Origin of the sequence: Staphylococcus sp. EZ-P03 (genome assembly GCF_003344575.1) — a bacterium.
GTDB classification, from domain to species: Bacteria; Bacillota; Bacilli; order Staphylococcales; family Staphylococcaceae; genus Staphylococcus; species Staphylococcus simulans_B.
Genome location: NZ_QPMO01000017.1, coordinates 1 through 49,002, shown reverse-complemented (window position 1 = coordinate 49,002; position 49,002 = coordinate 1). Strand labels below are relative to the sequence as shown.

General features: G+C 36.9%; 53 protein-coding genes, 8 tRNA genes, 1 rRNA gene and 4 pseudogenes. 59 read left to right on the top strand and 7 right to left on the bottom strand.

What is annotated here, in order from left to right:
* Positions 1-67 precede the first annotated feature (67 nt).
* From DVJ99_RS09520 to DVJ99_RS13315, 3 genes and pseudogenes are all read right to left on the bottom strand, one after another.
* Positions 68-217: a DUF1672 family protein gene (locus tag DVJ99_RS09520; RefSeq protein ID WP_162912174.1), complete on the bottom strand. Its 150-nt coding sequence runs from the start codon at positions 215-217 to the stop codon at positions 68-70.
* A gap of 132 nt (positions 218-349) precedes the next feature.
* Positions 350-529: pseudogene (locus tag DVJ99_RS13320) on the bottom strand (CHAP domain-containing protein); the annotation flags it as partial.
* A 13-nt stretch (positions 530-542) separates the two neighbouring features.
* Complete coding sequence (locus DVJ99_RS13315) at positions 543-935, bottom strand: hypothetical protein (protein ID WP_240430831.1); 393 nt, start codon at positions 933-935, stop codon at positions 543-545.
* Between the two features lie 484 nt (positions 936-1,419).
* On the opposite strand from DVJ99_RS13315, the pseudogene DVJ99_RS13310 reads away from it, so the two are divergent.
* The 8 genes and pseudogenes from DVJ99_RS13310 to DVJ99_RS09475 form a co-directional block, all read left to right on the top strand.
* Positions 1,420-1,641, top strand: a pseudogene (locus tag DVJ99_RS13310) (FtsK/SpoIIIE domain-containing protein); the annotation flags it as partial.
* A 38-nt stretch (positions 1,642-1,679) separates the two neighbouring features.
* Entirely contained in the window at positions 1,680-2,048 is a 369-nt protein-coding gene (locus DVJ99_RS09505; protein ID WP_162912173.1) for a hypothetical protein, read from the top strand.
* Between the two features lie 52 nt (positions 2,049-2,100).
* Entirely contained in the window at positions 2,101-2,757 is a 657-nt protein-coding gene (locus DVJ99_RS09500; protein WP_114604025.1) for a hypothetical protein, read from the top strand.
* 98 nt (positions 2,758-2,855) lie between these two features.
* Complete coding sequence (locus tag DVJ99_RS09495) at positions 2,856-3,251, top strand: glycine zipper domain-containing protein (RefSeq protein WP_114604024.1); 396 nt, start codon at positions 2,856-2,858, stop codon at positions 3,249-3,251.
* Between the two features lie 49 nt (positions 3,252-3,300).
* Positions 3,301-3,957 carry a hypothetical protein gene (locus DVJ99_RS09490; protein ID WP_114604023.1) on the top strand — a complete coding sequence of 219 codons (657 nt, stop codon included), beginning with the start codon at positions 3,301-3,303 and terminating at the stop codon, positions 3,955-3,957.
* The gene (locus DVJ99_RS09485) at positions 3,957-4,409 is read left to right on the top strand and encodes a DUF5085 family protein (RefSeq protein WP_114604022.1); all 453 of its coding nucleotides are present in this window, start codon (positions 3,957-3,959) and stop codon (positions 4,407-4,409) included. Before DVJ99_RS09490 ends, DVJ99_RS09485 begins: the two co-directional genes overlap by 1 nt.
* Entirely contained in the window at positions 4,402-4,857 is a 456-nt protein-coding gene (locus tag DVJ99_RS09480; RefSeq protein ID WP_114604021.1) for a DUF5085 family protein, read from the top strand. Before DVJ99_RS09485 ends, DVJ99_RS09480 begins: the two co-directional genes overlap by 8 nt.
* A 52-nt stretch (positions 4,858-4,909) precedes the next feature.
* Positions 4,910-5,503, top strand: coding sequence for a DUF5080 family protein (locus DVJ99_RS09475; RefSeq protein WP_114604020.1), 594 nt, complete (start codon positions 4,910-4,912; stop codon positions 5,501-5,503).
* A gap of 314 nt (positions 5,504-5,817) precedes the next feature.
* On the opposite strand, the pseudogene DVJ99_RS13485 reads toward DVJ99_RS09475, so the two are convergent.
* From DVJ99_RS13485 to DVJ99_RS09455, 4 genes and pseudogenes are all read right to left on the bottom strand, one after another.
* Positions 5,818-5,993 (bottom strand): annotated as a pseudogene (locus DVJ99_RS13485) (IS30 family transposase); the annotation flags it as partial.
* A 109-nt stretch (positions 5,994-6,102) separates the two neighbouring features.
* Entirely contained in the window at positions 6,103-7,014 is a 912-nt protein-coding gene (locus DVJ99_RS09465) for a DUF1672 family protein (RefSeq protein WP_114604019.1), read from the bottom strand.
* 158 nt (positions 7,015-7,172) lie between these two features.
* Entirely contained in the window at positions 7,173-8,087 is a 915-nt protein-coding gene (locus DVJ99_RS09460; protein ID WP_114604018.1) for a DUF1672 family protein, read from the bottom strand.
* Between the two features lie 133 nt (positions 8,088-8,220).
* Entirely contained in the window at positions 8,221-8,508 is a 288-nt protein-coding gene (locus DVJ99_RS09455) for a CHAP domain-containing protein (protein WP_205527057.1), read from the bottom strand.
* An 833-nt stretch (positions 8,509-9,341) separates the two neighbouring features.
* Here DVJ99_RS09455 and DVJ99_RS09450 point away from each other — a divergent pair.
* The 51 genes and pseudogenes from DVJ99_RS09450 (at position 9,342) to DVJ99_RS09195 (ending at position 48,899) form a co-directional block, all read left to right on the top strand.
* A pseudogene (locus DVJ99_RS09450) lies at positions 9,342-9,593 on the top strand (WXG100 family type VII secretion target).
* A 179-nt stretch (positions 9,594-9,772) separates the two neighbouring features.
* Positions 9,773-10,111, top strand: a complete 339-nt coding sequence (locus DVJ99_RS09445) for a hypothetical protein (RefSeq protein WP_205527056.1) — start codon at positions 9,773-9,775, stop codon at positions 10,109-10,111.
* Positions 10,108-10,509, top strand: a complete 402-nt coding sequence (locus DVJ99_RS13480) for a DUF5079 family protein (protein ID WP_114604017.1) — start codon at positions 10,108-10,110, stop codon at positions 10,507-10,509. Before DVJ99_RS09445 ends, DVJ99_RS13480 begins: the two co-directional genes overlap by 4 nt.
* Positions 10,510-10,892: 383 nt before the next feature.
* Positions 10,893-11,312 (top strand): DUF5085 family protein, encoded by a 420-nt coding sequence (locus tag DVJ99_RS09430; RefSeq protein WP_114604015.1) that lies wholly within the window; start codon positions 10,893-10,895, stop codon positions 11,310-11,312.
* 8 nt (positions 11,313-11,320) lie between these two features.
* Positions 11,321-11,920 (top strand): DUF5080 family protein, encoded by a 600-nt coding sequence (locus DVJ99_RS09425; RefSeq protein WP_114604014.1) that lies wholly within the window; start codon positions 11,321-11,323, stop codon positions 11,918-11,920.
* A gap of 27 nt (positions 11,921-11,947) precedes the next feature.
* Positions 11,948-12,319 carry a hypothetical protein gene (locus DVJ99_RS09420; RefSeq protein ID WP_114604013.1) on the top strand — a complete coding sequence of 124 codons (372 nt, stop codon included), beginning with the start codon at positions 11,948-11,950 and terminating at the stop codon, positions 12,317-12,319.
* Positions 12,320-12,421: 102 nt separating this feature from the next.
* Positions 12,422-12,643 carry a hypothetical protein gene (locus tag DVJ99_RS09415; protein ID WP_105994593.1) on the top strand — a complete coding sequence of 74 codons (222 nt, stop codon included), beginning with the start codon at positions 12,422-12,424 and terminating at the stop codon, positions 12,641-12,643.
* Between the two features lie 126 nt (positions 12,644-12,769).
* Positions 12,770-13,132, top strand: a complete 363-nt coding sequence (locus DVJ99_RS09410; protein WP_162912172.1) for a DUF4064 domain-containing protein — start codon at positions 12,770-12,772, stop codon at positions 13,130-13,132.
* Positions 13,129-13,530: a DUF5084 family protein gene (locus DVJ99_RS09405; RefSeq protein WP_114604011.1), complete on the top strand. Its 402-nt coding sequence runs from the start codon at positions 13,129-13,131 to the stop codon at positions 13,528-13,530. Before DVJ99_RS09410 ends, DVJ99_RS09405 begins: the two co-directional genes overlap by 4 nt.
* Before the next feature lie 94 nt (positions 13,531-13,624).
* Positions 13,625-14,308, top strand: coding sequence for a DUF5079 family protein (locus DVJ99_RS09400; protein WP_162912171.1), 684 nt, complete (start codon positions 13,625-13,627; stop codon positions 14,306-14,308).
* 163 nt (positions 14,309-14,471) lie between these two features.
* Positions 14,472-15,179 carry a DUF5079 family protein gene (locus tag DVJ99_RS09395; RefSeq protein ID WP_162912170.1) on the top strand — a complete coding sequence of 236 codons (708 nt, stop codon included), beginning with the start codon at positions 14,472-14,474 and terminating at the stop codon, positions 15,177-15,179.
* 129 nt (positions 15,180-15,308) lie between these two features.
* Positions 15,309-16,118 (top strand): ATP-binding cassette domain-containing protein, encoded by an 810-nt coding sequence (locus tag DVJ99_RS09390; protein WP_114604008.1) that lies wholly within the window; start codon positions 15,309-15,311, stop codon positions 16,116-16,118.
* Between the two features lie 86 nt (positions 16,119-16,204).
* Complete coding sequence (locus DVJ99_RS09385; protein WP_162912169.1) at positions 16,205-16,807, top strand: hypothetical protein; 603 nt, start codon at positions 16,205-16,207, stop codon at positions 16,805-16,807.
* 243 nt (positions 16,808-17,050) lie between these two features.
* Positions 17,051-19,054 (top strand): methionine--tRNA ligase, encoded by a 2,004-nt coding sequence (gene metG / locus DVJ99_RS09380; protein ID WP_114604006.1) that lies wholly within the window; start codon positions 17,051-17,053, stop codon positions 19,052-19,054.
* Positions 19,055-19,202: 148 nt separating this feature from the next.
* Positions 19,203-19,976: a TatD family hydrolase gene (locus tag DVJ99_RS09375; RefSeq protein ID WP_114604005.1), complete on the top strand. Its 774-nt coding sequence runs from the start codon at positions 19,203-19,205 to the stop codon at positions 19,974-19,976.
* Positions 19,977-20,296: 320 nt separating this feature from the next.
* Entirely contained in the window at positions 20,297-20,851 is a 555-nt protein-coding gene (gene rnmV, locus DVJ99_RS09370) for a ribonuclease M5 (RefSeq protein WP_114604004.1), read from the top strand.
* Positions 20,848-21,738: a 16S rRNA (adenine(1518)-N(6)/adenine(1519)-N(6))-dimethyltransferase RsmA gene (rsmA, locus tag DVJ99_RS09365; RefSeq protein ID WP_114604003.1), complete on the top strand. Its 891-nt coding sequence runs from the start codon at positions 20,848-20,850 to the stop codon at positions 21,736-21,738. Before rnmV ends, rsmA begins: the two co-directional genes overlap by 4 nt.
* Before the next feature lie 99 nt (positions 21,739-21,837).
* Positions 21,838-22,101, top strand: coding sequence for a biofilm formation stimulator Veg (gene veg, locus DVJ99_RS09360; RefSeq protein ID WP_105994604.1), 264 nt, complete (start codon positions 21,838-21,840; stop codon positions 22,099-22,101).
* Positions 22,102-22,540: 439 nt separating this feature from the next.
* Entirely contained in the window at positions 22,541-23,395 is an 855-nt protein-coding gene (gene ispE / locus DVJ99_RS09355) for a 4-(cytidine 5'-diphospho)-2-C-methyl-D-erythritol kinase (protein ID WP_105994605.1), read from the top strand.
* 16 nt (positions 23,396-23,411) lie between these two features.
* A complete protein-coding gene (purR, locus tag DVJ99_RS09350; protein WP_105994606.1) occupies positions 23,412-24,236 on the top strand; it encodes a pur operon repressor in 825 nt (274 codons plus the stop codon).
* Positions 24,237-24,253: 17 nt separating this feature from the next.
* Positions 24,254-24,634, top strand: a complete 381-nt coding sequence (locus DVJ99_RS09345) for a RidA family protein (protein ID WP_114604002.1) — start codon at positions 24,254-24,256, stop codon at positions 24,632-24,634.
* A 65-nt stretch (positions 24,635-24,699) separates the two neighbouring features.
* The gene (gene spoVG / locus DVJ99_RS09340; protein WP_105994608.1) at positions 24,700-25,017 is read left to right on the top strand and encodes a septation regulator SpoVG; all 318 of its coding nucleotides are present in this window, start codon (positions 24,700-24,702) and stop codon (positions 25,015-25,017) included.
* A 265-nt stretch (positions 25,018-25,282) separates the two neighbouring features.
* Positions 25,283-26,647 (top strand): bifunctional UDP-N-acetylglucosamine diphosphorylase/glucosamine-1-phosphate N-acetyltransferase GlmU, encoded by a 1,365-nt coding sequence (gene glmU, locus DVJ99_RS09335; RefSeq protein ID WP_105994609.1) that lies wholly within the window; start codon positions 25,283-25,285, stop codon positions 26,645-26,647.
* Positions 26,648-26,749: 102 nt separating this feature from the next.
* Positions 26,750-27,715, top strand: a complete 966-nt coding sequence (locus tag DVJ99_RS09330) for a ribose-phosphate diphosphokinase (protein ID WP_105994610.1) — start codon at positions 26,750-26,752, stop codon at positions 27,713-27,715.
* 247 nt (positions 27,716-27,962) lie between these two features.
* Positions 27,963-28,610 carry a 50S ribosomal protein L25/general stress protein Ctc gene (locus DVJ99_RS09325; RefSeq protein ID WP_114604001.1) on the top strand — a complete coding sequence of 216 codons (648 nt, stop codon included), beginning with the start codon at positions 27,963-27,965 and terminating at the stop codon, positions 28,608-28,610.
* Positions 28,611-28,826: 216 nt separating this feature from the next.
* Positions 28,827-29,399: an aminoacyl-tRNA hydrolase gene (pth, locus tag DVJ99_RS09320; RefSeq protein ID WP_105994612.1), complete on the top strand. Its 573-nt coding sequence runs from the start codon at positions 28,827-28,829 to the stop codon at positions 29,397-29,399.
* Complete coding sequence (mfd, locus tag DVJ99_RS09315; protein ID WP_114604000.1) at positions 29,396-32,914, top strand: transcription-repair coupling factor; 3,519 nt, start codon at positions 29,396-29,398, stop codon at positions 32,912-32,914. The genes pth and mfd overlap by 4 nt, the downstream gene beginning before the upstream one ends.
* On the top strand, positions 32,904-34,442 hold the full coding sequence (locus DVJ99_RS09310) for a polysaccharide biosynthesis protein (RefSeq protein ID WP_114603999.1): 1,539 nt from the start codon (positions 32,904-32,906) through the stop codon (positions 34,440-34,442). The genes mfd and DVJ99_RS09310 overlap by 11 nt, the downstream gene beginning before the upstream one ends.
* Positions 34,439-35,632: a MazG nucleotide pyrophosphohydrolase domain-containing protein gene (locus tag DVJ99_RS09305; protein WP_114603998.1), complete on the top strand. Its 1,194-nt coding sequence runs from the start codon at positions 34,439-34,441 to the stop codon at positions 35,630-35,632. Before DVJ99_RS09310 ends, DVJ99_RS09305 begins: the two co-directional genes overlap by 4 nt.
* A 1-nt stretch (position 35,633) precedes the next feature.
* Positions 35,634-35,900, top strand: coding sequence for an RNA-binding S4 domain-containing protein (locus DVJ99_RS09300; protein ID WP_105994616.1), 267 nt, complete (start codon positions 35,634-35,636; stop codon positions 35,898-35,900).
* A 13-nt stretch (positions 35,901-35,913) separates the two neighbouring features.
* On the top strand, positions 35,914-36,291 hold the full coding sequence (locus DVJ99_RS09295; protein WP_114603997.1) for an FtsB family cell division protein: 378 nt from the start codon (positions 35,914-35,916) through the stop codon (positions 36,289-36,291).
* A 134-nt stretch (positions 36,292-36,425) separates the two neighbouring features.
* Positions 36,426-36,836: a S1 domain-containing RNA-binding protein gene (locus DVJ99_RS09290; protein ID WP_105994618.1), complete on the top strand. Its 411-nt coding sequence runs from the start codon at positions 36,426-36,428 to the stop codon at positions 36,834-36,836.
* 136 nt (positions 36,837-36,972) lie between these two features.
* Positions 36,973-38,253, top strand: coding sequence for a tRNA lysidine(34) synthetase TilS (gene tilS / locus DVJ99_RS09285; protein WP_114603996.1), 1,281 nt, complete (start codon positions 36,973-36,975; stop codon positions 38,251-38,253).
* 6 nt (positions 38,254-38,259) lie between these two features.
* The gene (gene hpt / locus DVJ99_RS09280) at positions 38,260-38,802 is read left to right on the top strand and encodes a hypoxanthine phosphoribosyltransferase (protein ID WP_114603995.1); all 543 of its coding nucleotides are present in this window, start codon (positions 38,260-38,262) and stop codon (positions 38,800-38,802) included.
* A 117-nt stretch (positions 38,803-38,919) separates the two neighbouring features.
* On the top strand, positions 38,920-41,025 hold the full coding sequence (gene ftsH / locus DVJ99_RS09275; protein WP_114603994.1) for an ATP-dependent zinc metalloprotease FtsH: 2,106 nt from the start codon (positions 38,920-38,922) through the stop codon (positions 41,023-41,025).
* Positions 41,026-41,172: 147 nt separating this feature from the next.
* On the top strand, positions 41,173-42,060 hold the full coding sequence (hslO, locus tag DVJ99_RS09270) for an Hsp33 family molecular chaperone HslO (protein WP_105994622.1): 888 nt from the start codon (positions 41,173-41,175) through the stop codon (positions 42,058-42,060).
* A gap of 291 nt (positions 42,061-42,351) precedes the next feature.
* A complete protein-coding gene (gene cysK / locus DVJ99_RS09265) occupies positions 42,352-43,287 on the top strand; it encodes a cysteine synthase A (protein ID WP_105994623.1) in 936 nt (311 codons plus the stop codon).
* A gap of 149 nt (positions 43,288-43,436) precedes the next feature.
* Positions 43,437-44,222: a dihydropteroate synthase gene (folP, locus tag DVJ99_RS09260; protein ID WP_114603993.1), complete on the top strand. Its 786-nt coding sequence runs from the start codon at positions 43,437-43,439 to the stop codon at positions 44,220-44,222.
* Positions 44,219-44,590, top strand: a complete 372-nt coding sequence (gene folB / locus DVJ99_RS09255) for a dihydroneopterin aldolase (RefSeq protein WP_114603992.1) — start codon at positions 44,219-44,221, stop codon at positions 44,588-44,590. Before folP ends, folB begins: the two co-directional genes overlap by 4 nt.
* Positions 44,583-45,059, top strand: coding sequence for a 2-amino-4-hydroxy-6-hydroxymethyldihydropteridine diphosphokinase (gene folK, locus DVJ99_RS09250; protein WP_114603991.1), 477 nt, complete (start codon positions 44,583-44,585; stop codon positions 45,057-45,059). Before folB ends, folK begins: the two co-directional genes overlap by 8 nt.
* 30 nt (positions 45,060-45,089) lie before the next feature.
* Positions 45,090-46,085 carry a tRNA dihydrouridine synthase DusB gene (dusB, locus tag DVJ99_RS09245; protein ID WP_105994627.1) on the top strand — a complete coding sequence of 332 codons (996 nt, stop codon included), beginning with the start codon at positions 45,090-45,092 and terminating at the stop codon, positions 46,083-46,085.
* Positions 46,086-46,097: 12 nt separating this feature from the next.
* Positions 46,098-47,585 carry a lysine--tRNA ligase gene (lysS, locus tag DVJ99_RS09240; RefSeq protein ID WP_105994628.1) on the top strand — a complete coding sequence of 496 codons (1,488 nt, stop codon included), beginning with the start codon at positions 46,098-46,100 and terminating at the stop codon, positions 47,583-47,585.
* Between the two features lie 457 nt (positions 47,586-48,042).
* Positions 48,043-48,157: ribosomal RNA gene (rrf, locus tag DVJ99_RS09235) — 5S ribosomal RNA — on the top strand.
* Positions 48,158-48,167: 10 nt separating this feature from the next.
* Positions 48,168-48,243, top strand: a tRNA-Val gene (locus DVJ99_RS09230).
* 7 nt (positions 48,244-48,250) lie between these two features.
* Positions 48,251-48,326 (top strand) — tRNA-Thr (locus tag DVJ99_RS09225).
* Positions 48,327-48,338: 12 nt separating this feature from the next.
* Positions 48,339-48,411, top strand: a tRNA-Lys gene (locus DVJ99_RS09220).
* Positions 48,412-48,433: 22 nt separating this feature from the next.
* Positions 48,434-48,508, top strand: a tRNA-Gly gene (locus DVJ99_RS09215).
* Positions 48,509-48,523: 15 nt separating this feature from the next.
* Positions 48,524-48,612: transfer RNA gene (locus tag DVJ99_RS09210), tRNA-Leu, on the top strand.
* Between the two features lie 16 nt (positions 48,613-48,628).
* Positions 48,629-48,705: transfer RNA gene (locus DVJ99_RS09205), tRNA-Arg, on the top strand.
* 28 nt (positions 48,706-48,733) lie between these two features.
* Positions 48,734-48,807: transfer RNA gene (locus DVJ99_RS09200), tRNA-Pro, on the top strand.
* Positions 48,808-48,823: 16 nt separating this feature from the next.
* A tRNA-Ala gene (locus tag DVJ99_RS09195) sits at positions 48,824-48,899 on the top strand.
* Positions 48,900-49,002: the final 103 nt, after the last annotated feature.

Genomic DNA, 49,002 nt, shown 5'->3' with positions numbered 1-49,002 from the left:
TAAGTTTGAAATCTAAACTATAACTTTTATTCATAATTAAACACCCCAAAAGTTGAATTTTGTAGGTTCAACTTTTGGGGTGCAGTACAAATTCTTCTTTATGTTTTTTTGCTAGTTGAATGGCATTTTTTTCAGCTCTGGGTTGAAAATCTTGCCCAGTGTATTTATTAACGGGCATTGTTTCAGGAATAGCATTATTAGTCATTATTTTTTTCATACTGTTACATCCTCCTAATAGTAAAGTAGTAATTAAAAAGAAACAGATTAGCTTTTTCATAGTTCGCCTCATTTTTTGATAGTTTCATTTTATTAATATTTATTGTTGCTTTATCTTTTAATTCAACTAAGTCTAGTGTATATAGTTATAAGTATGCGCTTCAGCTGACGGAATGGTTCTTGTTGAAATAATAAAAGGAGCAATATAGTTCATTTCAGAAAGAAAAACACTTCCGTCTATATTAACACGCTCAACGTAAGCTACATGCCCCCATGCACCGAGAGGTGTTTGGAAAATTGCCCCTTTTTGTGGTTGGTTATCTACTCTAAATCCAGCAGCTTTGGCTTGGCTGGCCCAGTTTTTCGCATCCCCCCCATAAAGTGCTAATTAAGTTTCCATCTTGTACACGTTTATCAAATACATAGTAAGTACATTGTCCAAGCGTATATAAGTTATTTTTATTTGAGAAATTAGGATTTGAAATGATTTTGCCATTTCCAATTGCAAGAGGCATCCCATCAACCGTTTTCGCTTTTTCATTAAAATCTGCTAATACTAATTCATCATAAAGCAATTCTACATTAGTCGAGTTAATAAATCCTCTTTTATCTTTACCGTATGCATGAGTAACTAATACATTTTTATTTTTAGAATTTGCATGAGTTATGATATCAATATTTGAAGATATGAGATGAAATGGCTCTGGCGCACTTTTCATTTGTTGATCGAAATCGTTACTTTTGGTAGATTGGTGGTTTTTATAATCACTTTTATCAGATATTGAATTTGAAAAGGTATTTTTACTTTCGAGGTTGTTTGATTGGTTTTTTCTTGTATTTTGATTTGCTTCATAAGTGTAAGTGAATGACTTATTTGATGCATCGATTGTAAATTACTTTGTAAAATTGTAATTTATTTTAATATCTTAGTGATACTACAAAAACAGTTGTGTAAATTATCTGTAAATAATATTTACAAAGTACAATCGTTAATATAATCTAGCATTAAGGAACTTGGATAAAAAAATAATACAGTTTTTTAAAATCAAATATAAAGAACAAGAATAGGTTTAAAATTACTTTAAGCAAAGTAATCGTAAATGAAGTTCATGTTAAATCTCGATAATTATGTTAATGGAATTTCGAATTGGACTTTATAAATAGTTAAATACAAACAGCGGTGGAAAGAGATTGAAACAAAATAAAATAATGGCTGTTTCGTTATGCGTTAGAGGAAATGATGATATTTAAAAATTGCATCTTCATGAAAAAGTACACGTCCCGAATGGTTTAATTGCGGGTACTAAGTGATCAGGGAAGCCAGAAATTATTCAGTATTATATTTTATCTTTATTGGTTAATTTTCATACATATAAAATTACTTTCATGTTAATAGATTATCAAGGTAATGGTAAGGAAAATTTAAATTCAAGAGAGACGCTAGTTAAAAATTCAAAAGGTTTTTGGGGAAATGGCATCCAAAAAGATATGAAAAAGCTCAAAAGGAATTTAAAGGAATGTCTAGAATCGGTGGCAAAGTTTTGAAACCAGTAGGAATAGTACTTGACATTACCGACAACCTAAGCAAAAAAACATGGGAAGAAAAAGTTGCTGGAATGAGTGTGGATTTAGCAAGTGGTGGAGCATGTACGGTAGCTGGTGCAATAATCGGTAGTGCTATTCCGGTTCCGGTAGTAGGGACATTATTAGGAGCAACTGTTGGTGCTGTTGTAGATAGAGCGTTGGATACAAAAGTTGGCAACGGAAAATCTATGAAGGATTATGCAAAAGAAAATTTAACTGGAGTTCTAAAAAGAAATTTTGCCAGATAGTAAAATTATATATTAAATTTAAAAATGTCTTGGAAGGAAAAGGAATATATAAATGAAAAACAAAGGAATTGAAGACCAAAGTTATTATGTGGAGAATATAAGGAATAATTACATCTTTCCCTTTTCATTACTGAATATTATAATATGGATTAAATATATATTTGTGGTGTCATATTGTGATATGTGGGATGAAATCCCGATATTTGCTTACTGTTATTTCGCATTTTCAATAGTATTATGGGTGGTTTTGTTCTTCCAAATAAAAATATCTAAAGAAAGTTTTTCAATAAACTTAATTCGTAGATATATTATGGTTAATATTGTTGTTGGATATAATATAGCCATTGGATATGGTAATATTTACTTTTTAAATATGATTGATCATTTTAATTTGATAAATATATGGTTGCTTTATCTTTCTCTTGTTGCTTTATCTGCATTTGGCATATATATGTTTGGTACCAACAGTTTCAAAGAATATAAAACAAGAAAATCTGAATTTTCCAAAATTTTAGGTGGCATCATATCTTTATTAGCAACGGGAAGTATTATGATTTTAGGTTTTTTTGTACCAACTGTTTATGATGTGCATACAGACATTTTCTATAGTGGTATTTTGGTTTTTTGTGTGCATTTGCTAATGATAAGAACTTTCGCATGCTATGTATTACTCAAGGAAAGTATTAAGGAACACGGGGTGTTAATTTAATAGAGTTAGATTTATTGATTATGTCAGATTGTGATAAATTCACCTTTCAGATAAAACAGAATGAGGATTGGTAGAAACCATTAGAACAGTAAAAGCTTTTGGAAAGATGGTATCAAAAAAGATATAAAAAAGCTAGGAAGGAATTCAAACACAAAAATTCACTAGAAAAATTAAAAGGAATGTCCAGAATCGGTGGCAAAGTTTTGAAACCAGTAGGAATAGTACTTGACATTACCGACAACCTAAGCAAAAAAACATGGGAAGAAAAAGTTGCTGGAATGAGTGTGGATTTAGCAAGTGATGGCGCTTGTACGGTAGCTGGTGCAATTCTTGGAAGTGCCATTCCGGTCCCAGTAGTAGGAACATTATTAGGAGCAGCTGCTGGTGCTGCTGTAGGAAGTTTTCTGGACAAAACTGATCAAAAAGGGAAGTCAAGGAAGGATTACGCAAAAGAAAACTTGAGTCGAATACTTAAAAATAATTTTAGCGGATAGCAGAATTCACAGCTTAAGTTAAAAAGTATTTTGGAAGGAATGTATAACAATGAATAAAAAAGAAATTGAAAACCAACGTTATTATGCAGAAAGTATAAGGAATAATTATGTTTTTGCCTTTTCATTGCTTAATATTGCAATATGGCTTGAGTATATTAGTTTAGCTATAAGCAATAATGTATTGGGTGAAATACCTGTATATTGGTATTGTTATTTTGCTTTTTCTATTATAACTTGGATTATATTATTTGTTCAAATAAAAAGAGAAGCGAAAAAATTCTCTATGAATTTAATTAATAAATATATCATTATTAATACGATTGTAGGATACAATATTCCGTTTGGATATGGAAATGTTTATTTTTTTAATCTTATAAATTATTTTAATTTACTTAATATATGGTTGGTTTATTTTTTCTTGGTAGTTTTGTCTGTATTTGGTCTTTATGTGTTTGGAAGTAATGCTTTTAAAGAAAATAAGTCGAAAAAGTTTGAAGTGTATCAATATATTGGTGGCATTTTAACGTTATTATCTATCGTGAGTATTATGGTTTTAAACTTTAATGTACCAACTTTATATGGAGGAAATAAAGATCTTTTATTTAGTGGTATTTTGGTCTTTTGCGTGCATTTGTTAATGATAAGAACAATTGCATTTTATGTTTTTCTTAAAGAAAGTATTAAAGAACATGGGGTGTTAATTTAATGGAGCTAGGAATGTTAATTATGCCGTATTGTGTCAAAATCACTTTTCAAATAGACGAGAGTGAGGATTGGCTAGAGGCATTAGATACAGTAAATGATTTTTTTGTCGATAAAGATATTTATCCGATGGGACCAATTATGTTCACGAGGAAACCTGTTGGTATAGGAGAGTATCAATATTCTGTATATATATCTTTGAATAGTGAATTAAAGGATATACCTGAGTTAAATATTGAGTACATTAATATGTTGGAAGTAGTACCCACACTTTCTGAAAAGTGTTTTGAAGAAGATGAATTTGAGATTGTTTATAAAAATATTCAAGAAGCTGCTACTGCCAACAATTTAAAATTAAAGAATAAGCCCTATTACCATGTTATGGTTGATTATTTTGGAGGTTCTGTATTTGAAATATATGCAGAACTAGATGTGGAGGAAGAAGTGAATGAATAAATACAGCTATTCCTCAATAATGATGAAAAATGTTGTGTATAAAACATATTTTGATTTAACAACTGATGAATTTAAAAATAAATTTGAAGATTTCAGAAGATTATGTAATCAAAAAGGCTTGAATTCAATGGGACCAATTACATATGTAATTACTCAAATTGATCTTCAAGGTAAATGCAATATGGAAATTTATATGCCTGTAGATAGGGCGATTAGACCGAGTGAAGAGCTAAATTATAGAACTTATTTTTGCATGAGTATGATGCTGCAAGGTCGTATTAAAACTAATCGTTTTATAGAAGAAGAAATTGAACTTTTAGAAGACATGAATGAATTTGCTAAGGAAAAGAACCTTACATTTATCTCATCATATTTTCATACATTGAGAACCAATTATAATGACGAAAAGGCATGGATTGATGTTAAAGCTCGGATTTATGAAAATTAATGAACATGTTGGAATGCGATGATTAGGAGTACTTGATAGGAGGATATTATAATTGGATTATGTTATTTTAATAGGATTGTTTGTTTTATTTTATTTGATAGTAGTTGCATCTATATTTAAATCTGAGGGGATATCTTTATTTGGACTGATAGTAGATGCTGCATTTGTAATCATACTCACTGTTTTTTACTTTATAGGAAAAAAAGCGACCGATATTGATATAAGTAACTACTTTTATTTTATGATTGTTGGTTCTCTTGTGTATATGTATACTGCCGTTAAAATGTTTTGGATAAAGCCAGAGTTAGTTCAATATTTAATTTTAAAGGAAACAGATTCGAAAGGCGAAGAAATAGAAGATTTAGAAAGTTATCTTCAAACAGCTAGAATAAGATCGGTTTATTATTTTATAGTCTCTGTTGCATTAATGGTGATAATTTTTCTAGTTATCCCATCACCAATAAATGAAGAGTTTATAGCGTTCGATAAATTTCTTGTTTTTGTTTCTATCTGCATTTTTCTTGTATCCTTCATTATTGATGTAGTTCGTAAAATTAGATACGGAATTTTCTTTTTCAAGTCTATAGCCCCGTTAATGACTATAATTTGGATGATAATTTCAGTTTTTATTCTTTTGAAAAGGTAAAATTATAATTCAAAATTCAAGAAACAATAGCTGGTTATTAGGATAAAAGGTTCAAGTACTTATAGTAGTTATTAGGAAAAGTAATTTTTAAGTAATATAAGTTTATATACATATAGAGAATTATAAACGTAATGAAATTCACAATACTTGTACATAGACAAAAATACACTCAAATAAGGTTGAATTACAAATTATTAATAGAATTTAGTTAGAAATACACAATAGGTTTAGATGAAAAAGAGTGATAGGATACTACGATACGAATGGAAAAGATTCGGATATGATAGTTACTGAGATTAAAGGAACTTCAATTGTCAAATTAAGTGCAACACCTTATCATTGAAAAGCTCTGCTGGTGTTTTCCAATCAAATCGTTTACGAGGACGTGTATTCAACTTATAAACATAGTGTTTTCTATTTGTTCTTCTGTAATGTTATCAATATCAATACCTTTGACTTTATTTTTGATCAAGCCATTTGTATTTTCATTAGCATGATACTCGTCAACTATTTTAAACTTTTTGACGTTCACATCAAAATCTTTTTGCATTGTATAATCTTGGTACGTCCAGTAACTACATAATTCAATCTTATCTCTTTCAGTAATCGTGTTTTTCATTTGGGTACACCTCATAAACTGCCTTATGGTTTTGATATGGTCTAGCATTAAATGTTTCTAATTTGTTTTCTGTATAAAAGAGAAAAATTGAAACTTCTTTTTCAGAGGGACCAATAGAAAGTTGATTAATATCTTTTGCGATTATAGGTAGTTTATAACTCTCTTTTTTTGGATTATACTGAGTGCTTTTGGAAAATAGACTTGTAATAAGTTCACTTTTTTCTTGATTTATTGCGATTTTGCGATTTTTTAAATAGGACTGTTTAAATTCATTGTTTTTCTGTTTTATTAATGGTTTATAATACTTATCGTAGTTTTCTAGAGTTGTAGGACTGCCATTTATCCAAAAGAATTCATTTTGATAACCAGAGTTTTGAGTTTTATTAATCGCTTCTTTGGTATAACCATAATAACCATATTTCTTTTGATTATCTTTAAAGTATTGGTAGAGCTCACCGTATTCTTTTTTATTTGCTTTGTAATCAAAACCACTGACTACATTTCCTATTTGAGTAGCGAGTTCATCACTTTCTTCGCTCGCACGCATGTTTCCTTTATTAACTAAAGAATTTTTAGTGAGTAGAATACTAGAATTAAAAACGATATCATGATCGTCACAATGAACAAAAACTTCAACACCATCTTCGTACCCAACGACATTCGTGGCTTTGACATTCAAACCAAAATTATCTTTAAAAAAACGCTCACCCAAGTCCGCAAATTCTTTTTTGTGTTTTTCGGCTAATTCAATCGCATCTTTTTCAGCCTTAGGCTGAAAGCCTTGTCCTTTATATTCGTTGACAGGCATTGTACGTGGAACTTGCTGACTTGAAAAGGAACAACCTCCTAACAAAAAAGAAAAAGTGACAATAACAGTAACTAGCTTATTCATAAATCACCTCATTATACTTGATGTATCTAAATTGAAAAGGTTTATATTGATTAATACAGTGAAAGCTTATTAAGATCTTGATTTATTAATTGAAGATTACTTTGTATCGTTGCAGCTGAAGCATCTAGTGCACGTATAGTTGTACTTTCATTCTCATTTTAGTCATCATACACTCCGTAAGACATTCTAGTGTTTTCATTTTTTGTGCCGTCATAAGTTCGGATTTCATTGTTTGTATACATTAGTGTGATATCGACAGTATCTTTGGAAGGCCCCAGTTTGTAACTTTTAATATCGTTGGCAATTGCTGGCAACTTATATCCTTCTTTGTTTTTGCTAAATTCTTCTTTTTTGTCAAAAAATGTTGTAAGAACATGCGTTTTAGATACACCACCAATAGCATTGTTTCTAGCTTGATGATATTTTTCGCTAAATTCTTTTTGGTTCATTTGAATCAAAGGTTTGTAGTATTTATCGTAATGGGCTAAATCAATAGGATAGCCGCTAATCCAAAAGAATTCATTTTGATAACCAGAGTTTTGAGTTTTATTAATCGCTTCTTTGGTATATCCGTAATAACCATAGTTCTTTTGATTATCTTTAAAGTATTGGTAGAGTTCATCATATTCTTTTTTGTTTGCTTTGTAATCAAAGCCACTGACTACTTTACCAATTTGAGTAGCAAGTTCATCGCTTTCTTCGCTTGCGCGCATGTTTCCTTTATGACTTAAAGAATTTTTAGTGAGTAGAATACTAGAATTAAAAACGATATCATGATCGTCGCAATGAACAAAAACTTCAATGCCATCTTCGTTCCCAACGACATTCGTGGCTTTGACGTTCAAACCAAAATTATCTTTAAAGAAACGCTCACCCAAGTCCGCAAATTCTTTTTTGTGTTTTTCGGCTAATTCAATCGCATCTTTTTCAGCCTTAGGCTGAAAACCTTGTCCTTTATATTCATTGACAGGCATTGTACGCGGAACGTTATTTTCAGTTGTTATATCTTTCAATGCATTGCATCCACCTAATAGAGTTGTTGAAATTATAATTGTGTAAAGCAGCTTTTTCATAGGTCACCTCATTGGTTGATAATAATCATCATTTTTAAGTCATTAGAAATAATTATACTAATATTGCTTTGAATTAATTAAAAATTATCGTAAAGATATGATTAAGTATTGTCATTAAGGAACATTGCGATAATTAATGGATGTAATTATAATTTTTTGCTTCTGCAGCTGAAATAGTACGCGTTGACGTTATATAAGGAGCTATGAAGTTCATTTCTGAGATAAATATACTGCCATCAATATTAACGCGTTCAACGTAGGCTACATGTCCCCATACTCCAATAGGTGTTTGAAAAACTGCACCTTTTTTAGGTTGGTTATCTACTCTAAATCCCGCAGCTTTAGCTTGGCTTGCCCAGTTTTTCGCATCCCCCCAAAATGTACTGATGGTATTACCATCAGCGGCACGTTTATCAAACACATAATATGTACATTGGCCTAGGGTATATAGATTATTTTTCCATTATCCATTGCTAGGGGTTTACCTTCAGGTGTTCTCGCTTTTTTATTAAACTCTTGCAGTGATAGTTCATCATAAAGCAAGTCTACATTTATGGAATTAATAAATCAGTGTTCATCTTTACCATAGGCATTAGTGCTTATATTTTGAGTAGAAGGTAGAGTGTTATCTTGTACAGGTAAACTTGGTGCAGTTTCTCGTGGTGGAGATGGCTGTAAAGTTATGTTATTAGATTTCGATTGTATCGCCTGTGGTTGAATTGATAATGAGTTCTGTGATTGTTGTTATCGACCATAATTTTCTTGTGGTGTTTTTTACTTGAGGTGATTGATTAGGCTGTGTGCTGGGAGTAGAATTTCGGTGTGGATTTACATTGGATGACTGAGTATTATTCTTTGGAGTTTACACCGATTCATTATTGTTTCCGTATGCATATGTAAATAATCCGTCCGATGAATTTACTTTGAAGTCAGCATTTGGGTGTGCTTTTTGCTTCATCTAAAGTTTCAGAAGAAGCAATAGTATTTAAAAATAAAGAGTTAATTAGGACAAGTGATAAAAATGGTAATTTTGATTGACGTTTGTTCATTTCAATTGTTTCCTTTACTTTTTTTATTGTTATAATCAAAATGATTAAAAAGATAATCGTAAATAATTTGTAAAGGGTCTATACAAAATTACAAAAGTTATATATGCTTATTTAGAAAACACTATTAACTATTAAAGAAATTAATAGTATTTTCTAAAACTTAAGATAGCAAAAGAGGATTTTTTGTGCAAGGGCTTTAATTAAAATGTCACTCGAAGAAATTAGAGCGAAGTCCCAATCATACCGTAATGGATTAGAACAATTTAGATAAATATTGTCTGATTTAACACGTGATCAAGGTGAAATTGCAGCGAAATGGGAAGGACTAGCATTTAATCGCTTTGAAGAACAGTTTAACCAACTTAGCCCTAAAGTAGAGCGATTCTCTCTATTATTAAAAGAAATTAAACAACAATTAAACAGTACAACAGATACTGTTGAAGAAACAGACCAATAATTATCACAAAATTTCGGTTTACAATAACCATTTTTTCAAGACCATACAGCAAAGAATCAGCTAGGAGACCTTGCTTCATTTGTCCGAAAATTAACTTCATTCAATAAAATAGGATTAAATTTTATTATCTTTTAGTTAATATAAGTCAACTGAACATGCTGTAACTTAGGAAGATGTTCATGCGTATGGTCTTAATTTTATTACATAAATTGAACAGGTGTGTTTTAGTAATAGCATTAAATTTTTCCTCTGAAGAATTAACTAATAAAAAGTTAGTTGGATTATCTGTGGATTTAGGAGCTATAGATGGGGGGATGAGTATCATGACAGACGTGAAAGTACTTAATGGGAAAAATTTAACAGACTTAGCTAAAGATAAAGCAGTAAGCTCAATAAGGCAGTTTGTTGGATGGAAAGCCACTAAAAAAGTAGCTAGTAACATTAGTAATGTGAATATAAATATGGTTGGATTAGGAATAAAAGTTTTTGGTAAGGATGCTGGAGGTGATTTCACTTGATAAATAATAAAGAAATCGATGTATATCATTCCATAAGAAAACCAGCTACACAATTTACTGCTTTGTTCACTTTGTTTTTGATTGGGTTTACAAGTTTAACGTTTATATTCGGACTTGATTTAAAAAACACCCCTATTTATTTAATAGTATCTACGATAGTTCAGTTTGTAGTGATTATAATAAGCTTTATTCCTTTGTATTTTGAAAGAAAACCATCTCAATTCCGATTATATATTAAAAGGCTAAGTTTCTTTTCTATTGTATGTGCGCTTTCGATGTATAATGCTACCTTTGCAGCGTACAATATATACTTTTACTTGGCAGCACAAAATGGTATATATCTATTTAATTTTTGGATAATTGGAACGTTAGCTATGACTATTAGTTATTTTTCCTAAATTATTCAACACATTTTATTATTAAAAGATCCAGAAAAGTTTAATGGAAAACTAAGGAAGATAGATTAGTCAGAAAGTTAGTCAGTGTAAATATTTGTAAAGTATTTACATATATTGTAATCATTCAAAAAATAATAGAATACTTTACCATTCCTGATATTTTAGATTCACGCTTTGTAATTATAGTGGTCACTATAATGATTTTTGGGGCAATGGTGTTTAGTTCTATTGTATTAAATCAATTTGTAAGAGCTGTGTTAGATTTTAAATCAAAAAACCCTTTCTAGAACATGTAACAAATCACTTTAATTACATATGTTTGAAATAAATTGACAATTAGTTAGGACAATTGATTAGGCATCGAAGTTTTTAAAAGTAGTTCCATGAAATTTTATTATTTAAGGAAGAGGGTGAAATACAGTGGAGTTGAATTGGGTCAATGTGCGAAAGGTTTTATTGAACTTGCAGGTGGTTATGGCCTAAATAAAGATGGCACTTTAATCCTTGTATACACTCAATTTATGAAAGACAATCAAGTTAATGTCACGCTGATGATGCCAGTAGATATGCCATTTACACCAGGAAATGACTTAGGATTTAGAACGTATTTATACATTAATCAAATGCTAGAAGGCAGATTAAAGACAAAACAATATGAAAAAGAAGAAAAAGAAGTGTTAACAGAATTAGAAAACTTTGCGAAAACAAATAATCTTAGAAGAGTATCGCCGTATTATCATATCATCAATGAAATTGATGATATGAGTTGGGTAGACATCAAAGTTAAAGTAATGGAAGAATAGGAGCGCTTATGACCATATTATTATTGTTGTTGATGGCAGGTTTGTATTACGTAGTGTATATCACTGCTGTGATGTATGCGGAGGGCATTAAATTACTGCAGTGGATTGCTTATGGAATTGCAGCATTGATCTTTTTAATAACATTTATTTTTGTGAATCCAAGTTTCAGTTCTTTGCAGAATTACATATTTGTATTAATCGTGGCTTTTGTGATCTATGGGTGGATAGCAATTAAATCATTCTGGAATCGACCTTATAAAGTCAAACTAGAGAGTATGGGACCTGTACATGATCATATTTTAACAAAGACTAAATATGAAGAAGCTGAAAGTATTAAAATCGATTTGGTTTCTGCGAAGTATAAAGGCATTATTTCAGGTGTGATATCGGTAGTTTGTATGATTGCGATTAAGTTAAAATTAACACCTGCGTTAAAGCAAGATTTAGAAGGCGGTTTAATTGCATTAGGCCTTATCCTATTTTTGATGATTATTGTTTATTTAATCATTGATATTGTGCTCGCTGTAAAAAGAGGCAAGTTTGCATTTATTACTCTAAGACCTTTAGGTACTTTTATTTGGCTGATTATATTTGCCATCATTGTCTAATAAATATAACTGATATAGGAGATGACTATGAAAAAATTAAGTATCGTACTGTTAACTGTCATTGTATTGATTACGGTTGGATGTTCAAAAGGGGATCCTCTACCAAGGTCAGTGAAAAATGATATGCATAAAAGCGAACAAAAAATGGACGTAATTAAAATATTTAAATTAGATCGTAAAAATGTAGTTTATGACAAGGATACAAAAAAACTAACACTACCACTTAAGTTTAATGATCCAGTTGAATTACCTTCTGATCTTGTAACGGATATAGCTACTCAACGATATACAGATAATAAAGAGGTAAAGGAAGTCGTTGTGAAATATAAATTAAAAGGTAAAAAATATAACTTTGATTTAATACGCGATAAAAATGGAAAGTTCAAAAAGATGAAATAAAAATTTAATGGGAACGGACACACATTTGTGTTTCATTCAAACATGCATGTGTGTCCTGTTCCCATAGTCAGGATTAAAAAAATAGAGATAGGAGAATAAAACATGGCGGAAAAAACTAGAGAACCAGGTAAAACGCTAAAAGTATGGACATGGATTTTAATTGTACTTTCATTAATTACTCCGATTTTTGGAATCGGTAGTATCATTTGTGCAGTGAACTACAAAAAACACAATCAAGAAAAAGGCGCTAAACTTCTATACATAGCAATTATTGTGACAGTTGTTAGTTTGGTATATGTTATTATGAAAAACTTAATGAGATAACAATTCATACAACAGAGTAACAGTTATTAACAATGCTCTGTTGTTTTATTCTTAAAATGAAAAGTAAAGAAGTCTAACATTTTTTAATGCTGCGAGTATTCTATTTTACGTGCATCCATAATTGGATTGGTTGTACAAGGATTAGGGTTGGTGGTGTTATTGTTATTTTTGATTGCGAATATTGCAGGTGTTACTAATCCAGAGGTAACAACGACTGTTAATGGTGAAGTCCATGTACAAAGTGTCGAAGCAGCACGTAACACTTTTACTGTTGGTCTTTCAATTGGATTAGTCTTATTACTTGTTTCAGAATCACTAGGATTTATAACTTTTCGCAAGATAGACAAAGATAATAAAGTTAGCGGCATCTTACATATCATTGCTGGAGTTTTAACGTTTAACCTTGTAGGTTTTGTAGTGTGGTTAGTAGCAGGGATATTAATGTTAAAACAAAGCAACAGAACTAATCACAAGGAGATTGTGCAATGAAACACGTATGGTGGATATTATTAGTTATTGGACTTGTAATGAATATATTAAGTATTGATGGTTTTATACTGAGTGTAGGTTGCCTAGGTGTTTTAATAGTAGGGCTGGTTTGGCCATTATTCACGTTTCCATCTAAAACAAATATCTTCAGTCAAGTGAACAATGTATTCTTTTATATAACGGTGGGTATGTTGTATGTATTTACTATGTTCATGGTATTAACAACCTTTATAACATTGCATATCGGTGCGGAATTTGGACCAATAATCTATGGAACAAATATAATTACACTACAATATGTATTTTTTGTTTTAGGGATACTGGCTTATACAACGGGATCAATACTATCAATCATTAAATATCATAAATGGTGGAACAAAGGTCTAACGTTGAATTAGAGAATAATGGCATTAGATAAAGAAATAGATTTGAATTGATGGTTCATAGCTTTTTATATAAGTTGGAATAAAAGAGAGAATGGGGGGACTCAATTTGAATGATGCATATGAAAAATTAAGAAAGCCTTTACCGCAAATGCTCGGGTTTTTCTCTATATTTTTTTCTTTTTTTGGGTGGGTACAATACTTTTACGGTTTAACAATAAAAGATACTCCATTGTATCTAATCATAAGTTCTTTAATAATAATTGCAACGTCTATAATATGTTTCATTATATTGGCTTTTCCATACCCTAAGAATCATGAGGATATGAAAAAAAGTGCGTTTAAACTTATGGTGTTAGATATTTTAGTATTATATTGTTTGATTGTATCTATGTACAATATCTACTTCTTTTTGGGCGCAAATATGGGTATAGATCTTGCGGTGTTTTGGGGTATTGGGATATCAACTATGATTATATGTTTGGCGAGCTTAATGTATGGAATATATTTACTTAGCCATACTCCTTATTGGTTAAAAAGTAAGAAAAAAGACGAGCGAGTTTCCAAAAAAATAATGACAATTATAATTGCATTCTCGTTAAGTCTTTTAGTAGTTTTCCAAAATATTATTGAATATTTCACAGTACCTAATATTAATGGAGTGAATTCTGTATTTTTATTTTTAGCTGTAATCATGCCAGTGGTATATTTTGTTGTCCTTATGCTTTATATACACTACACGCAAGTATTATCAGATTATGAGTTGGAAGATGCGGATACATTCTTTGAATAGGTTATTAGAGAAAGAATATACAGGGAAAATAGTTCGGGAAAGTACATATATTTCACTTATGTTTTAAAACATTTTGTATTAGAAGATAATGTTATGTAGCGGCTCAGATTTTGAAGTGACTGAGCAGTTGATATTAATAGATGTACTAATGGAGGTAATTAAATTGAATGATGCATATAAAAAATTAAGAAATCCACTTCCGCAAATTTTAGCAGTATTATCGATGGTGTTTTCTTTTATGGGTTTTGTTCAATACTTTGATAATTTAACAATAGAAAATACACCTTTGTATTTATTGATTACTAATATATTTATAATTATAACATCTGTATTGTGCTTTTTGATATTGTTTTTTCCATACCCTAAGAATCATGAAGAAATGAAAAAAAGTGCATTTAAACTTATGGTTTTAGATGTTGCAATTTTATACTGTATGATTATATCTTGTTACAATATATACTTTTTTATGGCTGCTAATTATGCTATCTACCTTACTGCATATTGGACGGTAGGAATGATTACAATGTTTGTGTGTCTGATTGCGTTTCTTTACGGTGTTTATTTATTGAGTAATACACCATTTTGGTTAAAAGGTAAGGAAAAAGAAGAGAAAATATCAGGAAAAATATCAGGAAAAATATCAGGAAAAATCATCACTATCATTATTTTGTGGCTATTTAGTTTGTTGATAGTGGTTCAAAAAATTATAGAATATATCTTGATACCTAATATCAATGAATCTAAATTTGTAATTTTGACAGTTGGTACAATTATGCCAATAATATATTTTATTGTTCTCATGCTTTATATACACTACACCCAAGTACTATCAGATTATGAATTGGACGATGCGGATGCATTTTTTAATTAACAAACAGTTAAGTGAGATGTTTAATATATTTAACGCAGTGGGGAATGCATAAGGTAGCTTACTTTATTGAAAAAGTAATATAAGATTATACTGATCTTGTTTGATTTCTCCATATAAAGAGGTGTCTTTATGAAGCATGTTGCAGTGCAATTAAATCATGTTAGTAAAACGTTTGGTAAGCAGACTATTTTTGATAATATTACCGAAACCATACCGCTTCACACCCTAACTGAAATCTCTGGATCCAACGGTGCAGGCAAAAGCGTCCTTTTAAAAATGATTGCAGGTTTTTCTCATCCGACCTCTGGCCAAATCACATTTGCTAAGTCTCTGAAGTCAATCAGTTATGCGCCTGATGATTTACCAGATAACATTCCATTATCTGTTGAAACATTTTTAAACACTTTAATGACAAAGCGTGGACGACACCATGACAGCACACGTTTAAATACATACATAGAGGTTTTTGGTTTATCACCTTATTTGAAAACACCCATTGCTCATTGTTCTAAGGGGACAAGACAGAAAGTTAATTTAATTCAATGCTTGATGCTTGAAGCGGATTTAATGATTTTAGATGAGCCTTTTACCGGTCTTGATGGAGAGGCTAAAGCATATTTCATCGCTTTGTTAAATGACTTAAAGACACATACAACAATCATTTATACAAATCATGAAGTGCAAGCAGAATGGCCAACTTCAGTACATCATATTCAATTAGATCGTCAAAGCGAGAAGGATGACCGATTTAATACGTACCCGATTACGACGATATATTTTCATACCGATCACCTTCAAGCAGTAGCTCAACACTTTCCTATTGAGACTTCTGCAGAAGGCTATATGATTACAGTGAGTCTAGATAGTGTGAATCAGACACTGGATTATTTAATAAAGCAGCAGTGTGACATTATTGAAGTTAGGAGGGAAGGACATTGATGCGTCTGATGTCCTATTAGTTACATAAATTAATAAGAAGGCCACAAATACTTCCTGCATATTGTTTATATATAGTAAGCATCGTCATGCTTTATAGTTACAAAGGTGTTCAAGTAACTTCGAGTTATACTTTGAGTCACATGTTATTATTTCCGATTGTATTATGGATAGGAGCTCTCATTGCTAAGCAAAATTCACCCAATGAACGTTATATTTTATTAATTCATATGCAAAGCAAGCGTTATAAGTATGTATTAGGGACACTGTGGACGTCTTTTGTTATCGCGCTGCCTCTGGTCTTATTTGCGATTGTTTATCCGATTGTGATTCGTGTTTTTAGTCAGATGCCTACAGTGGCTGAAATCGTAATGGCTGTTATTACACACGTGCTTTCAGCGCTTTTTGGTGTTGTGATTGGGAGTTATGTCCTGTTTTCATATCTTCAACAACGTAAGTATATTTGGCTATTGCTGATCTTGTTTGGCTTACTCACTTTTTTAAAGCCTATATTCATCGAACAGTTTTCTTTTATGAAACTATTCCTCTGGATATTACCGCCACTAACAAGTTTGAATCAATTAATGATACAAGGTCAGACATTTCATGCAGTACCTTGGTTGGTTTGTATCTTATATCTTATTATCAGCAGTGCCTTGTTGCTTTTTTCTTTCAATCGCAGTGAAATCTAAACACAAATACGAAAGATTCAACACCCTCACTATATGCACCGCAACTTAGAATTGTTACAATATATACATATGGAATAAAAATCAGTCGAACTCATGTGAAGGGTACATGACAATTATGTAGTGAAAACGTCTTGCGAAAGCGTTGCTTATTGTACGTGTGATACTGTCGTGACAGGACTCTGCATTGAAATCAACACTGAATTTAGATATATTAAATATGTAAGATACAAGGAGGAGCATGGAATGGCGAAAGATACATTTTATATAACAACACCTATTTATTACCCAAGCGGTAAACTACACATTGGGCATGCCTATTCAACTGTAGCAGGCGACGTTATTGCGCGCTACAAACGCATGCAAGGCTATGATGTACGTTATTTAACAGGTACAGATGAACATGGTCAAAAAATTCAAGAAAAGGCACATAAAGCAGGCCTTACAGAATTAGAATACCTGGATGATATGATCGCAGGTATTAAAGCTTTATGGGAAAAATTAGAGATTTCTAACGATGACTTCATCAGAACGACGGAAAGACGTCATGAGAAAGTTGTAGAGAAAGTCTTTGAACGTTTGCTTGCTCAAGGCGATATTTACCTTGGCGAATATGAAGGCTGGTACTCTGTGCCGGATGAAACGTACTACACAGAATCTCAACTTGAAGATCCAGAATATGACAAAGATGGTCATATTATCGGCGGTAAAAGCCCTGATTCTGGACATGAAGTAGAATTAGTGAAAGAAGAAAGCTACTTCTTCAATATTTCAAAATATGCGGATCGCTTATTAGAGTTTTATGATGCGAACCCTGAGTTCATTCAACCTCCTTCTCGTAAGAACGAAATGATTAACAACTTTATCAAACCAGGATTAACAGACTTGGCAGTATCACGTACAACATTTGATTGGGGTGTACAAGTGCCGTCTAATCCTAAACACGTTGTTTACGTTTGGATTGATGCGTTGGTGAACTATATTTCAGCACTTGGCTACTTATCAGATGATGACAGTCTGTTCCAAAAATATTGGCCGGCTGATTTGCATTTAATGGCGAAAGAAATTGTACGTTTCCACTCAATTGTATGGCCGATTTTATTAATGGCATTAGACTTGCCGCTTCCAAAACGCGTCTTCGCACACGGTTGGATTTTAATGAAAGACGGCAAAATGAGTAAATCTAAAGGCAACGTAGTAGACCCTAACGTATTAATCGACCGTTACGGCTTAGATGCGACACGTTACTACTTAATGAGAGAGTTGCCATTCGGTTCAGACGGCGTCTTCACACCTGAAGCCTTCGTAGATCGTACGAACTTTGATTTAGCCAACGATTTAGGCAACCTTGTGAACCGTACAATTGCGATGATCAACAAATACTTTGATGGTGAATTACCGGCATACCAAGGACCTAAACATGAATTGGATGCTGAAATGGAACAATTCGCATTAGATACTGTCAAAGAATATCATGAGAATATGGAAAATCTTCAGTTCTCAGTTGCACTTGCGACAGTATGGAAATTCATCAGCCGTACAAATAAATACATTGATGAAACAACACCATGGGTACTTGCTAAAGACGACAGCCAAAGAGAAATGTTAGGTAATGTAATGGCACACTTAGTAGAGAATATCCGCTTCGCAGCTGTATTACTCCGCCCATTCCTTACAAACGCACCGCGTGAAATCTTTGCGCAACTGCACATCAACAGTCCTGAGTTGTTCGAACTCGACAGTCTAAAAGCATACGGCGCATTGACAGAACCGATTACGGTAACAGAGAAGCCGCACCCGATCTTCCCGCGCTTAGATACAGAAGCAGAAGTCAGCTTCATTAAAGCATCTATGCAAGGTTCAGCACCGAAAGCTGAAACTGAGGAAGAAGCAAAAGAAGAGGAAAAAGAAGCAGTGCCTTCTAAACCTCAAATCACAATTAAAGACTTTGATAAAGTAGAAATCAAAGCCGCAACAGTGATGGATGCGGAAAACGTGAAGAAATCAGATAAACTGTTGAAAATTCAAGTAGACTTAGGCGATGAACAACGCCAAATCGTATCAGGCATTGCGAAATTCTATGAGCCGGATGATATTATCGGTAAAAAAGTCGCAGTGGTCACAAACTTGAAACCAGCGAAATTAATGGGGCGTAAATCAGAAGGCATGATTTTATCAGCAGAAAAAGACGGCGTACTTACACTTGTAAGTCTGCCTAATGCAATTCCTAACGGTGCAGTGATTAAATAAGAAGATTGAAACAGTTTAAGAAAACAAAGAGAAAGCGGCCGGCAGATTGAAATGCTTCAGCCGCTTCTTTTCATTGTCATGCCTCTTGCAAATACGGGTATAATGACAATACATCAGCTATATACAGTAGTGAAAGGAGCACTTAACATTGTTAATTGATACACATGTACATTTAAATGCGGAACAATATGATGAAGACTTGCAAGAAGTAATTGATCGTGCACGTGAAGCAGGGGTAGACCGTATGTTTGTCGTAGGTTTTGATACACCGACAATCGAACGTGCGATGGAACTCATCGACCAATATGATTTCTTATATGCGATTATCGGTTGGCACCCTGTAGACGCGATTGACTATACAGAAGAACGCGAACAATGGATTGAAAAGTTATCTGAGCATCCTAAAGTTATCGGTATCGGTGAAATGGGCTTAGATTACCATTGGGATAAATCACCGAAAGATGTACAAAAAGAAGTGTTTAGAAAACAAATTGCCTTAGCAAAACGTGTCAACTTGCCGATTGTGATTCACAACCGCGAAGCTACACAAGATTGCGTTGATATCTTAATGGAAGAACATGCAGAAGAAGTAGGCGGCATCATGCACAGCTTCAGCGGTTCTCCTGAAATTGCGGATGTTGTCATCAATAAACTAGGTTTCCATATTTCATTAGGCGGACCTGTGACGTTTAAAAATGCCAAACAACCTAAAGAAGTCGCAAAACATGTACCGCTTAATCGCTTACTCGTTGAAACAGACGCGCCTTATTTATCACCGCATCCTTATCGCGGTAAACGTAATGAACCGATGCGCGTGACTTTAGTTGCTGAAAAAATTGCGGAATTACGCGGTATCAGTTATGAAGAAGTTGCTAAACAAACAACAGAAAACGCGGAAAAGTTATTTAACTTAAATCAATAACACGTAAAAGCACCGTTCGAGAGAAGGGTGCTTTTATAATGCCTTGATGTAAGGGATAACGTGCGATGACGTGTTTTTACTTGTGCAGTACAGTCTGTATAGGTTGAATGATTATTGAAGGTGTTATCGCTTTATTAAAGATGTTTTGATAAAACAGTTTACTAAATTCTAGATGAGTGCATTTACTATCCTAAATAGTGCTTTTAGGAAGTTATCTTTTGCTTTATAGCTGAATGTGATTCAATGTGACAATGTTTTATTTTTCAAGCTTGAAGATATGGTATAGTATTGAAGTTAACACGTGAAAGGTGACGAATAATATGAAGATAAATGAGTTTATCGTGGTTGAAGGCCGTGATGACACAGAACGTGTGAAGCGTGCTGTAGAGTGCGATACAATTGAAACTAATGGCAGTGCAATCAGTTGGGAAACTTTAGATGTCATTCGCAATGCACAGGAAACAAGAGGTGTTATTGTATTAACTGATCCTGATTTCCCGGGTGATAAAATACGTAATACTATCCGCGAACATGTACCGGGTGTAAAACATGCTTATATTGACCGTGAAAAAGCAAAAAGCAGACGCGGAAAAATCGGTGTAGAACATGCGTCTGTGGATGCGATTAAAGAAGCGCTGATGCATGTGTCATCTCCATTTGAAGAGGGCATGGAATCCATCAGCAAAGATGTCTTAATTGATTTAGGTTTGATAGTCGGTGCAGATGCAAGACATAAGCGTGCAGTACTCGGCCGTAAATTACATATTGGACATTCAAATGGCAAGCAGCTGTTGAAAAAACTAAATGCTTTCGGCTATACCGAACAAGATGTGCGTGAAGCATTAAACGAAGATAAAGGAAGTGAGCATAAATGATGCATAAAGATATCGCAACACCGACGCGAACGCGTGCATTGCTGGATAAATATCAATTTGATTTCAAGAAGAGCTTGGGACAAAACTTCTTAATTGATGTGAATATTATTCATAAAATTATTGAGGCCAGTGCCATTGATGAAAATACAGGTGTTATTGAAGTAGGACCGGGGATGGGTTCGTTAACCGAGCAACTCGCAAAACATGCGAAAAAAGTTGTCGCATTTGAGATTGATCAGCGTTTGATTCCTGTCTTAGAGGATACTTTATCTCCTTATGACAATGTGACGGTGATTAATGAAGATATTTTAAAAGCGAATGTAGTAGAAGCAGTACAAGCGCACTTATCAGATTGCGATAAAATTATGGTTGTTGCGAATTTGCCGTATTATATCACAACACCGATATTGTTGAACTTAATGTCGCAGACACTGCCGATTGACGGTTATGTGGTAATGATGCAAAAAGAAGTCGGTGAACGTTTAAATGCACAAGTAGGTACGAAGGCATACGGCTCATTATCGATTGTAGCCCAGTATTATACAGAGACTTCAAAAGTATTAACTGTACCTAAGACAGTCTTTATGCCGCCGCCGAATGTAGATTCTATTGTCGTGAAATTGATGAAACGAGAAGCACCGGTGGTATCGGTGGATGATGAAGATCGTTTCTTTAAAATGACTAAAGCTGCATTCAGCCAAAGACGTAAGACAATCGTGAACAATTACCAAAGTTTATTTACTGACGGCAAACAACAAAAAGATCGCATTAAAGACTGGTTGGAAAGCAGTGAAATCGATCCGAGACGCCGCGGTGAAACATTATCTATAAAAGAATTTGCGCATTTGTACAATAACTTGAAAAAATTCCCAGAATTAGAGTTTTAAAATATTGACATAGGGCATTGGTATTGTTAAAATTTAAATTTTATTTGACTGAATCGCTGGAAATGTGTTATAATACAATTTGTAGCGAGGTGGAGCAATATGCCAAAATCAATTTGGGACATCAAAAATGCACTTGATTGTCATTTAGGAAACCGTATTGTACTTAAAGCGAATGGTGGTCGTAAGAAAACAATCGAACGTTGCGGAGTGTTAGCTGAAACATACCCTGCAGTATTCATTGTTGAATTAGACCAAGACAAACATAACTTTGAACGTGTATCTTATACATACACTGATGTGTTGACAGAGAACGTCCAAGTTTCGTTTGTAGACGAAAATCACCAGGATGCAGTTGCACACTAGAAAATAATAGAGTTGAAGCCATGTGCTTCGTTTAAAAAGAGGAATCCTGATTTAAGGATTCCTCTTTTTTTGCGTTGAGCGATAATCATTTTATGTGTTTTATACTTTTAGATCTGCTTCTTCTGTTATAGAACATGCAAAATAAAAAGCGGAGCTGAGAAGAAAAGGGAAAAATACAGCATACAAACAAGGAGATTTTGTTGCGGTTGGCAATCATATACGCAGAATATAACGTATCTTCACAAATTACTTAAATATTTTTCAATTTCATAACATTAACCACTGTAATGTGTGCCAATGTTCGTGTTATAATAACGATAATGCAGATGATGTACGTCATTTTATTTTTGTACAAGGGAAATTGAACCCTCTTATCACTTTTTAGTGAAGCAGACATTTCTGAACTAAAGCAAATTGAACAGTAAAGGTGGGCGGTAATATGATATATGAAAAGGCACCTGCCAAGATTAATTTCACTTTAGATGCACTTTATAAAAGAAATGATGGGTTTCATGAAGTTGAAATGGTAATGACAACGGTGGACTTGAATGACCGCGTTACTGTTGAAAAACGCGAGGATCAGCGTGTAGTCGTGAAGGTGGATTATAATTTTGTGCCTGAGAATGCGAAGAACCTGGCGTTTCAAGCTGCGATGCTGATGAAAGAAACTTATCAAATCCCGCAAGGTGTAACGATTGTGCTGGATAAAGAGATTCCTGTTTCGGCAGGTCTTGGCGGAGGGTCGGCAGATGCGGCTGCGACCATGCGTGCGATGAATCGATTATTTGAATTGAATTTGACGCTGGATGAATTGAGTACATTAGCTGAGCAAGTAGGTTCAGATGTTCCGTTTTGTATTTACAGCAAAACAGCTGTATGTACAGGGCATGGCGAGAAGGTGCGTTTGCTTAAACGGCCTCCGAAGGCATGGGTTGTCATTGCAAAACCGAATGTAGGGATTTCGACGCCTTGTGTCTTCCAAGAATTGAAACTGAATGCGGTGCAGCAGAAAGCATCACATTCAGCTGCGTGTATTGAAGCGATTGAATCAGGCGACTATGAACAGATTTGTTCGGCTTTATCTAATAGTTTAGAAGCTATCTCTATGGAGATGCATCCGGATATTTTGAAATTAAAGCAGAATATGCTGAACAGCGGTGCAGATGGTGCATTGATGAGCGGCAGCGGACCGACCGTTTATAGTTTGGCAAAGCATTACAAGCAAGCACAAAATATTTATAATGCAGTGCATGGGTGCTGCAACGAGGTCTATTTAGTAAGATTATTAGGATAAGAAAGGAAGGATTCTCTTGCGTTATAAACGAAGCGAGCGCATTGTGTACATGACGCATTATTTAATGTGTCACCCGAATAAACTGATACCCTTAACGCACTTTGTGAAGAAGTTTAAACAAGCTAAGTCTTCTATCAGCGAAGACATCCACATTGTTCGCGAAACCTTGCATAAGGAGAAATTGGGAACAGTCATTACTACGGCAGGTGCAAGCGGAGGTGTCACGTATCGCCCGACAATGAGCAAAGAAGAAGCTGAGGAAGTCATTAATGAAGTAATTGTGCTCTTGCAAGAAAAAGAACGCTTGCTTCCGGGAGGATATCTTTTCCTTTCAGATTTAATGGGCAACCCGGAATTATTAAATAAAGTCGGGCGTTTAATCGCTACAATTTATATGGATGAAGAGCTCGATGCGATTGTGACAATTGCGACAAAAGGGATATCTCTTGCCAATGCAGTAGCAAATGTATTAAATTTACCAGTAGTTGTTATTCGCAAGGATAATAAAGTAACAGAAGGTTCTACAGTCTCTATCAACTATGTTTCAGGCTCTTCGCGCAAGATCGAAACGATGGTCTTGTCGAAACGCACACTTAAAGAAAATTCAAACGTTTTAATCGTTGATGACTTTATGCGTGCCGGGGGCTCGATTAACGGCGTGATGAATTTGATGAATGAGTTTAAAGCGCATGTCAAGGGGGTATCAGTACTTGTAGAATCTAAAGAAGTGAAACAAAGATTGATTGAAGATTATACTTCCTTGGTCAAATTGTCTGATGTAGATGAATACAATCAAGACTTTAAAGTTGAGCAAGGCAACGTTTTATCTAAATTCTCATAAAAGGAGCGATTTGCAACATGAAGACAGTACACACTAATAAAGCACCTGAAGCTTTAGGACCATATTCACATGCAGTTGTAGTGAATGATATGGTTTATACTTCAGGTCAAATTCCATTAAATGAATTTAATGAACTTGTCAGTGATGAAGTATCAGTTCAAACACGTCAAGTCTTGGAAAATCTTAAAGCGGTTTTACAAGAAGCGGGTGCTGATATCGATTCAGTGATTAAAGCAACTATCTTTATTAAAGATATGAATGATTTCCAAGAAATCAACGAAGTCTACGGACAATATTTCAATGCGCACAAACCAGCGAGAAGCTGTGTAGAAGTGGCGCGTTTGCCTAAAGACGTAAAAGTTGAGATCGAGGTCATCGCTCAAGTCAAAGGAAAATAATTTTTAATTAAATATTGTAAGCTTCTATAAAGACAATAGAGAGATATACTAGGGGGGCTCACTACATGAAAGTGACAGATGTAAGACTTAGAAAAATACAAACTGATGGAAGAATGAAAGCACTAGTGTCAATTACACTAGATGACGCATTCGTAGTCCATGATTTGCGCGTAATTGAAGGCAACTCAGGTCTATTCGTCGCAATGCCAAGCAAACGTACACCAGATGGTGAATTCCGTGACATCGCGCATCCTATCAATTCAGACATGAGACAAGAAATTCAAGATGCTGTGATGAAAGTATATGATGAAACTGATGAAGTCATTCCAGATAAGAATGCGAAACCATCAGAATCAGAAGAAGATAGTAACGAAGAAGCTTAATTCAAAGCTTAAAGATGATAAATAAAGCTTATTCAACCCTCGGTCATGCGATCGAGGGTTTTTTATCGCAGAAACACTTAAGAAGACTTAACTTTTTGGATATTTTAATGCAAAACAATATTGTACAAAATATTAAATAGATGTGTTATGATAAGCGCAACCCGAATGACAGTCAGAAGATAAGAATGAGGGTGAGTCTTGAAAGTGCAACTCGGCTTAATTTATAATAATGTAGAAGTGTAAATTTATTGGAGGGTTCGCAGTCATGCAGAGATATGCGGTAGTATTAGCAGCTGGTAAAGGTACCAGAATGAAATCAAAACTTTACAAAGTGTTACACAAAGTAGCAGGCAAAAGTATGATTGAACACGTGGTCGACAGTGTCAAACAAGCAGGCACAGATAAAATTGTCACAATCGTCGGTCACGGTGCAGAAAGTGTAAAAGAAACTTTAGGAGATCAGTCATCATACAGTTTCCAAGAGGAACAACTCGGCACAGCACACGCTGTGAAGATGGCAGCTGATGAATTGAAAGGCAAAGAAGGCACAACGTTGGTCGTGTGCGGCGATACTCCGCTTATCACACCTGAAACATTAAAAGCATTAGCAGATTATCACGAAGCACAGCAAACAGGTGTGACAGTGCTGTCTGCGACAGCTGAAAATCCTTTTGGTTATGGACGTATTGTCAGAGACCAAGAAGGTCGTTTGGAAAAAATAGTAGAACAAAAAGATGCTTCAAAAGAAGAACAAGCCATTGATGAAATCAGCACAGGTATCTTCGCTTTTGACAATGCTTTATTATTTCGTTTGCTGGAAGAAGTGAAAAATGATAACGCACAAGGCGAATATTATTTGCCGGATGTCATCACACTTGCTTTAGCAGAAGGCCACACAGCAGATGCATACCGCACTGAAGATTTCGATGAAATCATGGGTGTTAATGATCGTGTTGCATTAAGCAAAGCAGAAGCTGCATTCAGAAAACGTACAAACGAATATCATATGCGTAATGGTGTCACATTAATTGATCCTGAAACAACGTATATCGAAGCAGATGTAGAAATCGGTATGGATACAATTGTGGAACCTGGGGTACATTTAGGTACAGGCACAGTGATTGGTGAAGACGCTTTCATCGGTCAGTACTCAGAAATCAACAACAGCCGTATCGGCAGCCGTACGACAATTAAACAATCTGTTATCAATGATGCGTCAGTCGGCGAAGATACAACAGTCGGACCATTTGCGCAATTGAGACCAAAAGCCAACTTAGGCAATGAAGTGAAAGTCGGCAACTTTGTCGAAGTGAAAAAAGCGGATATTAAAGACGGCGCTAAAGTTTCTCACCTCAGCTACATCGGCGATGCAGAAATCGGAGAACGCACAAATGTCGGATGCGGTTCGATTACAGTCAATTATGACGGTAAAAATAAATTTAAAACAACAATCGGCAAAGATGCATTCATCGGCTGCAATACAAATTTAGTTGCGCCGGTTACATTAGGCGATAACGTCTTGATTGCAGCAGGCTCAACGATTACAGACGACGTACCAAACGACAGTTTAGCACTAGCACGTGAAAGACAAACAACAAAACCAGGTTATTTAAATAAAAATAAAAACTAACAAGTATTGATGTCTCGTGTCCAATTCAGTAAAATTAAATAGGATGTTATGTATCAGTTCGACTTGAACAACGCATGAATGCAAATAAATGGAGGACTATAAATGTTAGCTAATGAATATAAAAATTCATCTTTAAAGATTTTCTCGTTGAAAGGAAATGAGCCGCTTGCAAACGAGGTGGCAGATAACATTGGAATTGAATTAGGAAAATGTTCGGTAAAGCGTTTCAGCGACGGTGAAATTCAAATCAATATCGAAGAAAGTATCCGAGGTTGCGATGTCTTCATTATCCAACCTACATCAAATCCGGTTAACGATCACTTAATGGAATTGCTTATTATGATTGACGCATGCAAACGTGCTTCTGCAGCAACAATCAACATTGTGGTTCCTTATTATGGTTATGCACGCCAAGACCGTAAAGCACGCAGCCGTGAACCTATCACAGCAAAACTTGTAGCCAACTTAATCCAAGTTGCAGGCGCAAATCGTATGATTGCTTTAGACTTGCATGCACCGCAAATTCAAGGTTTCTTCGATATTCCAATCGACCACTTAATGGGTGTGCCGATCTTAGCGGAATACTTCAAAAACAACCCTGAAATCGACCCAGAAGAAACTGTAGTCGTTTCACCAGACCACGGAGGCGTAACACGCGCACGTAAATTAGCAGACATTTTAAAAACACCAATCGCGATTATCGACAAACGTCGTCCAAAACCAAACGTAGCAGAAGTAATGAATATCGTTGGTGACATTGATGGCCGTACGGCAATTATTATCGATGACATCATCGACACAGCAGGTACAATTACATTAGCAGCACAAGCATTAAAAGACAAAGGTGCTAAAGAAGTTTATGCTTGCTGCTCACATGCTGTACTTTCTGGTCCGGCAAAAGAACGTATTGAAAACTCAGCGATTAAAGAATTAATCGTTACAAATTCAATTCGTCTTGATGACGGACGCAAACCAGAAAACACAACTGAATTATCAGTAGCAGGATTAATCGCACAAGCAATCGTTCGTGTATACGAAAGAGAATCAGTGAGTGTATTATTCGACTAATATTTAAGGAGCTGCAGCCATTCAGGCTGCGGCTTTTCTTCTAGTTATCTGTTTGATTTCTGAAAACAGCGGTTGACGTAATTTGTTAAAATGTGTATAATAATTCCGTTCGCGACTTTCTGTCGTGAACATATCAAACACTTGCAAGCGGTCAAACAACCGATGGGCAAGTGCGGAGAGATTCAATATTTATAGTCTGATATAGGCGACGATAGAAAATCTCATATACGAAAGGTGGAAAAAGGAAATGGCTTCATTAAAGTCTATTATCCGTCAAGGTAAACAAAGACGTTCTGATTTAACAGCAATCAGAAACTCAGGTAAAGTACCAGCAGTTATGTATGGTTACGGTCAAAAAAACGTATCAGTTAAAGTTGATGAAGTAGAATTCATCAAAGTTATCCGTGAAGTTGGACGTAACGGTGTTATCGATTTAGGCGTAGGTTCTAAATCTATCAAAGTAATGGTAGCTGACTACCAATTCGATCCGTTGAAAAACCAAATCACTCACATCGACTTCTTAGCAATCAACATGACTGAAGAACGTACTGTAGAAGTACCAGTTCACTTAGTTGGTGAAGCAGTAGGCGCTAAAGAAGGCGGCGTAGTTGACCAACCATTATACTATGTTGAAGTTACAGCAACACCAGACAACATTCCTGAATATCTTGAAGCAGATATCGCTGAATTAGAAATCGGTGACACTATCGCAGTTCAAGACTTGAAAGTAACAGGCGACTTCACAATCGAAAACGAACCTGAAGATACAGTTGTAACTGTAACACCTCCAACTCAAGGACCAAGCGAAGAAGAAATTCAAGAAGTTGAAGCAGGCAGTGCGGATACTCCTGAACCAGAAGTTGTTGGAGAAGACAAAGAAGACGAAGAAGAATAATAATTTCGTTTTTAATGATTGCCGTTCACACTTTATGTGTGTCCGGCTTTTTTTATTTCACTGAAACTAATGGCCGGCACTCGAAAACATACATAGCTTTTCAGGTCAGGGTTATGGGTGATTTGTGTTAATATAGGTGGTAAAGCGATACATAGACATTGGGAGATGACCAATGCCAACTAAAAGATAAACGTAAAGAGATGGAGGAAAAGAAGCATGAAATGTATTGTCGGATTAGGCAATATCGGTAAGCGATTCGAACAAACCAAGCATAATATCGGATTTGAGGTTATCGATTATTTACTAGACGCTAATCAAATCAAACTAGACAAGCAAAAGTTCCGCGGTGCTTATACGATTGAGCGCATTGCAGGGGAAAAGGTGCTTTTGATTGAACCGATGACAATGATGAATTTATCGGGTGAAGCAGTCGGCCCTTTAATGGATTATTATAATGTAGATCCAGATGATTTATTGGTTTTATATGATGATTTGGATTTACCGCAAGGCCAAGTGCGATTACGTCAAAAAGGCAGTGCCGGCGGACATAATGGAATGAAATCCATCATCCAGCATTTAGGTACAGATCAATTCAAACGTATCCGTATCGGTATCGGAAGGCCGACTAACGGGATGTCAGTACCGGATTATGTATTGCAAAAATTCTCTAAGCAAGAAATGGAAACAATGAACAAAGTAATAGAACATTCTGCACGTGCTGTTGAAGATTATATCGCAAGTTCGCGTTTCGACCATGTGATGAATGAATATAATGGTGAGGCTAAGTGAAATCAATAATTACAGATTATTTAAACAAAGATAAACGATATGAAGAGTTAAATGATGTATTCGGACAAGAAAATGTATTGGTTACAGGATTAGCAGGTGCGGCTAAAGCGACGATGATGGCTGAGAAGTATTTGTCATCTCAGCGTCCTATGGTCGTTGTGACGAACAACTTGTATCAAGCAGATAAGTTAGAAGCAGATTTGCAGCAATATTTAGATGCTGAAGAGATTTATAAATATCCGCTTCAAGACATCATGACTGAAGAGTTCTCCACACAAAGCCCGCAGCTGATGAGTGAACGTGTGCGTACCCTTACTGCCTTAGCACAAGGCCAGCGAGGGTTCTTTATCATACCTTTAAACGGATTGAAGAAACTTCAGACACCTGTCGATATATGGCAATCCCATCAAGTACACTTAAAAGTCGGCGAGGATATTGATGTCGACAACTTCTTAAACACATTAGTAGATATGGGCTACCGCAGAGAAAGTGTCGTTTCGCATATCGGCGAATTTTCAGTCCGCGGGGGTATCATTGATGTCTATCCGTTAATCGGGGCACCGGTACGTATCGAATTGTTTGATACTGAAGTCGATTCGATTCGCGAATTTGATGTAGAAAGCCAACGCTCAAAAGAAAATCAAGAAGAAGCACATATTACTTCAGCGAGCGACTATATCATTACGGAAGATGTCTTAAAACGGATTCAGTCAGAATTGAAAAAAGCTTATGAAACAACACGCCCTAAAATAGATAAATCTGTCCGCAATGATGTCAAAGATACGTATGAAAGCTTCTTGCAGTTTGATACGAACTTTATTGACCACCAAGTGATTCGCAGATTAGTGGCTTTCATGTACGAAACACCTGCAACACTTGTCGATTATATCGGCAACGATGCGATTATTGTGGTAGATGAATATAATCGTGTGAAGGATACTGAAGAAACATTAACAACCGAAGTCAATGATTTTATTTCACAACTGATCGAAAGCGGGAAAGGCTTTATCGGTCAAAAATTTATGGATGATGATGCATTTGCGCGTTTAATCAAATCACGCAAAATCACATTCTTCACACTCTTTACAGCAAGCATGCCGGTCAAACTAGATCACATTATTAAATTCTCAAGCAAACCGGTACAGCAGTTCTACGGCCAATATGATATTATGCGTTCGGAATTCCAACGCTATATCAATAACGGTTATACCGTAGTTGTCTTGGTGGAAACAGAAACGAAGAAAGAACGCGTTAAAGCTATGATGAACGAAATGCATATTCCGATTGTCGAAGCAGGCGCAAGCGACAAAGTTCAGGGCGGCCATGCGGTAATAGTAGAAGGCAGTCTATCTGAAGGCTTCGAACTGCCGTATATGCAGCTGGCAGTTGTAACAGAGCGCGAATTATTCAAATCAAAACAGAAAAAAGCCAAAAAACGTACACCGACGATGACCAATGCTGAGCGTATTAAATCGTACCAAGATTTAAAAATCGGCGACTATGTTGTACACGTTCACCATGGTGTCGGACGTTATTTAGGTGTTGAAACACTTGAAGTCGGAGATGTGCATCGCGACTACATTAAAATTCAATACAAGGGTACAGACCAGCTGTTTGTACCTGTTGATCAGATGGATCAAGTGCAAAAATATGTAGCATCTGAAGATAAAACACCGAAATTAAACAAACTCGGCGGCACAGAATGGAAGAAAACCAAAGCGAAAGTCCAACAAAGTGTTGAAGATATCGCAGATGAATTGATTGAACTGTACCGCGAGCGTGAAATGGCACAAGGCTATCAATTCGGTCCGGATACTGAGCAGCAGCATGAATTCGAAATGGATTTCCCATATGATTTAACAGCCGACCAAGCGAAGTCTATTGATGAAATCAAAGCAGACATGGAGAAAGAACGTCCGATGGACCGCTTATTATGCGGTGATGTCGGCTATGGTAAAACAGAAGTGGCATTGCGTGCAGCGTTCAAAGCGGTAATGGAAGGCAAACAAGTCGCGTTCTTAGTACCGACAACCATTCTAGCGCAGCAGCACTATGAAACATTGATTGAACGTATGCAGGATTTCCCGGTCAATATTCAATTATTGAGCCGTTTCCGTACACCAAAAGAAATTAAAGAAACGAAACAAGGCCTTAAAGACGGTACAATTGATATCGTAGTCGGTACGCATAAACTGCTCGCAAAAGATGTGCAGTATAAAGATTTAGGTCTTTTGGTGGTCGATGAAGAACAACGCTTTGGTGTCCGCCATAAAGAACGTATCAAAACATTGAAGACGAATGTGGATGTCTTAACGTTAACTGCGACACCGATACCGCGTACTTTGCATATGAGTATGCTTGGGGTACGTGACTTGTCTGTTATTGAAACACCGCCGGAAAACCGTTTCCCAGTTCAAACTTATGTCTTAGAACAAAATTCTAATTTCATCAAAGAAGCATTAGAGCGTGAATTATCGCGCGGAGGGCAAGCTTTCTATCTTTATAACAGAGTACAGTCTATTTATGAGAAACGCGAACAGCTTCAAATGCTGATGCCGGATGCCAATATCGGTGTTGCACATGGCCGAATGACTGAACGCGAATTAGAAGATACAATGATCGGCTTTGTCAACGGAGAGTATGACATCTTGGTGACTACTACGATTATTGAAACAGGGGTCGATGTACCGAATGCGAATACATTGATTATTGAAGAAGCAGACCGCTTCGGTTTAAGCCAGTTGTATCAATTGCGCGGACGTGTCGGCCGTTCATCACGTGTCGGTTATGCATACTTCCTGCACCCGACAAACAAAGTATTGTCTGAGACTGCAGAAGAACGTCTGCAAGCAATCAAAGAATTCACTGAACTCGGCAGCGGCTTTAAAATTGCGATGCGCGATTTGAATATCCGCGGGGCAGGCAACTTGCTGGGCAAGCAGCAGCACGGCTTTATTGATTCTGTCGGCTTCGACTTGTACTCACAAATGCTGGAAGAAGCTGTGAATGAAAAACGCGGCATCCAACAAGAAAACGACACACCTGAAATTGAAATCGAATTGAATATTGATGCATACTTGCCGACAAGTTATATTCCGAACGAACAATCTAAAATTGAAATCTATAAGAAATTGCGTCAGATTGAAACTGCAGATCAGCTGATGGATATTAAAGATGAATTAATCGATCGTTTCAACGAGTATCCGGTTGAAGCCGAACGCTTGCTGGATATTGTGGAAATCCGTATCCATGCATTGCATGTCGGTGTTACACGTATTAAAGATACCGGCAAAGCAGTTGACATCCATCTGTCTGAAAAAGGTACAGAAGATATCAACGGCGAAGCATTATTCAAACAAACCTTGCCGCTTGGACGCGATATGAAGGTAGGCGTGTCTGAAAATGCGATGACGGTAACGCTGAATAAAAATAAAAAGGCAGGCGCGTGGTTTGACCGCTTGAAATTCTTGATGAAAGCTCTAGAAGAAAGCATGGTCATCCCAGATGAAGCGTAAATCAGCATTCAGCGGCGTCATTATTTTAACTTTAGCTTTGATTGCAGTGAAAGTTCTGAGTGCGATTTATCGTGTACCGTACCAAAACGTATTAGGCGATGCAGGACTTTATGCTTATCAGCAAGTGTATCCTTTTTTGTCGCTTGCGACGATATTATCTATGAATGCGATACCGAGTGCAGTCACGCAAAATTTCGGGGCGCATGCGACAGCGAAGCGGATGAGTCATGCGATGATTTGGATTCAAGGCACATGTTTTGTGCTGTTTGTACTGATTTGTCTTGGCGCACCTGTGATTGCGCATATTATGGGTGATCAGCACTTAACGCCGATGATTCGTATGGCCAGCTGCAGCTTTTTAGTTGTCGGCTGCCTAGGTGTTTTGCGCGGCGGTTTCCAAGCAAGACAGCAAATGGAATACCCGGCTTACTCTCAAGTTATCGAGCAAATTGTACGTGTAGGCATCATCTTGGTAATGATTGCGGTGTTTGCATTGTATGATTGGTCGATATATCAAGTAGGCAAATGGTCGATTTTAGCATCTGGACTTGGTTTCTTAGCCGCAACAGTCTTTTTGAGCTGGAAACGTCCGTTTGGTTTTCAATGGACGTGGCGCGAAGCAACGATGCCAAAAGCGGTTTGGGGCCGTTTAGCCGCTGCGATTATAATCTTTTCAGTCAGCCACTTGATTGTGACGACATGGCAGTTGATGGATAGCTTCTCGGTTATCCGCACATTGCAGCATTACGGATTGTCATTTCATGAAGCAATTGTCCAAAAAGGCATTTACGATCGCGGGGCATCTTTTATCCAAATCGGTTTGATTGTAACAACAACGTTTTGTTTTGTGCTGATTCCGTTGTTAACCAACGCCTTTTCAGAACAGCGTTTTGAACGTATGAACCGCTATGCGGATGCGACGTTGAAAATCACAGTTACGATCAGTGTTGCAGCGGGTGTCGGTTTAATGAATCTATTACCGATTATGAACCGTGTCTTCTTTAAAAATGATGTTTTAACAGTAACATTAGTAATTTATATGATTACGGTGATATGTGTATCTCTGATTATGGTGAATATTGCATTGTTGGAAGTACGGGAACAATCTCGTTTGATTCTCTTTGCATTTGCGATAGGAGCAGTTATAAAATTAGGATTGAACATTCTATTGATACCTAAGATCGGTATTGTCGGCGCAAGTATCAGTACTGTAAGTTCGCTGTGCTTATTTGCTTGTGTCTTGCAGTATCGGACATTGAAGTTTTATCGTTTGCGCAATATGTCGTACTTTGTATGGAAACTTGCGGCTGCAATGTTGGCGATGACTGTTGCAGTACAAGCGGTGATGTATCTATGGCCGGCAGGCGGTCGTTTGATAGGTATGGCAGAGCTGCTGTCGGCAGCGGCTGCAGGTGTCATTGTGGTGATAGCTGCTATTGTGTATTTAAACTTATTAACGTATCGAGAGTTGCAGCATATGCCGTTCGGACATAAATTGTATCGCATAAAGAAAGGACGAAAATCATGAGTCATACCATTACAATTGCAGGTTTAGGCAACTATGGATTAGATGAGATGCCGTTAGGCATTTATAATTATTTAACAAAGCAAACACATATTTATGCACGTACACTGTCGCATCCGGTTGTCAAAGCGCTGCAAGAGCAAGCCGCACAATTGCAGTGGACGAGCTTTGATGAAGTATATGAAGATAATGATGCTTTCAGCAATGTCTATCAAACGATTGTTGACCAATTGATTGCTGCGGCACAAAAAGAAGATATTGTCTATGTTGTACCCGGTCATCCGCGTGTAGCAGAAACTACAACTGCATTGCTGACGGCGTATGCACAACAACATGATGATATAAAAGTCGAAGTGTTAGGCGGCAAAAGTTTTATTGATGATGTGTTTGAAGCAGTGAAAGTTGATCCGAACGAAGGATTTACTTTATTAGACGGTACAGCGTTAAATGCGAACCAATTGAATATTCGTACACACACATTGATTACACAAGTGTTCAGTGCGATGACTGCAGGAGATTTGAAATTAACATTGATGGAACGCTATGCCGATGATTACCAAGTATACATCGTAGACGGTGCACGTAATACAGGAGCAACGGTAATCGAAACACCTTTATATGAATTGGATCATCACGATGTATTCAGTAATTTAACGAGTGTGTTCTTGCCGCGTGTTGAAGATGAGGCGCTGATGCACCGCGACTTTGATTATGCGACAGAAGTGATTGATACATTAGTGGATGATGAAAAAGGCTGTCCATGGGATAAAGTGCAGACGCATGAAACACTGAAACGTTATCTGTTAGAAGAGACTTTTGAGTTGTTTGAAGCGATTGATCATGAAGATGATTGGCATATGATAGAAGAACTTGGCGATATCTTATTGCAAGTCTTGCTGCATGCAAGTATCGGCAAAAAAGAAGGTTATATCGATATCAGCGAAGTAATTGAAAGTTTGAATGATAAAATGATTCGACGCCATCCGCATGTATTCGGAAGTGAAAATGCGGAAAATATCGATGATTTAAAAGCAATATGGTCTAATGCGAAAGCAAAAGAAGGCAAAACACCGCGCGTAAAATTTGAGAAAGTATTTGCAGACCATTTTATGGCGTTGTATGATGAAGTCAAAAATAAAGACTATGATGAGGCACAGCTGAAGGCCTTTTTACAACAGAAAGAAGGGGAATAACGTGAGATTAGACAAATATTTAAAAGTATCTCGTTTAATCAAACGCCGTACTTTAGCGAAAGAAGTCAGCGACCAAGGACGTGTGCAGGTCAACGGCAATACAGCTAAAGCAGGTACGGATGTCAAAATCGGTGATGAAATTGTCATTCGTTTCGGGCAACGTGTGATTACTATTCATGTCACTGGATTAAGCGAACATGCATCGAAAGAAAATGCGAAAGGCATGTATGAATTAGTAAAAGAAGAGCGTATTAATGAGAATGACTAAGGAGTGACGGACCATGAATAGAAAAGTAGAGCATATGGAAAACAGATATATTGAAAATGAAAACCGCAAGAAAAAACAGCGCGAAATGAAAAAGCGCGTGGTTAAACGTCGTATTATGCTCTTTGCGGGAATTTTGCTCGCAATTATCATTGTCCTTTCTATTATGGTTATCTCTCAAACCAAAAGTAATGCAGATGATGCAAAAGAACGTAAAGCGAAAGAAGAAAAGTTCCAAAAACAACAAGATGAAGAAATTGCGTTGAAGGAACAGCTGAACAATTTGAATAACAAAGAATATATTGAGAAAGTCGCACGAGATGATTATTATTTAAGCAACGACGGAGAAGTGATATTCAAGCTTCCTGAAGATAAGAAAAAAGACAAAAAGTAGGGTCATGCGTGTGTTAAAAATGATAAAATCATAATATCTCATTGAATTAACTGATATGCCATTGTTAAATTAAGACAACAAGCATATAATAGAGTTAAGTAAAATTGAAAGAAATCGGAGGATTTATTTAGGATATGTCAATCGAAGTAGGAAGCAAGCTTAAAGGGAAAGTCACTGGTATCAAGAAATTTGGTGCGTTTGTAGAATTGCCTGAAGGGAAAAGTGGCTTAGTTCACATCAGTGAAGTTGCAGACAATTATGTTGAAAATGTAGAGGATCACTTGTCTGTTGGAGATGAAGTAGAAGTTAAGGTACTATCTGTTGCTGACGACGGCAAGATTAGTCTTTCAATTAAAAAAGCGAAAGATCGTCCAAAAAGACAACATCATAGAGGCGGCGGCCATGGTCATGGCAAACCTGCGCACAACAAACCAGAGGACTTTGAAAAGAAATTAAGCAACTTCTTAAAAGATAGCGAAGAGAAAATGACGTCTATCAAACGCCAAGCTGAATCACGCCGCGGCGGAAGAGGTTCAAGACGATAATTCAACATACAGAAGATGACTGTTTCGCGATGGAACAGTCTTCTTTTATTTTTTCGTCATTTTAAAGTTTCAATGTTTGGAATAATACACATTGTCAGCACAACAGCATTAAGCAAACCAATGAAGAGGTGCAGATATGAATATTTATACAGAAGGCTGGTCGAAAAACGACCATCTGGTTGTAGCAGTTTCCACAGGTATAGATAGTATGGTGCTGCTGCAATTATTAATAACGAAATTACAACATACATATCGGCAAGTGACCGTCTTGCATGTCAATCATGGTTTGCGTGACGCTTCAGCGGAGGAAGAAGCCTTTTTGAGCCGTTATTGCACAACGCATCATATCCCGCTTCGCGTACACCATCTAGACCTTTCTGCCTTAACAGAACAAGGCAAGAGTATTCAGCATGAAGCACGACAGCAGCGTTATGCATGGTTTGCAGAAGTCATCCAAGAGTTGAACGCAGATGTCTTAATGACAGCGCATCATCAAGATGATCAGCTAGAGACCATTTTTTATCGTGTGATGACCGGAAGAACAACCAGAAGCCGTCTTGGGATGGAAGCAGTTGAACAAAGAGAAGGCTATCGTTTAGTACGTCCGCTGCTGAATGTCAGTAAAGCAGACATTCAAGCCTATCAAGCACAACACCAAGTACCTTATTACGAAGATGCATCTAATCAAGATAATCATTATGTGCGTAATGATATCCGCAATCGTATCTTTCCGATGATTAATGAGAATCCTCAGTTGGATACAGAGCAGCTGCTGAAGCTCAAAGCTTGGCATGACGCACAATTCGATGTATTAAAACAAAACGCAGCAGCATTTCTTAAACAGCATACAGTTCAAACTGAGCATAGTATTTCTGTTGAACGCGCCGCATTTAATGCGTTGAACCATGCACAAAAAACAATTGTAATGGATGAATTGTTAGCGGGGTACACAAAAGCAGCGCCGATTTCAGAACATGCTTATGAAGCATGGTTTGCGCAAATTGAAAATTCTCAAGCACAAGCAGTAATTTATTCGTCAGATAAATGGAATATTCAAATTGTGTATGATAAATTTATAATAATGGGTTTCACAAAAGAAGCGTTATCAACACAACGGGTGCTACAACCAGGCAATTATGATTTTGGTACATATCAAATTATAGTTCATGATGAAATTGCGCATGAGGACTTCCCATTAGCAATACGAACCAGACAACCTGGAGACCGCTTTGTATTGCCCAACTTAGAAGGCCATCAGAAAGTCAATCGCTTGATGATCAACCGCAAAGTTCCGAAATACGAACGTGAGCGGTTGCCCATATTGCTGAATAAACAAGGGGAGATTATCGCAGTGGGTACATTGTACACTGCACCGAAATACGAAGGGAAATTAGAGATAATAAAAATAGGAGTGTAGCCGAAAATGAAGGACGATTTAAAAGAAGTACTAATGACAGAAGATGAGATTCAACAGATTTGTCGTGAATTAGGTGCAAAAATCACAGAGGACTATGCGGATAAAAATCTTGTTTGTATAGGTATCTTAAAAGGTTCAGCAATGTTCATGTCGGATTTAATCAAGCGTATTGATACACATCTTTCCATTGATTTTATGGATGTATCAAGTTATCACGGCGGAACAGAATCAACAGGAGAAGTTAAAATTTTAAAAGATTTAGGCAGTTCAATCGAAAATAAAGATGTATTGATTGTCGAAGATATTCTTGAAACAGGTACAACTTTGAAATCGATTACTGAATTGTTAAAATCACGTCGTGTGAATTCGTTAGAAATCGTAACGTTATTAGATAAACCTAACCGCCGTAAAGCAGACATTGAAGCAAAATATGTCGGCCGCAAAATTCCAGATGAATTTGTGGTAGGTTATGGTTTGGATTATGCAGAGTATTATCGTAATCTTCCGTACATCGGAACGTTGAAACCGGAAGTTTACCAAAACAAATAAACATTCGAATAACATAGATGGCTTACTTTTTCTACAAAGTTGAAATACTAGCCATTAAAAGTTATATTGTGTTACAATTTTTGTTAGTTTTATTATTGGAGTAGGAGGAAAAAACGCATGCAGAAAGCTTTTCGCAATGTGCTTGTAATCGCAATCATTGGCGTTTTTATATTCGGTTTATTTTCCTGGCTGAATGGTAACGGCAATATGCCGAAACAACTATCATATTCACAGTTCTTCGAAAAACTCGAAAAAGGCGATTTGAAATCATTAGAAATCCAGCCTGAGCAGAACGTTTATATGGTAACTGGAAAGACCAAGAACGGTGAAGATTATTCTTCAACGATGTTATATAATAACGAAAAAGACTTGCAGAAAGTCACAGATGAAGCACAAAAACAAAAAGATTTAAAATTTACAGTTAAAGAAGAAGAAAAACAAAGTGTATTTGTAAGTATTCTTTCAACGTTGATTCCAGTATTGGTTATTGCTTTATTATTCATATTCTTCCTTAGTCAAGCACAAGGCGGCGGAGGCGGCGGACGTATGATGAACTTTGGTAAATCCAAAGCGAAGATGTACGACAACCAAAAACGCCGTGTACGTTTCTCTGACGTAGCCGGTGCAGATGAGGAAAAACAAGAATTAATCGAAATTGTCGACTTCTTGAAAGATAATAAGAAATTTAAGGAAATGGGATCAAGAATCCCTAAAGGGGTACTCTTAGTGGGTCCTCCAGGTACAGGTAAAACATTGCTTGCCCGTGCTGTAGCTGGTGAAGCGGGTGTACCGTTCTTCACTATCAGCGGTTCTGACTTCGTAGAAATGTTCGTTGGTGTCGGTGCCAGCCGTGTCCGCGACTTATTCGAAAATGCGAAGAAAAACGCACCTTGTATCATCTTTATTGATGAGATTGACGCAGTGGGTCGTCAACGTGGTGCCGGTGTCGGCGGCGGTCACGATGAACGTGAACAAACGCTGAACCAATTATTAGTTGAAATGGATGGCTTCGGCGAAAACGAAGGCATTATCATGATTGCGGCAACAAACCGTCCTGATATCCTTGATCCAGCCTTACTTCGTCCAGGTCGTTTCGACCGTCAAATTCAAGTGGGTCGTCCGGATGTTAAAGGCCGTGAAGCGATTCTTTACGTACATGCCAGAAACAAACCGCTTGATGAAACAGTAGACTTAAAAGCGATTGCGCAAAGAACACCAGGTTTCTCTGGTGCCGATTTAGAAAACTTGCTGAACGAAGCGTCATTAATTGCAGTGCGCGACGGCAAGAAGAAAATCGATATGCGAGATATTGAAGAAGCAACTGACCGTGTTATCGCAGGTCCGGCTAAGAAATCTCGTGTTATTTCTGAAAAAGAACGCAATATCGTTGCACACCACGAAGCAGGTCATACAATTATCGGTATGGTACTGGATGAAGCGGAAGTCGTACATAAAGTTACGATTGTACCGCGTGGTCAAGCAGGCGGCTATGCAATGATGCTGCCTAAGCAAGATCGCTTCTTAATGACAGAACCAGAATTGCTTGATAAGATTTGCGGATTGCTCGGTGGTCGTGTATCTGAAGATATCAACTTTAATGAAGTGTCTACAGGTGCTTCAAATGACTTCGAACGTGCAACACAAATTGCACGCTCAATGGTAACTGAATACGGTATGAGTAAGAAACTCGGACCTATGCAGTTTACGAAGAGCGGCGGTCAAGTCTTCTTAGGTAAAGATATGCAAGGCGAACCGGAATACTCTGGTCAAATCGCATATGAAATCGATAAAGAAGTTCAACGTATCATCAAAGAACAATATGAACGTTGTAAACAAATCTTGCTTGAGCACGAAGATCAGCTTAAATTGATTGCGAAGACATTGTTAACAGAAGAAACATTGGTTCGCGAACAAATCCATTCATTATTCTACGAAGGCAAGTTGCCTGAAGTGAATTATGAAGATGCAAAAGTTGTGAAACAAGGCGGCGAAGAATTCCAAGAAGGCAAATTCGGAAAATCTTACGACGAAATCCTTGATGAAGTGCGCGAAGATGACAAGCAACACCAAGCAGAAGATGCTGAATTAGATGAACAAGAAAAACGTCAAAAAGAAGAAGAAGCACATCAAGATGGACACACTCATGCAGATGAATCATCTGAAGATGAAACAAAGCATGATAACCATGATGCTGATGATTCTGACAGACGTACTGACAAATAAGACAGTTCTATTGTCTGAAACTAAATAATGTAGTTTAAAATCTCTTTCTGCTATGATTAGGAATACGCAGAAAGAGATTTTTTAAGCTGAAATGAACATGCAGACGCAGTAAAAATAGAAATTTCAAAGTAAAAAGGAGTAGCTCAAATGACTCAAGATTATATAGTAAAAGCACTAGCATTTGATGGTGATATCCGAGCTTATGCAGCAGTCACTACTAATACAGTGCAAGAAGGACAAACAAGACATTACACATGGCCGACTGCTTCAGCGGCTTTAGGCCGTACGATGACTGCGACAGCTATGATGGGCGCAATGTTGAAAGGCGATCAGAAATTAACTGTAACAGTAGACGGACACGGACCAATCGGACGTATTGTCGCAGATGCTAATGCAAAAGGGGATATTCGTGCATATGTAACGAACCCGCAAACACACTTCCCGCTTAATGACCAAGGTAAATTGGATGTACGCCGTGCTGTAGGTACAGATGGTACCTTAACAGTAGTTAAAGATGTCGGTATGAAAGATTACTTCTCCGGATCTAGTCCGATTGTTTCAGGTGAATTGGGTGAAGACTTCACATATTATTATGCGACAAGTGAACAAGTTCCTTCATCAGTAGGACTAGGTGTATTAGTCAATCCGGATAATTCAATCAAAGCAGCAGGCGGCTTTATTATCCAAGTTATGCCGAATGCCAAAGAAGAAACAATCGAAAAAGTAGAACAGGCCATTACACACATGACACCTGTTTCTCAATTAATCGATCAAGGCTTGTCTCCTGAAGAATTGTTAATTGAAATTTTGGGAGAAGAGCATGTGAAATTCTTAGAAACAGCACCGGTAAGATTTGAATGCAACTGCAGTCATGAAAAATTCTTGAATGCGATTAAAGGATTAGGCGAAGCGGAAATTCAAAGCATGATTGATGAAGATCACGGGGCAGAAGCAGAATGTCATTTCTGCCGTTCGAAATATCATTACAGCGAAGCGGAACTTCAAGGTTTGATTGAAGAGCTGCAAGCAAAATAAATATTTTTTGAAGCTGGGGCATAAAAGGCTCCGGCTTTTTTGCTTTTTTCAGCTGATTTTTCAAAAGGTTTCTTTTTTGCAAAATAGGAAATAATTAAGAGTAGAGACAATGAACTTGTAGAATGTCATACAAGTTTGATAAAATAACAATATCCGATGAGATAGATAAGGTTTAGTAGAAATAAAATCGCATATTTAAGTATCAGAATGGCGTTGTTTTTGGGGTGTAATGGATAACAAGGTTCTGGTAGCTTATTTAAATAACTTTCAAGAATAAAGGAGCGTTTTTTTATGGCAAAGAAACCTGTAGATAACATTACTCAAATTATTGGGGATACACCAGTTGTTAAATTAAACAATGTTGTACCTGAAGATGCAGCTGACATTTACGTTAAGTTAGAATATCAAAACCCAGGCGGCTCAGTTAAAGACCGTATCGCATTAGCAATGGTTGAACAAGCTGAGAAAGACGGCAAAATCAAACCAGGCGACACACTTGTTGAACCTACAAGCGGCAACACAGGTATCGGTTTAGCATTCGTTGCAGCAGCAAAAGGTTACAAAGCTGTATTTACAATGCCTGAAACAATGAGTCTTGAACGTCGCAACTTATTAAAAGCTTACGGTGCAGAAGTTGTTTTAACACCGGGCTCAGAAGCGATGAAAGGCGCAATCAAAAAAGCAAAAGAATTAAAAGAAAAATACGGTTACTATGAACCGCAACAATTCGAAAACCCAGCTAACCCTCGTATTCACGAGTTAACAACTGGTCCTGAACTTGTAGAACAATTCGAAGGCCGTACAATCGATGCATTCTTAGCAGGTGTAGGTACTGGCGGTACTTTATCAGGCGCAGGCAAAGTGTTGAAAGAAAAATATCCTGATATTGATATCGTAGCTATCGAACCTGAAGGCTCACCTGTATTAAGCGGCGGAGAACCAGGTCCGCATAAATTACAAGGTTTAGGTGCAGGCTTTGTTCCTGACACATTGAACACTGAAATTTATGATGAAGTAATTAAAGTAGGCAACGATATTGCGATGGAAACTGCACGCAAAGTTGCGAAAGAAGAAGGTATCTTAGCAGGTATTTCTTCTGGTGCTGCAATCCACGCTGCAATTCAAAAAGCAAAAGAATTAGGTAAAGGCAAAACAGTTGTAACTGTATTACCAAGTAATGGTGAACGTTACCTATCAACACCTTTATATTCTTTCGAAGAAAAATAATGAGATAGTATCACAACTGCCGGTTAAATTCCTCGTTGAGGGATTGCACGGCAGTTTTTTTATTGATGGTCTTGATCGAACACTCGGGGTCGGTCATTAATCAAAAATTTGATATAATATAACACAGTTATGGTGAAAGGGAGATAGACATGGCACATACAAAAATAATGGGTATTTTAAACGTAACGCCTGATTCATTTTCTGACGGCGGAAAATATAATTCTGTTGATGCGGCGGTTGAACGCGCTAAGGTCATGATGGATGAAGGTGCAGATATCATTGATATCGGCGGTGTTTCTACACGTCCAGGCCACAGCGAGGTAGAACTTGAAGATGAGTTGGAACGTGTGATTCCTGTAGTGAAAGCACTCTCTGAGCTGAATGTTCAATTGTCTGTCGACACTTTCCGCAGTGAAGTCGCAAAACAGGCATTAGAAGCTGGTGCTACGATGATTAATGATCAATGGGCAGGCTTATACGACCCTAAAATGTTTGAGACTGTGGCACAATATGATGCTGAAATTGTATTGATGCATAACGGCGACGGCAAAAGAGAAACGCCGATTATGGATGAAATGCTGGTCTATTTATTAAAACAAGCGCATAGAGCTGAAACAGCTGGTATTGCGACTGATAAAATCTGGTTAGATCCAGGCATCGGTTTTGCGAAAAGCAGAGCAGAAGAACGTGAAGTAATGGAAAGATTGGATGAATTAGTTGTGACGGAATATCCAGTCTTGCTAGCGACAAGCCGCAAACGTTTCATCAAAGAAATGATGGGGGAAGATGACGGACCAGAAGATCGAGATGAAATGACTGCAGCAACGACAGCTTATGGTGTCATGAAAGGTGTGCAAGCGGTGCGCGTACATAATGTGAAAATGAATGCCCGTATTGCGCACGGTATCGATTACTTAAAGGAGAATGAACGATGAAGGATCGTATATTTTTAAACGGTATGAGATTCTATGGTTATCATGGTGTCTTAGCAGCAGAAAATGAAATCGGACAAATCTTTGTAGTGGATGTCGAGTTGAAGACGGATTTAACAGCAGCAGGAGAATCAGATGATGTTATGGATACTGTGAATTACGCTGAAGTCTATGCTGATGTTAAGTCTGTGATGGAAGGGGAACCTAAAAAATTGCTCGAACATCTCGCAGCACTTATTGCAAAACGTATAAATTCACACTATAATCGGGTATTGGAAACTAAAGTGAGAATTACGAAAGAAACACCACCTATTCCAGGCCATTATGACGGAGTGGGAATAGAGATAACAAGGGTGAATCAAAATGACTGAAGTATTTTTAGGACTCGGCAGCAATGTCGGAGATAGAGAAGCACAATTAAAAGCAGCCATCGATTTGCTGGATGAACAGCAAGGTATAGAAGTTATCAAAGTTTCCTCATTTTATGAAACAGCACCTGTCGGATATGTGGATCAGCCTGACTTTTTGAATTTATGTATAAAAATAGAAACAGAACTATCGCCGCATGAAGTGTTAGAACGCGGTTTAGCGATAGAACAGCAATTGCATCGTGTACGCAAAGAACGTTGGGGTCCGCGTACTTTAGATATTGATATATTATTATACGGCGATGAGATTATTGAAACAAAAGATTTGAGTATTCCGCATCCGCGAATGACAGAACGTGCTTTTGTCTTGATTCCGCTGCAAGAGATTGCGCCGGACAAGGTAGAGCCGAGAACACAGAAAAAGATTAAAGAGATAACTGTTCCAGACGAAACTGTGAAGAAATTTCATTAAATGCGAGAGATAGATTGAGAGGTAATTATTATGTGGAAGATTGGAGATGTCGAAATCGACAACAGAGTCGTGCTTGCGCCTATGGCGGGTGTATGCAACTCTGCATTCAGATTGACGGTTAAAGAGTTCGGCGCAGGCTTAGTATGTGCCGAAATGGTAAGCGATAAAGCCATTTTATTCAATAACCCGAAAACAATGAATATGTTGTATATCGATGAAAACGAGCGACCGTTATCATTGCAGATTTTCGGCGGTGAAAAGGAAAGTTTAGTTGAAGCGGCAGTTTATGTCGACCAGAATACGACAGCAGATATTATCGATATTAATATGGGCTGCCCTGTTAATAAGATTATCCGCTGCGAAGCCGGAGCAAGATGGCTGCTTGACCCTAATAAGATTTATGAGATGGTTTCAGCTGTTGTAGAGAAAGTAAACAAACCTGTGACATGCAAAATGCGTATCGGCTGGGACGAAGACCATATTTATGCAGTGGAGAATGCTAAAGCAGCAGAACGTGCCGGAGCATCAGCGATTTCGCTGCATGGCCGTACACGTGTCCAAATGTATGAAGGCAAAGCAGACTGGGATATTATCAGACAAGTGAAAGAAGCAGTTAATATTCCTGTTATCGGCAACGGAGATGTCACAAGTCCGGAACTTGCGGAAAAAATGCTGGAAGAAACAGGTGTAGATGCGGTAATGATCGGCCGCGAAGCTTTAGGTAATCCTTGGATGATTTATCGTACAGTGCATTATTTAGAGACTGGCGAGCTGATGGATGAACCTACAGTGAAAGAAAAAGTAGAAATTGCTTTATTACATTTGCGCCGACTAGTAGAATTAAAAGGTGAGAAGGTTGGCGTTATGGAAATGCGCAAGCATGCATCTTGGTATCTTAAAGGTGTGAAAGGTAACGGGAAAGCGCGTAAAGCATTGAATCAAGCCAACACTGAACAAGAAATGATTGATATACTGCAGGATTTCCAAAAAGAAGCCACTGCAGCTAAAGCAACTCAAGAAGCTTAAAGGAGAGATAACATGTCAGAAGAAATGAATGACCAAATGCAGGTCCGTCGTCAAAAATTACAAGAATTAATCGATTTAGGAATTGATCCTTTCGGCCAACGCTTTGATCGTACAGCAAGTGCGGCTGAATTACATGAAAAATGGGAAGAATTCTCTAAAGATGAATTAAAAGAAAAAGAAGATGAAAGCCATGTAGCGATTGCTGGCCGTTTAATGACAAAACGCGGTAAAGGTAAAGCAGGATTTGCGCATGTGCAAGATTTATCAGGACAAATCCAAATTTATGTACGTAAAGACCAAGTCGGAGAAGAACAATTCGATATTTGGAAAATGGCTGACCTTGGCGACATTATCGGTATCGAAGGGGTTATGTTCAAAACAAATACAGGTGAATTAAGTGTAAAAGCTAAATCATTCATCTTGCTTACAAAATCATTACGTCCATTACCGGACAAATTCCATGGTCTTCAAGATATTGAACAACGTTATCGTCAACGTTATTTAGACTTGATTACTAACCAAGAAAGTACACAAACATTTATCAACCGCAGTAAAATCATTCAAGAAATGCGTAATTACTTAAACAGCAAAGGTTTCTTAGAAGTTGAAACGCCGATGATGCATCAAATTCCTGGCGGCGCAGCAGCACGTCCATTCGTAACACATCACAATGCGTTAGATGCGACACTTTATATGCGTATAGCAATCGAATTGCACTTAAAACGCTTGATTGTCGGCGGCTTAGAAAAAGTATATGAAATCGGACGTGTATTCCGTAACGAAGGTGTGTCAACTAGACATAACCCTGAGTTCACTATGATTGAATTATACGAAGCTTATGCAGACTTCCATGACATCATGGATATTACTGAGGGTACAATCCGTCATATTTCTAAAGCGGTATTAGGTACAGCAGTTGTACCTTACGGAGATTATGAAATCGACTTAGAATCTGACTGGAAACGTGTGCATATTGTAGATGCTGTTAAAGAAGCGACAGGTGTAAACTTCTATGATGTTAAATCTGATGATGAAGCACGTGCATTAGCAAAAGAACATGGTATCGAAATTACAGATCACATGACGTACGGTCATATTTTAAATGAATTCTTCGAACAAAAAGTAGAAGAAACTTTAATTCAACCTACATTCGTTTATGGTCACCCTATTGAAATTTCACCATTGGCTAAGAAAAATCCAGAAGATCCTCGTTTCACAGATCGCTTTGAATTATTCATTGTCGGACGCGAACATGCGAATGCGTTCACTGAGTTGAATGATCCAATCGATCAAAGAGAACGTTTCGAAGCACAATTAAAAGAAAAAGAACAAGGTAATGACGAAGCGCATGAGATGGATGAAGATTACATCGAAGCACTTGAATACGGTATGCCTCCAACAGGCGGACTAGGTATCGGAATCGACAGATTAGTAATGTTGTTAACCAACTCACCATCTATTCGCGACGTATTATTATTCCCATACATGCGTCAAAAATAAGAACAGCAGCGATATTAAGATGAAATTAATATTGAAATGAAGAAGCAGGCAGCCTTTTAAACAGAAGGCCGCCTGCTTTTATAATGCATTGAAAAGCGGTAATATAGAGCAATCAGATGAGAAAGAGGCAGGGAATGTAAATAACTTTAAAAAAGTTTGAAAAACCACTTGCATTATTTTGAAAACCCTGTATAATTGTTAATTGTTCTACGAAATAAAGCAACGTTTTATGAGAGATTTTGTATGATTATAAAAGAATCAAAAAAGATGATACATAAGTGTTGACAAACGATTCATAAAGTAGTAATATTAAAGGGTCGTCAAAAAGAACGCGTTACACATTTGTAAAAAAGATTTTAACTGAGTGTAAAATTGACCATTGCAAATGTTAACAAAACAAGTTAAAATAATTTAAGTGAGTTATTGAAAACCACTTAATTAAATAAGTAATATATTGTCTGGCGACAATGGCAAAGAGGTCACACCTGTTCCCATGCCGAACACAGAAGTTAAGCTCTTTAGCGCCGATGGTAGTCGGACTTACGTTCCGCAAGAGTAGGACGTTGCCAGGCAATATAATTCGGAGAATTAGCTCAGCTGGGAGAGCATCTGCCTTACAAGCAGAGGGTCGGCGGTTCGAACCCGTCATTCTCCACCATTTAGGAGCCGGCCTAGCTCAATTGGTAGAGCAACTGACTTGTAATCAGTAGGTTGGGGGTTCAAGTCCTCTGGCCGGCACCATCTTAAAGCTATGAGCCATTAGCTCAGTTGGTAGAGCATCTGACTTTTAATCAGAGGGTCAGAGGTTCGAATCCTCTATGGCTCATCAGTTTTCCAATTTTAATAATGCAGAAGTAGTTCAGCGGTAGAATACAACCTTGCCAAGGTTGGGGTCGCGGGTTCGAATCCCGTCTTCTGCTCCATTTTATTTTTATGTTGCCGGGGTGGCGGAACTGGCAGACGCACAGGACTTAAAATCCTGCGGTAAGTGATTACCGTACCGGTTCGATTCCGGTCCTCGGCACCATATATATTATAAAAATGCGCCCGTAGCTCAACTGGATAGAGCGTTTGACTACGGATCAAGAGGTTATGGGTTCGACTCCTATCGGGCGCGCCATTTTATATTTTTGATTACATTTTATATACGGGAAGTAGCTCAGCTTGGTAGAGCACTTGGTTTGGGACCAAGGGGTCGCAGGTTCGAATCCTGTCTTCCCGACTCTTATTTGAATAATGGGGGCTTAGCTCAGCTGGGAGAGCGCCTGCTTTGCACGCAGGAGGTCAGCGGTTCGATCCCGCTAGTCTCCACCATTAATATTTTTAAATGAACATTGAAAACTGAATGACAATATGTCAACGTTAATTCCAAAATTAACAAACGTTTTAAACGTTTTATAACAAATAGTTTTTATGA

What these genes read in the sequence shown, in the direction of transcription:
- DVJ99_RS09520 (WP_162912174.1), bottom strand. Translation starts at nt 217, where the DNA reads ATGAAAAAAATAATGACTAATAATGCTATTCCTGAAACAATGCCCGTT.
- DVJ99_RS13315 (WP_240430831.1), bottom strand. Translation starts at nt 935, where the DNA reads ATGAAAAGTGCGCCAGAGCCATTTCATCTCATATCTTCAAATATTGAT.
- DVJ99_RS09500 (WP_114604025.1), top strand. Translation starts at nt 2,101, where the DNA reads ATGAAAAACAAAGGAATTGAAGACCAAAGTTATTATGTGGAGAATATA.
- DVJ99_RS09490 (WP_114604023.1), top strand. Translation starts at nt 3,301, where the DNA reads ATGAATAAAAAAGAAATTGAAAACCAACGTTATTATGCAGAAAGTATA.
- DVJ99_RS09485 (WP_114604022.1), top strand. Translation starts at nt 3,957, where the DNA reads ATGGAGCTAGGAATGTTAATTATGCCGTATTGTGTCAAAATCACTTTT.
- DVJ99_RS09480 (WP_114604021.1), top strand. Translation starts at nt 4,402, where the DNA reads ATGAATAAATACAGCTATTCCTCAATAATGATGAAAAATGTTGTGTAT.
- DVJ99_RS09465 (WP_114604019.1), bottom strand. Translation starts at nt 7,014, where the DNA reads ATGAATAAGCTAGTTACTGTTATTGTCACTTTTTCTTTTTTGTTAGGA.
- DVJ99_RS09460 (WP_114604018.1), bottom strand. Translation starts at nt 8,087, where the DNA reads ATGAAAAAGCTGCTTTACACAATTATAATTTCAACAACTCTATTAGGT.
- DVJ99_RS09445 (WP_205527056.1), top strand. Translation starts at nt 9,773, where the DNA reads ATGCGTATGGTCTTAATTTTATTACATAAATTGAACAGGTGTGTTTTA.
- DVJ99_RS09430 (WP_114604015.1), top strand. Translation starts at nt 10,893, where the DNA reads ATGAAATTTTATTATTTAAGGAAGAGGGTGAAATACAGTGGAGTTGAA.
- DVJ99_RS09425 (WP_114604014.1), top strand. Translation starts at nt 11,321, where the DNA reads ATGACCATATTATTATTGTTGTTGATGGCAGGTTTGTATTACGTAGTG.
- DVJ99_RS09420 (WP_114604013.1), top strand. Translation starts at nt 11,948, where the DNA reads ATGAAAAAATTAAGTATCGTACTGTTAACTGTCATTGTATTGATTACG.
- DVJ99_RS09415 (WP_105994593.1), top strand. Translation starts at nt 12,422, where the DNA reads ATGGCGGAAAAAACTAGAGAACCAGGTAAAACGCTAAAAGTATGGACA.
- DVJ99_RS09405 (WP_114604011.1), top strand. Translation starts at nt 13,129, where the DNA reads ATGAAACACGTATGGTGGATATTATTAGTTATTGGACTTGTAATGAAT.
- DVJ99_RS09390 (WP_114604008.1), top strand. Translation starts at nt 15,309, where the DNA reads ATGAAGCATGTTGCAGTGCAATTAAATCATGTTAGTAAAACGTTTGGT.
- DVJ99_RS09385 (WP_162912169.1), top strand. Translation starts at nt 16,205, where the DNA reads ATGCTTTATAGTTACAAAGGTGTTCAAGTAACTTCGAGTTATACTTTG.
- metG (WP_114604006.1), top strand. Translation starts at nt 17,051, where the DNA reads ATGGCGAAAGATACATTTTATATAACAACACCTATTTATTACCCAAGC.
- rnmV (WP_114604004.1), top strand. Translation starts at nt 20,297, where the DNA reads ATGAAGATAAATGAGTTTATCGTGGTTGAAGGCCGTGATGACACAGAA.
- rsmA (WP_114604003.1), top strand. Translation starts at nt 20,848, where the DNA reads ATGATGCATAAAGATATCGCAACACCGACGCGAACGCGTGCATTGCTG.
- veg (WP_105994604.1), top strand. Translation starts at nt 21,838, where the DNA reads ATGCCAAAATCAATTTGGGACATCAAAAATGCACTTGATTGTCATTTA.
- ispE (WP_105994605.1), top strand. Translation starts at nt 22,541, where the DNA reads ATGATATATGAAAAGGCACCTGCCAAGATTAATTTCACTTTAGATGCA.
- DVJ99_RS09345 (WP_114604002.1), top strand. Translation starts at nt 24,254, where the DNA reads ATGAAGACAGTACACACTAATAAAGCACCTGAAGCTTTAGGACCATAT.
- spoVG (WP_105994608.1), top strand. Translation starts at nt 24,700, where the DNA reads ATGAAAGTGACAGATGTAAGACTTAGAAAAATACAAACTGATGGAAGA.
- glmU (WP_105994609.1), top strand. Translation starts at nt 25,283, where the DNA reads ATGCAGAGATATGCGGTAGTATTAGCAGCTGGTAAAGGTACCAGAATG.
- DVJ99_RS09330 (WP_105994610.1), top strand. Translation starts at nt 26,750, where the DNA reads ATGTTAGCTAATGAATATAAAAATTCATCTTTAAAGATTTTCTCGTTG.
- DVJ99_RS09325 (WP_114604001.1), top strand. Translation starts at nt 27,963, where the DNA reads ATGGCTTCATTAAAGTCTATTATCCGTCAAGGTAAACAAAGACGTTCT.
- pth (WP_105994612.1), top strand. Translation starts at nt 28,827, where the DNA reads ATGAAATGTATTGTCGGATTAGGCAATATCGGTAAGCGATTCGAACAA.
- DVJ99_RS09310 (WP_114603999.1), top strand. Translation starts at nt 32,904, where the DNA reads ATGAAGCGTAAATCAGCATTCAGCGGCGTCATTATTTTAACTTTAGCT.
- DVJ99_RS09305 (WP_114603998.1), top strand. Translation starts at nt 34,439, where the DNA reads ATGAGTCATACCATTACAATTGCAGGTTTAGGCAACTATGGATTAGAT.
- DVJ99_RS09295 (WP_114603997.1), top strand. Translation starts at nt 35,914, where the DNA reads ATGAATAGAAAAGTAGAGCATATGGAAAACAGATATATTGAAAATGAA.
- DVJ99_RS09290 (WP_105994618.1), top strand. Translation starts at nt 36,426, where the DNA reads ATGTCAATCGAAGTAGGAAGCAAGCTTAAAGGGAAAGTCACTGGTATC.
- tilS (WP_114603996.1), top strand. Translation starts at nt 36,973, where the DNA reads ATGAATATTTATACAGAAGGCTGGTCGAAAAACGACCATCTGGTTGTA.
- hpt (WP_114603995.1), top strand. Translation starts at nt 38,260, where the DNA reads ATGAAGGACGATTTAAAAGAAGTACTAATGACAGAAGATGAGATTCAA.
- ftsH (WP_114603994.1), top strand. Translation starts at nt 38,920, where the DNA reads ATGCAGAAAGCTTTTCGCAATGTGCTTGTAATCGCAATCATTGGCGTT.
- hslO (WP_105994622.1), top strand. Translation starts at nt 41,173, where the DNA reads ATGACTCAAGATTATATAGTAAAAGCACTAGCATTTGATGGTGATATC.
- cysK (WP_105994623.1), top strand. Translation starts at nt 42,352, where the DNA reads ATGGCAAAGAAACCTGTAGATAACATTACTCAAATTATTGGGGATACA.
- folP (WP_114603993.1), top strand. Translation starts at nt 43,437, where the DNA reads ATGGCACATACAAAAATAATGGGTATTTTAAACGTAACGCCTGATTCA.
- folB (WP_114603992.1), top strand. Translation starts at nt 44,219, where the DNA reads ATGAAGGATCGTATATTTTTAAACGGTATGAGATTCTATGGTTATCAT.
- folK (WP_114603991.1), top strand. Translation starts at nt 44,583, where the DNA reads ATGACTGAAGTATTTTTAGGACTCGGCAGCAATGTCGGAGATAGAGAA.
- dusB (WP_105994627.1), top strand. Translation starts at nt 45,090, where the DNA reads ATGTGGAAGATTGGAGATGTCGAAATCGACAACAGAGTCGTGCTTGCG.
- lysS (WP_105994628.1), top strand. Translation starts at nt 46,098, where the DNA reads ATGTCAGAAGAAATGAATGACCAAATGCAGGTCCGTCGTCAAAAATTA.